This window comes from Variovorax sp. CCNWLW186 (genome assembly GCF_037203865.1).
Classification (GTDB): domain Bacteria; phylum Pseudomonadota; class Gammaproteobacteria; order Burkholderiales; family Burkholderiaceae_C; genus Variovorax.
Genome location: NZ_JBBCBO010000015.1, coordinates 1 through 56777 on the forward strand (window position 1 = coordinate 1; position 56777 = coordinate 56777).

Annotated in this window: 51 protein-coding genes and 1 other RNA gene (1 of these 52 running past the window's edge); 24 read left to right on the plus strand and 28 right to left on the minus strand. The window is 64.7% G+C overall.

The annotated features are described in order from the left end of the window. Positions 1-130 precede the first annotated feature (130 nt). Positions 131-916, minus strand: coding sequence for a FadR/GntR family transcriptional regulator (locus V9K97_RS17995; protein WP_337319713.1), 786 nt, complete (start codon positions 914-916; stop codon positions 131-133). A gap of 191 nt (positions 917-1107) precedes the next feature. Between V9K97_RS17995 and V9K97_RS18000 the strand changes: the two genes are divergently transcribed. From V9K97_RS18000 to V9K97_RS18045, 10 genes are all read left to right on the plus strand, one after another. Next, the gene (locus V9K97_RS18000; RefSeq protein ID WP_337319715.1) at positions 1108-2313 is read left to right on the plus strand and encodes an ABC transporter substrate-binding protein; all 1206 of its coding nucleotides are present in this window, start codon (positions 1108-1110) and stop codon (positions 2311-2313) included. Between the two features lie 25 nt (positions 2314-2338). Next, positions 2339-3199, plus strand: coding sequence for a branched-chain amino acid ABC transporter permease (locus tag V9K97_RS18005; RefSeq protein ID WP_062362478.1), 861 nt, complete (start codon positions 2339-2341; stop codon positions 3197-3199). A gap of 8 nt (positions 3200-3207) precedes the next feature. Then, on the plus strand, positions 3208-4167 hold the full coding sequence (locus V9K97_RS18010; protein ID WP_337319717.1) for a branched-chain amino acid ABC transporter permease: 960 nt from the start codon (positions 3208-3210) through the stop codon (positions 4165-4167). Continuing rightward, positions 4164-4931, plus strand: coding sequence for an ABC transporter ATP-binding protein (locus V9K97_RS18015; RefSeq protein WP_258505010.1), 768 nt, complete (start codon positions 4164-4166; stop codon positions 4929-4931). The genes V9K97_RS18010 and V9K97_RS18015 overlap by 4 nt, the downstream gene beginning before the upstream one ends. Further along, a complete protein-coding gene (locus V9K97_RS18020) occupies positions 4928-5641 on the plus strand; it encodes an ABC transporter ATP-binding protein (protein ID WP_337295434.1) in 714 nt (237 codons plus the stop codon). The genes V9K97_RS18015 and V9K97_RS18020 overlap by 4 nt, the downstream gene beginning before the upstream one ends. 34 nt (positions 5642-5675) lie before the next feature. Then, entirely contained in the window at positions 5676-6932 is a 1257-nt protein-coding gene (locus V9K97_RS18025) for a Zn-dependent hydrolase (protein ID WP_337319719.1), read from the plus strand. Further along, on the plus strand, positions 6929-8401 hold the full coding sequence (locus V9K97_RS18030; protein ID WP_337319721.1) for a M81 family metallopeptidase: 1473 nt from the start codon (positions 6929-6931) through the stop codon (positions 8399-8401). Before V9K97_RS18025 ends, V9K97_RS18030 begins: the two co-directional genes overlap by 4 nt. Before the next feature lie 95 nt (positions 8402-8496). Next, complete coding sequence (locus V9K97_RS18035; RefSeq protein WP_337319723.1) at positions 8497-9255, plus strand: ABC transporter permease; 759 nt, start codon at positions 8497-8499, stop codon at positions 9253-9255. A gap of 14 nt (positions 9256-9269) precedes the next feature. Then, complete coding sequence (locus V9K97_RS18040) at positions 9270-9971, plus strand: ABC transporter ATP-binding protein (protein WP_258508321.1); 702 nt, start codon at positions 9270-9272, stop codon at positions 9969-9971. After that, a complete protein-coding gene (locus V9K97_RS18045; protein ID WP_337319726.1) occupies positions 9968-10825 on the plus strand; it encodes a substrate-binding domain-containing protein in 858 nt (285 codons plus the stop codon). Before V9K97_RS18040 ends, V9K97_RS18045 begins: the two co-directional genes overlap by 4 nt. 899 nt (positions 10826-11724) lie before the next feature. On the opposite strand, the gene V9K97_RS18050 is transcribed toward V9K97_RS18045, so the two are convergent. The 5 genes from V9K97_RS18050 to V9K97_RS18070 all read right to left on the minus strand — a co-directional run bounded on the left by V9K97_RS18050 (position 11725) and on the right by V9K97_RS18070 (position 18643). Then, positions 11725-12135 carry a hypothetical protein gene (locus V9K97_RS18050; protein ID WP_337319728.1) on the minus strand — a complete coding sequence of 137 codons (411 nt, stop codon included), beginning with the start codon at positions 12133-12135 and terminating at the stop codon, positions 11725-11727. Beyond that, positions 12132-12581 (minus strand): hypothetical protein, encoded by a 450-nt coding sequence (locus V9K97_RS18055; protein WP_337295429.1) that lies wholly within the window; start codon positions 12579-12581, stop codon positions 12132-12134. The genes V9K97_RS18050 and V9K97_RS18055 overlap by 4 nt, the downstream gene beginning before the upstream one ends. After that, positions 12578-13297: an RHS repeat-associated core domain-containing protein gene (locus V9K97_RS18060; protein WP_337319730.1), complete on the minus strand. Its 720-nt coding sequence runs from the start codon at positions 13295-13297 to the stop codon at positions 12578-12580. Before V9K97_RS18060 ends, V9K97_RS18055 begins: the two co-directional genes overlap by 4 nt. A gap of 205 nt (positions 13298-13502) precedes the next feature. Then, positions 13503-13886: a hypothetical protein gene (locus tag V9K97_RS18065; RefSeq protein ID WP_337319732.1), complete on the minus strand. Its 384-nt coding sequence runs from the start codon at positions 13884-13886 to the stop codon at positions 13503-13505. A gap of 89 nt (positions 13887-13975) precedes the next feature. Then, the gene (locus tag V9K97_RS18070; RefSeq protein ID WP_337319734.1) at positions 13976-18643 is read right to left on the minus strand and encodes an RHS repeat-associated core domain-containing protein; all 4668 of its coding nucleotides are present in this window, start codon (positions 18641-18643) and stop codon (positions 13976-13978) included. A 465-nt stretch (positions 18644-19108) separates the two neighbouring features. Here V9K97_RS18070 and V9K97_RS18075 point away from each other — a divergent pair, with 465 nt between their 5' ends. Then, positions 19109-19486, plus strand: coding sequence for a nuclear transport factor 2 family protein (locus V9K97_RS18075; protein WP_126747520.1), 378 nt, complete (start codon positions 19109-19111; stop codon positions 19484-19486). A 10-nt stretch (positions 19487-19496) separates the two neighbouring features. On the opposite strand, the gene V9K97_RS18080 is transcribed toward V9K97_RS18075, so the two are convergent. Further along, positions 19497-20633 carry a helix-turn-helix domain-containing protein gene (locus tag V9K97_RS18080; RefSeq protein WP_337319737.1) on the minus strand — a complete coding sequence of 379 codons (1137 nt, stop codon included), beginning with the start codon at positions 20631-20633 and terminating at the stop codon, positions 19497-19499. A 181-nt stretch (positions 20634-20814) separates the two neighbouring features. Between V9K97_RS18080 and V9K97_RS18085 the strand changes: the two genes are divergently transcribed. From V9K97_RS18085 to V9K97_RS18115, 7 genes are read left to right on the plus strand one after another with little or no spacing between them, the layout of a single operon-like run. Beyond that, a complete protein-coding gene (locus V9K97_RS18085; protein ID WP_337319739.1) occupies positions 20815-21312 on the plus strand; it encodes a (2Fe-2S)-binding protein in 498 nt (165 codons plus the stop codon). A 13-nt stretch (positions 21313-21325) separates the two neighbouring features. After that, positions 21326-23776, plus strand: a complete 2451-nt coding sequence (locus tag V9K97_RS18090) for a xanthine dehydrogenase family protein molybdopterin-binding subunit (protein WP_337319741.1) — start codon at positions 21326-21328, stop codon at positions 23774-23776. A 22-nt stretch (positions 23777-23798) separates the two neighbouring features. Further along, positions 23799-24590 (plus strand): FAD binding domain-containing protein, encoded by a 792-nt coding sequence (locus V9K97_RS18095; protein WP_337319743.1) that lies wholly within the window; start codon positions 23799-23801, stop codon positions 24588-24590. 60 nt (positions 24591-24650) lie between these two features. Continuing rightward, positions 24651-25553, plus strand: coding sequence for an AAA family ATPase (locus V9K97_RS18100; protein WP_337319745.1), 903 nt, complete (start codon positions 24651-24653; stop codon positions 25551-25553). Positions 25554-25577: 24 nt separating this feature from the next. Continuing rightward, positions 25578-26792 (plus strand): vWA domain-containing protein, encoded by a 1215-nt coding sequence (locus V9K97_RS18105; RefSeq protein ID WP_337319747.1) that lies wholly within the window; start codon positions 25578-25580, stop codon positions 26790-26792. Between the two features lie 30 nt (positions 26793-26822). Next, on the plus strand, positions 26823-27431 hold the full coding sequence (locus V9K97_RS18110; protein ID WP_337295418.1) for a CoxG family protein: 609 nt from the start codon (positions 26823-26825) through the stop codon (positions 27429-27431). A 14-nt stretch (positions 27432-27445) separates the two neighbouring features. Further along, entirely contained in the window at positions 27446-28477 is a 1032-nt protein-coding gene (locus tag V9K97_RS18115; RefSeq protein ID WP_337319749.1) for an XdhC family protein, read from the plus strand. 27 nt (positions 28478-28504) lie between these two features. Here V9K97_RS18115 and mnhG read toward each other — a convergent pair whose 3' ends face one another. The 21 genes from mnhG to gyrA all read right to left on the minus strand — a co-directional run bounded on the left by mnhG (position 28505) and on the right by gyrA (position 50987). Then, entirely contained in the window at positions 28505-28870 is a 366-nt protein-coding gene (mnhG, locus tag V9K97_RS18120; protein ID WP_337308981.1) for a monovalent cation/H(+) antiporter subunit G, read from the minus strand. Next, positions 28867-29145, minus strand: a complete 279-nt coding sequence (locus tag V9K97_RS18125; RefSeq protein ID WP_337308979.1) for a K+/H+ antiporter subunit F — start codon at positions 29143-29145, stop codon at positions 28867-28869. Before V9K97_RS18125 ends, mnhG begins: the two co-directional genes overlap by 4 nt. Further along, complete coding sequence (locus V9K97_RS18130) at positions 29142-29633, minus strand: Na+/H+ antiporter subunit E (protein WP_337295415.1); 492 nt, start codon at positions 29631-29633, stop codon at positions 29142-29144. Before V9K97_RS18130 ends, V9K97_RS18125 begins: the two co-directional genes overlap by 4 nt. Further along, a complete protein-coding gene (locus tag V9K97_RS18135) occupies positions 29630-31330 on the minus strand; it encodes a monovalent cation/H+ antiporter subunit D (RefSeq protein ID WP_337319751.1) in 1701 nt (566 codons plus the stop codon). Before V9K97_RS18135 ends, V9K97_RS18130 begins: the two co-directional genes overlap by 4 nt. Beyond that, the gene (locus V9K97_RS18140; RefSeq protein ID WP_157612988.1) at positions 31330-31683 is read right to left on the minus strand and encodes a Na+/H+ antiporter subunit C; all 354 of its coding nucleotides are present in this window, start codon (positions 31681-31683) and stop codon (positions 31330-31332) included. The genes V9K97_RS18135 and V9K97_RS18140 overlap by 1 nt, the downstream gene beginning before the upstream one ends. Then, entirely contained in the window at positions 31683-34625 is a 2943-nt protein-coding gene (locus V9K97_RS18145) for a monovalent cation/H+ antiporter subunit A (protein WP_337319753.1), read from the minus strand. Before V9K97_RS18145 ends, V9K97_RS18140 begins: the two co-directional genes overlap by 1 nt. Before the next feature lie 94 nt (positions 34626-34719). Further along, entirely contained in the window at positions 34720-35100 is a 381-nt protein-coding gene (crcB, locus tag V9K97_RS18150; protein WP_337319755.1) for a fluoride efflux transporter CrcB, read from the minus strand. Between the two features lie 17 nt (positions 35101-35117). After that, positions 35118-36431, minus strand: a complete 1314-nt coding sequence (locus tag V9K97_RS18155) for a TRAP transporter large permease (protein WP_337319757.1) — start codon at positions 36429-36431, stop codon at positions 35118-35120. 20 nt (positions 36432-36451) lie between these two features. Further along, entirely contained in the window at positions 36452-36985 is a 534-nt protein-coding gene (locus V9K97_RS18160; RefSeq protein ID WP_337319758.1) for a TRAP transporter small permease, read from the minus strand. Between the two features lie 35 nt (positions 36986-37020). Further along, positions 37021-37989 carry a TRAP transporter substrate-binding protein gene (locus V9K97_RS18165; RefSeq protein ID WP_337319760.1) on the minus strand — a complete coding sequence of 323 codons (969 nt, stop codon included), beginning with the start codon at positions 37987-37989 and terminating at the stop codon, positions 37021-37023. Between the two features lie 214 nt (positions 37990-38203). Continuing rightward, complete coding sequence (locus tag V9K97_RS18170) at positions 38204-38569, minus strand: ComEA family DNA-binding protein (protein ID WP_337319762.1); 366 nt, start codon at positions 38567-38569, stop codon at positions 38204-38206. Between the two features lie 147 nt (positions 38570-38716). Continuing rightward, on the minus strand, positions 38717-39895 hold the full coding sequence (lapB, locus tag V9K97_RS18175; RefSeq protein ID WP_258505046.1) for a lipopolysaccharide assembly protein LapB: 1179 nt from the start codon (positions 39893-39895) through the stop codon (positions 38717-38719). Beyond that, entirely contained in the window at positions 39885-40226 is a 342-nt protein-coding gene (locus V9K97_RS18180; protein WP_337319765.1) for a LapA family protein, read from the minus strand. Before V9K97_RS18180 ends, lapB begins: the two co-directional genes overlap by 11 nt. 49 nt (positions 40227-40275) lie before the next feature. Further along, positions 40276-40602 (minus strand): integration host factor subunit beta, encoded by a 327-nt coding sequence (locus V9K97_RS18185; RefSeq protein ID WP_258505049.1) that lies wholly within the window; start codon positions 40600-40602, stop codon positions 40276-40278. A 71-nt stretch (positions 40603-40673) separates the two neighbouring features. After that, positions 40674-42362: a 30S ribosomal protein S1 gene (gene rpsA / locus V9K97_RS18190; RefSeq protein ID WP_126747498.1), complete on the minus strand. Its 1689-nt coding sequence runs from the start codon at positions 42360-42362 to the stop codon at positions 40674-40676. A 204-nt stretch (positions 42363-42566) separates the two neighbouring features. Further along, positions 42567-44579: a bifunctional 3-phosphoshikimate 1-carboxyvinyltransferase/cytidylate kinase gene (locus V9K97_RS18195; protein ID WP_337319767.1), complete on the minus strand. Its 2013-nt coding sequence runs from the start codon at positions 44577-44579 to the stop codon at positions 42567-42569. Between the two features lies 1 nt (position 44580). Then, a complete protein-coding gene (locus tag V9K97_RS18200) occupies positions 44581-45462 on the minus strand; it encodes a prephenate dehydrogenase (RefSeq protein WP_337295407.1) in 882 nt (293 codons plus the stop codon). 14 nt (positions 45463-45476) lie between these two features. Further along, positions 45477-46598: a prephenate dehydratase gene (gene pheA / locus V9K97_RS18205; RefSeq protein WP_337319769.1), complete on the minus strand. Its 1122-nt coding sequence runs from the start codon at positions 46596-46598 to the stop codon at positions 45477-45479. Positions 46599-46622: 24 nt separating this feature from the next. After that, entirely contained in the window at positions 46623-47756 is a 1134-nt protein-coding gene (serC, locus tag V9K97_RS18210) for a 3-phosphoserine/phosphohydroxythreonine transaminase (RefSeq protein ID WP_337319771.1), read from the minus strand. A gap of 1 nt (position 47757) precedes the next feature. Further along, positions 47758-48345: a DUF2059 domain-containing protein gene (locus tag V9K97_RS18215; protein ID WP_258505055.1), complete on the minus strand. Its 588-nt coding sequence runs from the start codon at positions 48343-48345 to the stop codon at positions 47758-47760. Next, positions 48342-50987 carry a DNA gyrase subunit A gene (gene gyrA / locus V9K97_RS18220; protein ID WP_126747492.1) on the minus strand — a complete coding sequence of 882 codons (2646 nt, stop codon included), beginning with the start codon at positions 50985-50987 and terminating at the stop codon, positions 48342-48344. Before gyrA ends, V9K97_RS18215 begins: the two co-directional genes overlap by 4 nt. A gap of 223 nt (positions 50988-51210) precedes the next feature. Here gyrA and ompA point away from each other — a divergent pair, with 223 nt between their 5' ends. From ompA to ggt, 6 genes are all read left to right on the plus strand, one after another. Then, positions 51211-51864, plus strand: a complete 654-nt coding sequence (gene ompA / locus V9K97_RS18225) for an outer membrane protein OmpA (protein WP_126747491.1) — start codon at positions 51211-51213, stop codon at positions 51862-51864. Between the two features lie 124 nt (positions 51865-51988). Beyond that, a complete protein-coding gene (ubiG, locus tag V9K97_RS18230; RefSeq protein WP_337295404.1) occupies positions 51989-52720 on the plus strand; it encodes a bifunctional 2-polyprenyl-6-hydroxyphenol methylase/3-demethylubiquinol 3-O-methyltransferase UbiG in 732 nt (243 codons plus the stop codon). Then, positions 52717-53385, plus strand: coding sequence for an HAD-IA family hydrolase (locus V9K97_RS18235; RefSeq protein WP_337295403.1), 669 nt, complete (start codon positions 52717-52719; stop codon positions 53383-53385). Before ubiG ends, V9K97_RS18235 begins: the two co-directional genes overlap by 4 nt. Before the next feature lie 12 nt (positions 53386-53397). Next, positions 53398-53782: a transfer-messenger RNA gene (gene ssrA / locus V9K97_RS18240) on the plus strand. 143 nt (positions 53783-53925) lie between these two features. Next, positions 53926-55521: a class I SAM-dependent methyltransferase gene (locus V9K97_RS18245; protein WP_337319773.1), complete on the plus strand. Its 1596-nt coding sequence runs from the start codon at positions 53926-53928 to the stop codon at positions 55519-55521. 53 nt (positions 55522-55574) lie between these two features. Further along, positions 55575-56777 carry the 5' portion of a gamma-glutamyltransferase gene (ggt, locus tag V9K97_RS18250; RefSeq protein WP_337319775.1) on the plus strand. It continues 534 nt past the right edge of the window, so only the first 1203 of its 1737 coding nucleotides appear in the window; its start codon is at positions 55575-55577; its stop codon lies off the right edge, out of view.

The following is a 56777-nucleotide window of genomic DNA, read 5'->3' on the forward strand; positions in this document are numbered from 1 at the left end:
ATAAAGGAGGAGGGGCGCAGCCCCGGGGGACATTCGCGGAGGGGAGTACCCGGTGGCCTTTGCACAAGCCCTGAACAGCGGCGCCTCGAACAACGCCCGAACAGCGTCGACCTGAATCGGCGATGCCCGCCTACCGCTGCCCGCTAGGCAACAACAAATGCTTGGCCCCGATATGCGCCTCCATCTCATGCATGTGCGCCTCGGCATCGACCATGTGCTCGGCCATCAGCCGGCGCACCTCATCCGCATCTTCCCGGCGATAGGCCGCCAGCAGCTGCGTGTGGTAGTCGACATTGGCCTCGCCAAAGTGGTGATGGTCCAGTGCCTTCTTGTAGACCACCAAGTCGCGCAGCAAGTCATTCAGGAAGCGGCACATGAATGAGAGCACCGGATTGGGGCAGGCCTCCGCCAGCATTGTGTGAAACGCAAGCTCGGCCTCGCGCTGCGTGCGCAGTTCATCTTCGTTGGTGGGCTCCAGCGTGCAAAGGCGCACATTCGCTTCCAGCCGTTCGAACTGTTCGGGCGTCAGCTTGCCGATCACGCTCACCGCCAACTCGGGCTCCAGCACCTTGCGCAACTGGTAGATGTGGTGGCCGTCCAGGTGATGAAAGTGCAGAAAGTTGCGTAGCGGCTCCGACGCATGGTCGACCGACACCTGCTGCAGATATGCCCCGCCGCCCGGTCCCGTGCGGATCGAGATCAGCCCGCGCACCTCCAGCGCCTTCAAGGCTTCTCGCACCGTGCTCTTCGAATAGCCGAAGAGCTCGATCAGTTCCTTCTCATTCGGCAGCCGGTCGCCCGGCTGCTTGCGCTCGGCAACGATCCAGCGCTTGACGTCCTCGACGATGACGTCGGAGAGCTTTTGCCGCTTTGGGCGGTTCTGCCCAAAGGCCATGGCGTCCTGCGTCGATTTCATGCGTAGCGAATCATTTTCGAGAGTGATGAGGCATCTGGAGCAGGTATCGGGCCCGGACCTTCCCCGAATTTTGGCACGGCCATTGCTAGCGGGTTTTTACCAGCATATTAATCATATTTATCCGCTTAAATTCGCAGCCGACCTGAGGCCGCGCCTTTTCTCTTACCTCCCAACCACGTCCGGAGAATTCCATGCAACGCAGACACCTTCTTCAGCTCGCCGCCCTGTCGGCCGCTCCCGCCTCGCTCCTGGCTGGCCGCGCCGCCTTTGCGCAATCGGCCGATGCCATCCGCTTCGGCTGCCCGGTGCCCATGTCGGGCGCCTTTGCGGCCAACGGCAAGTTCGCCGACCTGGGCATGAAGCTGGCTATCGAGCAATACGGCAGCGTGCTCAAGCGCCCACTGGCCTACACAGTGCTCGACACCGAAGGCAAGCCGGCCACCGCTGTTCGCAAGGTGCAGGAAGCCTCGCAGCAGCAAGGCGCCAAGTTCTTCGCGGGCGGCATCCTGTCGTCTGAAGCACTGGCCATGGGCAAGGAGGCCGAAAAGGCCGGCGGCGTGTTCATCACCACCGCGGGTGCCGACGAAATTACGGGCAAGGACTGCAACCCCGCCACGTTCCGCTGGTCGGTGCCCACCTTCGGCGCCATCGAGCAGACGGTGCGCCCGCTGATTGCATCGATGCCCAAGGCCAGGCGCTGGTACACCATCACGCCGCAGTACGTGTTCGGCGAAGGCCTCCTGGGCGCGGCCAAGAACATCTTCCAGGAGAAGGGCATCGAGCACGTGGGCAACAGCTACCACTCGCTCAACGAGAAGGAGTTCAGCGGCTACCTCACCAACGCCATGGCGGCCAAGCCCGACGTGCTGCTGCTGCTGAACTTCGGCGCGCAATCGTCGGCCGCGCTGCGCCAGGCGGTGAGCTTCGGCATGCACAAGAACATGACCATCCTCATGGCCTGGGCCTCGGGCCTGGAGCAGTTCGACGAGCTCGGCGCCGACCTGTGCGACGGCGTCTACTTTGGCGCGCAGTACTGGCACACCGCAGAGACAACGCTCAACAAAGACTTGGTGAAGCTCACTGCCGACAAGCTGAAGATCGTGCCCAACTACAGCCTCGCGGGTTCATACATCTGCACCAAGATTCTCATCGACGGCATCGTGAAAGCCGGCACCGTGGACCAGAAGGCCGTGATTGCCGCGCTGGAGGGCATGAAGTACGAAGGGCTCACCGGCACCGAAGAAATCCGCAAGGCCGACCACCAGGTCATCAAGGACTACTACCTGCTCAAGGGCAAGGCCAAGTCGAAGATGAAGAACCCGGCCGACTATGTGGACGTGGTGAGTTCGGGCAAGTCTTTCCTGCCCATCGACAAGACCGGCTGCAAGCTGGCCTGAGGACGAAGAGGACACCGACGCGCCCATGACCGTCTACCTGCTCCAGACCATCAACGGAATCGGCATCGGCATGCTGTATTTCCTGCTGGCCGTTGGCTTGTCCATCGTGTTCGGCCTGCTGCGCTTCGTGAATTTTGCGCACGGGGCTTTCTATCTGCTGGGCGCTTACCTGTGCTTTCAGGCCATGCAGTGGGGTCTCGACTTCTGGGCCGCGCTGGTGCTGGTGCCGCTGTTCGTGGGCGCGCTCGGCTGGCTGGCCGAGAAGCTGCTGCTGCGCCGCGTCTATGCCAAGGCGCATGAGTTCCACATCCTCGTGACCGTGGGGCTTGCGCTGGCGGTGCAGGAGATCGTCATCGTGTTTTGGGGGCCGCTCGGCAACAGCGTGCCGACGCCCGACCTGCTGCAGGGCGTGGTGATGTGGGGCAGCTTCATCTATCCCAAGTACCGATTGTTCGTGATCGGCTTCACTGCCGTGCTCGCGGTGCTGTTGTGGTGGGTGCTCGAAGGCACGCGCCTCGGTAGCGCGGTGCGCGCGGGGAGCGAATCGACCGAGATGGTGTCGCTGCTTGGCATCAACGTATTCCGCGTGTTCAGCCTGGTGTTCGCGCTGGGGGCGGCCACGGCGGCGCTGGCCGGCGTGCTGGCCGCGCCGATCCGCGGCGCGGAGCCCTTCATGGGCGTGGAGGCGCTCAGCGTCGCTTTCGTGGTGGTGGTGATCGGCGGGCTCGGCAGCTTTGGCGGGGCGCTGGTCGGCGGCCTGCTGATCGGCATCGTGCAAAGCCTCATGAGCACCATCTGGCCGCCGGGGGCGAGCCTGATGATCTACGTTGCAATGGGTGCGGTGCTGCTCTTGCGCCCGCATGGCTTGCTCGGCCGCAGAGGATGAACATCGCCATGCCAAGAAAAGTAACTTTCCTCCTGGCGCTCGTCGTTGCGCTGGGCCTTCCGCTGGTGCTGCGCTCGGGCTCGCTCGCGAGCGAGGTGCTCATTTATGCGCTTGCCGCGCTGGGCTGCAACCTGCTGCTGGGCTACACGGGCCTGCTGTCGTTCGGCCAGGGCATCTTCTTTGGGCTGGGCAGCTACACCATCGCAATTCTGCTCACGCGGCTGCAGCTGCCGATGCCGCTCGCGCTGCTGGCCGCCATCGCCATGGGGGCGCTCGGTGCAGCGGTGGTCGGCTGGGTGGCCATTCGCCAGCGCGGCACCTACTTCGTGATGCTCACGCTGGCCTTCGCGCAGATGTTCTACTTTGTGGCGTACACCGCTTCGGGGCTCACGGGTGGCGACAACGGCCTGCTCGACGTGCCGCGCCCCGCCTTCATGGACACGCCCTGGAAGTACTACGCCTTTGTGGCGGTGGTGTTCCTCATTGCCTTCGGCCTGCTGCTGCGCGTGACTGACTCCGTGTTCGGCCGCACGCTGCTCGCCATCCGCGACAACGAGGACCGCGCCGCCGCGGTGGGCTACGACCTCAAGCGCTTCAAGCTGCTGGCCTTCGTGATCTCGGGCGCCGTCACCGGCCTTGCGGGCGGACTGCACGCGATGATGACCGGCATTGCGCCGCTGTCGAATGCCGAGTACCACACGAGCGAAATGATCCTGGTGATTACCGTGATCGGGGGCACCGGCAACCTGTTCGCTTCGGTGCTGGGCTCCGCCTTCTATGTGCTGCTGGCCGACTGGCTTTCCACGCTGTGGCCGCGATGGCTGCTCTTGCTGGGGCTCTTGCTGATCGGCGTGAGCATCGGCATGCAGCGCGGCCTCTGGGGGCTGGGCGAAAGCGCCTGGCGCCGGGTGTTCCGCAAGACGCCTACTGCGGACAAGGCGCCGCTGGCACAGGGAGAAAAAGCATGAGCGACATCCTCATCGAAGCCATCGGAGTCACCAAGCACTACGGCAAGTTCGCCGCGCTCGGCGGCGTCGACCTGAAGATCAGGCGCAACACCGTGCACTCGGTGATCGGCCCGAATGGCGCGGGCAAGACCACGCTGTTCCACATGCTCACGGGCACCGGCACAACAACCGGTGGACGCATCCTGTTCGACGGCCACGATGTGACGCGCGAGCCCGACCACAAGCGCGTGCAGCGCGGCATGGCGCGTTCGTTTCAGGTCACCAGCCTGTTCGCCAGCTTGCCGGTGCGCGAGAACCTGCGCGTGGCGGCGCAGGGCATTGCGCCGCGCCAGGCCATGAACTGCTGGCGTGCGCCGGTCGGCGAGCGCGCCTGTGCCGAGACGGTGGCCGAGGTGCTGGAACGCGTGGGCCTCACGCGGCTGGCCGACGTGCCCGCCAGCGAGCTTTCGCACGGGCAGCAGCGCCGCCTCGAGGTGGGCATGGCGCTGGCCGCGAAGCCCAAGGCCATCTTCCTGGACGAGCCGACCTCGGGCATGGGCATCGACGATCTGGACGACATGAAGCGACTGATCCGCGGGCTGCGCGACGCGCACACCGTGGTGCTCATCGAGCACAACATGAACATCGTGATGGACATTTCCGACACCGTGACGGTGATGCAACTGGGCCGCGTGCTGGCCGAAGGCTTGCCCGGCGACATCCGGGCCGATGCGCGCGTGCGTACGGCCTACCTGGGCAACATGATCACCGGAGGCAAGGCATGAGCGGGAAGAACATCCTCGAAGTCGAGGCGCTGCACGCGCACTACGGCAAGAGCCATGTACTGCAGGGCGTGTCGATGACGGTGGGCGAGGCTGAACTGGTCACGCTGCTCGGCCGCAACGGCGCGGGCAAGTCGACCACGCTCAAGAGCATTGCCGGTGCGGTCACGCCAACCAGCGGCCGCGTGCGCTTTCAAGGGGCGGACATCGCGGGCATGCCGCCGCACCGCATTGCCACGCGCGGCGTGTGCCTGGTGCCCGAGCATCGCGGCGTCTTCAAGCTGCTGACGGTGGAAGAAAACCTGCTGCTCGGACAGCGGCGCGACTCGCCCTGGCAGCTCGACGACATCTACCGCATCTTTCCGCGCCTGAAGGAGCGGCGCCGCAATGGCGGTGGCCAGCTTTCGGGCGGCGAGCAGCAGATGCTGGCCATTGGCCGCGCGCTGATGAACCACCCGCGCCTGCTGATTCTCGACGAGCCCGTGGAAGGCCTTGCACCGGTCATCGTGGAAGAAATCGTCGCGCAGCTCAAGCTCATCAAGGCGGCCGGCGTGGCCATCCTGCTGGTGGAGCAGAACCTGGAAGTCTGCGTGCAACTGGCCGACCGGCACTACATCCTGGAGCAGGGCGTGGTGGTGCACGAGGCCGGCAATGCCGCCTTCATGGCCGACCACGATGTGAAAGACCGCTACTTGGGCGTGGGCCTTGCTTGAGGCCTTCGAACCCCTTCATCTTTTTTGCAAAGCCATGAACTCACCCACCCAACTCCGCATCAACGGCGACCGCCTCTGGAACTCGCTGATGGACCTGGCGAAGCTCGGCGCGACCGAGAAGGGCGGCGTCTGCCGCATTGCACTGACCGACCTCGACCGGCAGGGCCGAGACCTCTTTACCCGCTGGGCGCGCGAAGCCGGCTGCGAAGTGCGTGTCGACCAGATCGGCAACATCTTCGCGCGCCGCGCGGGCCGCGACAACACGCTCCCGCCGGTGGTTACGGGCAGCCATATCGACACCCAGCCCACGGGCGGAAAGTTCGACGGCAACTATGGCGTGCTGGCCGGGCTGGAGGTGATCCGCAGCCTGAACGATGCCAAGATCGTGACCGGGGCCCCGCTGGAAATTGCGGTGTGGACCAACGAGGAGGGCTCGCGCTTCGTGCCTGTGATGATGGGCTCGGGCGTGTTCGTGGATGCCTTCACGCTCGAGCATGCGCTCGCGCAGCGCGACACCGAGGGCATCAGCGTGGCCGAAGCGCTGGCTTCCATCGGCTACGCAGGCAGCGCGCCGGCTTCGGCCGCGGCATCGCCGGTGGGCGCTTATTTCGAAGCGCACATCGAACAGGGGCCGGTGCTCGAGGCGAATGAGCGCGTCATCGGCGTGGTCGAGGGCGCACTGGGGCAACGCTGGTACGACGTGGTGGTGCAGGGCATGGAAGCCCACGCCGGCCCCACGCCCATGGAACTTCGCAAAGACGCATTGCTCGCGGCCTCCGAGCTGGTGATCGAAGTCAACCGCATCGCGCTGGCCCATGCGCCGCACGCGCGCGGCACGGTGGGTTGGATCGACAACTATCCGAACTCGCGCAATGTGATCCCGGGGCGCGTGAAGCTCAGCGTCGACTTGCGCGCGGCGGACGACGTGGTGCTCTCGGCCATGGACACCGAACTGAAGGAGGCCGTGCAGCGCATTGCCGCCAAGGCCAAAGTCGACGCCACGGTGGAGCAGGTCGTCTACTTTCCCCCGCAGCCCTTCACGCCCGCGCTGGTGTCTGCCATTCGAGAGGCGGCGCAGGCGCAGGGCATGACCTGGATGAACGTGATCAGCGGCGCGGGGCACGACGCGGTGTACTTGGCCCGCGTGTGTCCCACGGCAATGATCTTCGTGCCGTGCCTCGACGGCATCAGCCACAACGAGATCGAGGATGCGCAGCCCGACCATCTCGAGGCCGGCTGCAATGTGCTGCTGCAGGCCATGCTGCAAAGCGCGGGAGTGGCATCGCAATGAAGGTGCTGATCGCAAGGCTCAACCACGAGACCAACACCTTCTCGCCGGTGCCCACGCCGCTCGCGGCCTTCGGCCCCGATGGCCCCACGTTCGGCGAGCAGGCCTACAGGGACAACAAGGGCATGCGCACCGCCATGTCGGCCTTCATCGACCTGGCCGAGCAGGCGGGCGCGACGCTGGTCACGCCGGTGTCGGCCTCGGCCAACCCCAGCGGGCCGGTCGATGCAGAGGCCTACACCACGCTCACCCAGTGCATCGTCGATGCGGCGCCGGGCTGCGATGCCATCCTGCTCGACCTGCACGGCGCCATGGTGGCGCAGAACAGCGCCGATGGGGAGGGCGACCTGCTGGTGCGTTTGCGCGCCGCGGCGCCCGGCGTGCCCATTGGCGTGGCGCTCGACCTGCATGCCAACGTCACGCCCGCGATGGTCGGCAATGCGGACGTGATCGTCGGCTTCAAGACCTATCCGCACATTGACATGTACGAGACGGGTGAGCATGCCGGCCGGCTGCTTTTCGACCTGCTCGCGGGGCGCAGCAAGCCCGCGATGCGCTGGCACCAGTTGCCCCTGATGGCGCACACGCTGCGCAGCGCGTCGTTCACCGGCGCAATGCAGCGGGCCATCGACGCGGCACGCGAAGCCGAAAAATCGGAATCGCTCGCGGTGTCGATCTTTGCCGGCTTTTCGCTGTCGGACATCGAGGCGCCTTGCATGAGCGTGGTGGCGGTCGATGCGCAATCTCCAGAGCGTGCGCAGGCGACGGCCTACCGCATTGCGGCGCAGATGTGGGAGGAGCGCGAAGCATTCATCTACCGCAGCGAGCCGCTGGCCGAATCGGTGGCGCGTGCCAAGGCCATCGCCCAAGGCGCGACACGGCCTGTGCTGCTGCTCGACCATGGCGACAACTGCATGTCGGGCGGCAGCTGCGACACCATGGACGTGCTGCAGGAAGCGCTGTCGCAGGGGCTCGACGGCATCGGCGTGGGCCCGCTGTGCGACCCCGAGGCGGTGGCCGAGCTCATTGCGGCAGGCGAGGGGGCTACGGTTTCGGTCGCGCTGGGCAACAAGGTGTCGCTGGAAGGCATCGGCCTGTCGAAGAAGCCCGTCATGCTGACCGGCACGGTGCGCACCGTCTGCAACGGCGAATACGTGATCACCGGCCCGACCTACACCGGCCAGCGCAGCAGCATGGGCCGCACGGTGCTGTTCGACATCGGCGCGGCGCGCATCGTGGTGACCGAGCGAACGCAGGAGCCCTGGGACATCGGCGTCTTCGAATGCGCGGGGCTCGATCCGCGCAAAGAGCGGTTCTTGCTGCTCAAGTCGCGCATGTACTGCCGGCCGGTGTTCGAGCCGATCTCGGCCGCCCTGGTCGAGTGCGACAGCCCGGGCGTGACCAGTTCGGACTACGGCCTGTTCCCGTTTTCGAAGGTGCGCAGGCCCGTGTTTCCGCTCGACGCAATCTGAGCGGACGGGGTATTCGCCTACCTATGCAAAAAGTTGCATAGGTAATTGGAGGTACACCCCGATACTGCGGCGCTTCCACCCATGAAGCCCACCGCGTGAACACTTTTGCACAGAGCGCCGTCGCCGCTTGGCAGCTGCTCGTGTCGGGCGATCCGGTGCTGCTGGCGATCGTCGGGCGGTCGCTCGCGGTCAGTGCCAGTGCGTGCGCGCTGGCTTGCGGGCTGGGCCTGCTGCTGGGGGCATGGCTTGGCGTGGCGCGCTTTCGTGGCCGCGCCGCGCTGCTCACGGTGCTGAACACGCTGCTGGCGCTGCCCTCGGTGGTGGTCGGGCTGGTCATCTACCTGCTGCTGTCGCGCTCCGGGCCGCTCGGGTTCCTGGGCTGGCTTTTCTCGTTCAAGGCCATGGTGCTAGCACAGACCGTGCTGGTGCTGCCGGTGGTTACGGCGCTCACGCGCCAGACCATCGAGGATGCCGAGCGCGCGCACGGCGAGCAGCTGCGCTCGCTGGGCGCGGGGCCGTTGGTGCGCGCGCTGCTGCTGGTGTGGGACGAGCGCTACGCGTTGCTCACCGTGCTCATCGCGGCCTTCGGTCGCGCCGTCTCGGAAGTGGGCGCGGTGATGGTGGTGGGCGGCAACATCGACGGCTTCACGCGCGTGATGACCACCGCCATCGCGCTCGAAACCAGCAAGGGCGACCTGCCGCTGGCGCTGGCGCTGGGCATCGTGCTGCTGGGGGTGGTGCTGGTGCTCAACCTGGCCATTGCCGCCGTTCGCGGCTGGCGCGAGCGCGTCGACGGCGGCGGGGGCGAAGGCAGCGGCCTTGCGGTCTGGCGCCGGCCGGAGGTGCGGCCGTGAACGAACAGGTGCAGATGGCGAGCGCCGACAACACCGTGTTCGCGCTGTACGGCGTCGATGTTCGCCTCGGGCGCGTGGCGGCGCTGCAAGGCGCCACCCTGACCATCGCGGCCGGCGAGCGCGTGGCCCTCATCGGCGCCAACGGCAGCGGCAAGACCACGCTGCTGCGGCTGCTGCACGGGCTGGTGCCGCACGCGGCCGGAAGCTTCACCAGCGCGGCGCCGCGGCGCCATCAGGCCATGCTTTTCCAGCGCCCCCACATGCTGCGCGCTTCGGTAGTCTTCAACGTGGCGATGGCGCTGTGGCTGCGCGGCACGCGCTGGCGCGATGCGCGCCGCGCCGCCATTCCGGCGCTGGCGCGCGTGGGGCTCGAAGACCTGGCTGACCGGAATGCCCGCGCCTTGTCGGGCGGCCAGCAGCAGCGGGTGGCGCTGGCACGTGCCTGGGCGCTGCATCCGGCGGTGCTGCTGCTCGACGAGCCCACCGCCAGCCTCGACCCCACCGCCAAGCGCGAGGTCGAAACGCTCATTGCCGAAGCCGCGGTCGGCCGCACGCTGGTGTTTGCAAGCCACAACCTGGGACAGGTGAAGCGCCTGGCCAGCCGCGTGGTCTATCTGGAGCACGGCCGCGTGCTGGCCGATTTGCCTGTGCATGATTTTTTCCATGGGCCCCTGCCTGAAGAGGCCCGCCTGTTCGTCAAAGGAGAGTTGGCATGAATCCGTTCTTCAAGCGCCGCGGCAATGCGGGCATCCGGGCCTCGCTGGCGATGGCTGTTTTCTTCATGGCCGCGGGTGCCGTGCAGGCCGAGACCATCACCATGGCCTCGACCACGTCCACCGAGCAGTCGGGCTTGTTCGCCCATCTGCTGCCGGCCTTCAAGAAGGCCAGCGACATCGACGTCAAGGTGGTGGCGGTGGGTACCGGCCAGGCCATCGACATGGCCAAGCGCGGCGATGCCGACGTGCTGTTCGTGCACGACACCGCGGCCGAGGAGAAATTCGTGGCCGAGGGCTTCAGCGCCAAGCGTTATCCGGTGATGTACAACGACTTCGTGCTTGTGGGCCCGAAGGCCGACCCGGCCGGCGCGAGCGGCAAGGACATTGCCGCCGCGCTGAAGAAGATTGCCGCGGCCAACGCGCCTTTTGTTTCGCGCGGCGACAAGAGCGGCACTGACGCCGCCGAGCGCCGCCTCTGGACGCAGGCCGGCGTGGCCGAAGCGGGCCAGCCCGTGCCCAACGACCGCAAGGGCTCGGGCTACAAGGAATGCGGCTGCGGCATGGGGCCGGCGCTCAACATCGCGGCGTCGTCGGGCGGTTACGTGCTGGCCGACCGCGGCACCTGGCTCAGCTTCAAGAACCGCGCCGATCTTGCGGTGCTGGTCGAGGGCGACAAGCGGCTCTTCAACCAGTACGGCGTGATGGTCGTGAGCCCGGCCAAATTCCCTTCGCTGAACAGCAAAGGCGCGCAGAAGTTCGTCGATTGGGTGATTTCGCCCGCGGGGCAGCAGAGCATTGCGGCCTACAAGATCGGCGGCGAGCAGCTGTTCTTTCCGAACGCGCTGGCAAACTAGTTCATTGGGTTCCGTCGAGCTCTGACGCTAGATTCCATTGAGTACTCACCCTTCCGCTGTGTGAGAGTCTCGGGTACTGTCTTGCAGTTCACCCCGCTATGGAGCAAACCCGTTGCTATGCCAGAAGAAAGCCAAGATGAGCGCTTGTACCAGCCACCATTGACCAACAAGAAGGCCGAAGCTGACACCAGCTAGTGGCCCACGCCTTACGCCCGTTTTTGCGAGGACGCGTGCCCCGAGAAGACAACACAGAACTCCGAGTGCCGCGAGATACCCTCGGTATCACTCTGTTGCCCACAGCGTGTGAGAAGCCACGATTGTGGTTATAGAGGCAGCGATGAAAGGCGCCCATATCACTAAAAAACGCCGTAAGTCCTTCATTGCCTGCCTTTGAAGTCGTCCATAGCTCACGCCTCCAAGGGTCAAGTCTCATCGAATCCGTGTAGCTCAACGGTTCCGATAGCTGTAAGCGCCATCCAATTCGTGGGTGATTCTCGGCCTCACGGCGACAGCCAGTGCGACGTGGCAAGCACATGCCCATCATCCGCAAGCTCGAATGACCAAGCTTCGAACCCCCTTGGCTGCAGGCGGTTGTAGTACCACGCCCTGCGCACGCACGGCGATTTGCACGGGCTGCTCGCATAAAGCGAGTTGACCTTTTGACCGTAATCAAACTCATGGGGTGTGCCCATCAGTACGACGAGTTCACGCTCAGTCATGCTTGGAGAGACTTTTGCGAAGGCAGCTTCTATGCGAGAGTGATTGAAGGCGCAACCACCGAGATACAGAACAGCGACCGCACAGCTCACCAAAGTCAGTCGCTCCAGCAGTCCACGGGCGGTTATGGCGAGCCTCCATTAAGGCTCGGCAAACCGAGTAAGCCTACTGGCCTCATCGCATCATTTCGTCGCATGAGCATTTAAATAGTCCTGAACCTCTTGGCTCAAGACGACCTGTTTGGCAACGTCGGCCACTTGACTTGGAGTGACAGTAAACAGTGCATCCTCGGGCAGCACCTTGACATCTGGCAGCGTGTCGCTCCTGGCAATGATCCACACGTAGCCGTGATCGCTCCCCTTCGAGGGCAGTCCAACTGCGTCGTATTCCGAGCCCAGCGCATGTTTGAGAACCAAGGGCGCGCCGGCATGCACCCGGCTTCTTTCTTGCGATTCAACTCCTTCGAGCACGGAGTATTCGCGCTTGGTCGCCATCTCGCCCGACCGCTTGGGATGCGGTTGATCGCCCTGACGATCCGAACACCCGACTACCATCGCCGCCACCGACAGCAGAACAAGCACCAGTTTTTTCATTTGCGGTCAAACGCCTTCAGGGCGGCCGGAACAGGATTGCTTTTTTTAATAGACAGTTCGCTCTTGCCGTAGGGGCCAGCGATGACGCAGGTGCTGTATGGGAACGGATTGCCCGGCGGCTGGATGCAGCTGCGTATACCTCCCGCGTTCAGCGCTTGATTTGTCCGAGTGGCGCAGGTGTCATTGGCTGCTTGCCCGGGGGACCTGAGCGGATCAGGCAGCGGAACACCTTCCCATGATTTGAGCGACTCGATCATCTTGGCTTCCTGCTCAGGCGTCGTGGGAATGATGATCACAGTGGTATCGCGGTAGCCCGCTTGCTTGCCGAGATAGTCGGTCAAACTGGACTCTCGCGACGTTCCCGTGCCATAGCTATAGACCCCTTGTCCCGTGAAGCCGATGGCAACGTGACCTGCCGGATTGCCCGATGTTGGGCCGCCGATCATGACGGCTGTGTCCAGTCCTTTGGGATCCGTGAAGTTGAGTGGATTGGCACCCACATAGATGCCTCTGAGCCACCCGCGAGCCCAATGGGATCGGACTGCATATACCGCCCGGTGACCGGATCGTAGAACCTGTTGTGGTTGTAGAGCAGCCCTGACTCTTGATCCTCTACTTGCCCCGGATACCGCAGGTCGAAGTTCGCCAGCGTCGTAGTGCCTGTTATGGCCGGGTTCACCTTCGGGCTCACGAATCGTGTTTTTCCTGTCGTGGACGCCACCTCTCCAAACGCACCCGTCACCCACTGCCACGCCACCTTGCCATCCGTCTGCGTCAGCCTTCTGGGCGTGTTCAGGTGGTCGCTGTGGATGGCGTATTGGGTTCCTTTCACCAGTGCGGCCAGTGGCATCGGCCCGCTGGCCGTAGGCAGGTAGATGATCTCCGTCGCCCCGGTGGCAGCTTGGCTGTTGTACAGGCCCAGGGCCATACTTTCCATGCCTTGCTCTGCCTCGCTGTACAGGGTGATGGTGTTCTGACTGGCATCGAGTTTACGCACGCGCTGGCCCAGCAGGTTGTGCTGGTCGCTGGTGGCGAAGCCCACGCCGGTGCCGAGGTCCTGGATCTCGCTCAGGAAGCCGCGGCTGGCGTTGGGTGCGCAGTTTTCAAGACGAAATTGGGCTCTTGCACTTGTTCTGCGGGCGCAAGCAGCTATTGATTTCATAGTGAAACTGCGAGAGTGCATGCGTCAGAGATTTTAGGTGGTCTGAATGAGAGCGGTATTGCACTTTCGAGTTGAGACCACCCCAACAGGCAGAAGACAAGACTTGACCCCAGCGGCCGGTAGTGTGGATGGCAGCCTCGAATTAATTTGAGCCTTTAATCACGAGCCCCTTTTTCCGTTCCGCCTGCTGTCACTATCGCCATTCCTAAATCGACTCATCCCAAAGCGAGAGACCGTGAACGTCAAACTCCATCGCATCACCTTCGCTCGGCCTTAAATTACCGAGATCAGCTAGAGACAGCGTAAATGCGGCATCACCAGCAACAACATAGGTAGTTCGATTCCCCATCGGCTCAGAGTGATGGGAAATCATTTTTACCTCGCCACGCACGTGATAACTAAACGCTTCAGCAAGCGGCACTATCTGATGCTGTCGATCTGCCCCAGTGCGCAGGCAGCTTATGCTCTCGTGGGCAATTTCAACGTCGATCTCATTGTCAAGATAGGCTTGAACATTTTCATCGGCAGGAACAAATCTCGCCCACCCATGAAACATGGTGCATCTAAAATGCGCCGGATAACCAATCATGTTCGTACATCCGAGTGGCTTAAGGTCGAGCGGATCAATTTCATCTATAAATATTTTCACAGTTCCTCACATTGGTTTTATGAAACGATTTAGTAGGTGGGCCAGTGGGCGGCACTCGAATTAGAAGGGACTGGGTTACCAAAAATATCTGTCGAACTACCTTGGCCACTGCGCCCCGTTCCAGTCCCGGGCAGATGGCCATGACCATGGGGAGTCGTATTTGGCCCATGACCCTGCGGATTATTACGCATGTAATTCGACCCATTGGGATAATAGGTATGCGTGTCAGGACTATTGAGCCGATGCGGTGGATATGGCCCAGTACTTCCCCCAACAGGCTCTAGCATCACATTGCCGTTTGAATCCGTGATGAACCTACCTATGGGGACGCCGGCCCTTGTACACGCCTGTGCGTTCTGGTAGCCACGAAGTATCCCTATCAATGAAGCAACATCTCCATTGTTGTATGCACTGCCACGCCCCGTACTTGGCTGAACCGTTGGGTACGAGTAGCTGGGGTTGTATTGCCTAATTTGGCTCAACAAAGTTTGCACGCGTGAAGCCGCGAGACCACCCGAATAGGTGACGGATGGCGGCGGTGCCTGCCGCACTTGCAGCCCCTCAGGATCAACAAAACTCAGCGGATTCCCCCCCACATACCCAAACCGGTTCCACCCGCCCTCCAGCCCGATGGGATCACTCTGCATGTAGCGCCCGGTGGTCGGTGAGTAAGAGCGGAAGTAGTTGTAGCTCAGCCCGCTCTCCGCATCGGCATACTGCCCCGGATACCGCAGGTTGAAGGTCACCGGCGTTGCGGTGGTCGTTCCGGTCGTCGGCACGGTCTCCGGCCCCGCGAACCTCTTTGCCGCAGTTGTGGGTGCGGTCTCCCCAAACGCCGAGTAAGCCCACTGCCACATCACTTGCCCGCTGCCGCTGGTGATACGCCGCGGCGTATTCAGGTGGTCGCTGTGCACCGCATACATCACACCGTTGATCACCGCCGCCACCGGCATCGGTCCGCTGGCCGTAGGCAGGTACACGTACTGCGTGTTGCCCCCGCTGCTGGCCCCGCCCATGCCCGTCTCGGCCAGAAGCGTGCCGTCCTCGTCGTAGACGAAGGCGTAGCCCAGCTTCTCCGCATCCACCGTTGATGGCGTCCAGCCCTTGGCGAAGAACGCCTCCAGCGCGCTGCCCGTCGTGCCCTGCGCCGGATACACCGGCTCGGTCTTGAAGACTCGCTGACCCAGCGCGTTGTGCGCATACCGCGTGGTCGGGCTGCTGTCGGTGCGGCCCACGGTGGCGTTGGAGAAGCGCCCCTCGGCGTCGTAGCTGAAGCCGTTGAGTCCGTCGCTTGTCAGGTCGCGGTTCGCGTTGAAGGCATAGTTGACGCTGGTGGTCGTGCTTCCTACCGTTTGACTGAAGCCCATGGCCTGGTTGGAGTCAGACGACGACAGCGCGTAGCTTCTGTTCGTGCTTTGCGTTCCAATCCCTCTCGTGCTGGTCTTGCGGTTGCCATTGGCGTCGTAAGTGAAGCCGGCCGTGTTCGCTGGATTCGTCGCAGTGGCCGGGGTAATGACGTTGAAGCCAGTCACGCGTCCCGTGGGGTCATTGGTCACGCTCCAACTGATGTTGGCATTGGTCACCGTGCTGTTGGTGGCGACCGTGTCCGCAGGCCCGAAAAGGTTCTGCGTAAGACTCGTGATCCGCCCGGCGGCGTCGTAGGCATAGCTGCTGAACTCGGTGGCGGTCATGCGCCCTGCCGTGTCGTAGGCGCGCAGGGCGTACAAGGTCGTGGCGGCATCGCTGTCGGCAAAAGCCCACCCCCACTTGAACGGCTGACCCAGCGGGTTCCAGAAGATGTTGGTGACCAGGGGTTGACCCCCCCAGTTCATCTGGATGATGCGCCCGACCGCGTCGTACGCATACGTGAGCACGGCGCCACCCGGATAAGTGACGCTGCCGGGCAGCCCGTTGGCCAGGTAGCTGTAGCTGACCTGCTGCACCGCGCCGTTGGCCAGGGTCTGCTTCTTGAGGGTGACGCGCCCGAAGGCGTCCCGGGTGTAGAGCGTGGTGGCGCTGCGGTCGGCGATGCTGGCGAGGTAGCCTTTGTTCACGCCAGTGGTGCCATAGGTGAGTGTGGTGGATTTGCCGTCCGCGAAAGTGATCACGGTCGGGCGTCCCAGCAGGTCGCGCGTCACGGTGGTGGACTGGCCGAGCGCATCGACGATGGTCTTGGGCAGGCCCAGGGCGTCGTAGGCGACTACGCGCTGGCCTGTGTCGGCGCTGTTCTCGACCGTGGCGTTGCCCTGGGCATCGCGGCCGTAGTGGGTGGTAACGCCCTTGAAATCTCTTGCTGCGGTGACGTCGTCCAGCGCGTTGTAGGCCAGGGTGGCGCTGGCATTGGCCGGGTCGGTGATGGTGGTGACGCGGCGCAGGCCATCCAGGCCGAGCTGGGTGCTCTGGTTCAGGCCATTGGCAGTCGTGATGCGTTCGCCATTGGCGTCATAAGCGAAGCTCACGCTCTGATTCACGCCCTCCGTGGCGGTGCTGACGCGGTTGATGGCGTTGACGCTTTTCACCGTGGTCCAGGCGATGTTGCCGCCGCTGGTCTTAATCTGTTCGACCGTCCGGTTGCCCATGGCATCCAGGGTGAAGGTACCGGATTCGCCTTGCTTGTTGCGCCAGCCCGTCAGGCGATGGGCGGCGTCGTAGGTGTAGCTGAACGCCTGGCCGGTGGGCAGCGTCAATGTGGCGAGGGTGCCGGTGGGGTTGTAAGTGAGCTGGGTGGTCAGTTGCCCGCCGACGGTCTGGGTCAACAGACGGTCGCGGGCGTCCCATGCGTAGGTGGTGACCAAGCCATTGGGCGCGGTCTGGCTGAGCACGCGGTTGGCGCTGTCGTAGGTGTATGAGGTGACATGGCTCAGCGGGCGCACGACGGTGAGCACGTTGCCTGACGTGTCATAGGTGTAGCTGGTGACGCCGCCGTTGGGGGCGGTCTCCGTCGCCACGAGGCCTTGCGGGTTGTAGGTCCAGCTTCGGGTCTTGGTGGTGCTGGGGCTGACCAGGGTGTCGGTGACGGCTTCGCTGAGCTTGTTGCCCTGGGCGTCGTAGGTGAAGGCGGTCTTGCGGCCGGCTTCGGTAATGAGGATCGGAAGACTGAAGGTAGCGTGCCATTGAGTAATCGTCGTGCGTACCCCCGGCTCGTACAGCGCCTCGGTCACACTGATAGGCAGGCGGCGGGACACGTCCCAGTCGGTGGTGGTCGTGATGCCCTTGAAGTCGCGCTCTCTGGTAACAAGACCATTGGCATCCTGTACTCGGCTGGCGGCATCGGCTTCGCCAGTGCCCGAAGGAAGATAAGAGCCGTCCGTCACAGCAAGCTTGCCAAGGGCGATGCCGTAGCGGTAGGTGCGGCTGGTGCCCAAGGGATCGATGATGGTGGCCGAGCCCGAGGATGGATAGCTGACCTGGTAGGTCTCGGCGTTGCCGGCAAGCTGGGTGCTTATCGCCTTGCCTTGAGCGTCATAGGCGAAGGTGGCCCACCGTGCGTTTGTTTCGTCGAAGATGCCGGTGAGGGCTTGCGGAAATGAGGTGTTCTCGTAGACGAAGCTGCGGGTCTTGGCGTCGGGGTAAGTGACGACCGACAAGCGGCCCGCTGCGTCGTAGCTGTAGCCGACGGTCTTGCCTCCCGGGGCGGTGACGTTGGCGAGTTTCCCCGCACTGTTGTAGGCCAGAGTCAGGGTGCGGCCAAACGTGTTGCTGACCGTGCTCAGGCGGCCCGAACCATCGTAGGTATACGAAGTCGTCCAGCCGTTGCGAGCGACCTGGGTTTGGAGTTTGCCGGCCGCGTTGAAATTGAAAACAGTGTCATCGTCAGCACGTTTCCAACTCCAGGCACCGGAACTGAGTTGCGTCAGCGTGTCGATGCTGTTGCTAGCGGTCCAGATGGAAGCGCCGGCAGCCTTGCCGAAGAGGCGAACGTAGCCTTCTGGCAGGGTCAGGGTGACGTCTCGCGGAGCGCCAAGCGGAGTGGCAGATAGGGTGTAGTTGTGGTTGTGAGTCCAGACTTGCCCCATAACAGCGGCGGAGCGGGAAGCATCGCTGGACCAGTTGCTGCGATATGTGCGAACGAACGAGAGAGGCGCGGGTCCTGAATCCACGAAGTCGGATTCGGAGCGGTATTTCTCGCCCGTAGCAGGAAATATCGGGTAAGGCGTCGAAGCGCCAGCAACGGGCCGTTGGCATTGACCGCCATACTGGCTTCCCCTCAGTGGATCGGCAGCACTCGGCTCAGGAACACTGGCTACGCATGAGGAACTGTTTTCCTGAAAACCCTCGCTCGTATTGCAATGGCACTGTGGGGGATTGCCTACGCTGGAAACCGTGCTGCCGACAGGGCAAACATATCTGTATGCAAAGCCTAACGATTCTCCAGAGCGTCTCACCCCAGTAGCGTTCTCTACGCTATAGAAGTCGCAAGAGCCACTGCTCTCGTCGTACTGGGTGTAACCCGTCCACCCCGGGTTCATTTTTGCGTTCCACTGCGGACCCATGCTTGCACACAACGCTGCCCTGTCTGTGCCCCATGCGGTGGGAGGTATCCCCCACAACACCTCCGTGTACATGTACTCTGTAGTGGCTGTTATCGAAGCTAAAGCATTGAGGCTTAGGCAGCACAGCAAGCCAGCAATAACAAGTCCGGAAACCCGGCCCACCGCCTGCGCGCACGCGCGTAGTAACACAGTCAATTTTTTCATGACTGGCTCCCTTGCCCGTTTCGGCTGTTTTGATTGGGGCTGAATGTGGCAGCAGCTGAAACCGCTTTTGCGCGGCTGCGGCGATGCCCGATACCCAAGTTACGACGCGCGGTGGCGTCAACGATCTCTGTTGTCATGGTTTTATCCCCCCTGAAATTTCTTGTCGCCGGTCACGCTCAGCGGACGGCTTTGGTCATCGCTTCAAACAGGCCTCAGGTCCGTTCACCCCGGGGTGCAAGCGCAAGCTTTGACGCCGGAGCCTAGCCAGTTACTGGCCGCAGCTCAAATTAGGTTTCCTGGCAGTTGACATTGATCGCCCCCTGTCACTTTTCGAGCGAGCTGCCGGCTACTCTGTTAACCAGGCGCGCCATGACCTCTCAGGTCATCGACGCCGGAAGCCCCCGGCGCGACCATTCCTTCACCCCGCGATGTTGCGGGTCGAGATCTTCGAAAGGAATCGTCATCATGAACACCGCCGCACACGACGCCACCGCCATCGCCCAGCGCTACATTGCCGTCTGGAACGAGACCGATGCCGCACGCCGGGCCGAGCTGATCGAAGCCCATTGGGCCGCCGACGCGCACTACGTCGACCCGATGGCGCAGGCCAGCGGCCGCGAGCAGATCAGCGCGCTGGTCGGCGCCGTGCACCAGCGCTACCCGGGCTTTCGTTTCAACCTGTTCGGCAAGGCCGAGGCACATGGCGACAACCTGCGCTTTTCGTGGACCCTGGGGCCGAGCGGTGCCGAAGACCTGATTCAGGGCACCGACTTTGCCCAACTCGATGCCGGCAAGCTGCAGTCGGTGACCGGGTTCCTCGACAAGGTGCCGGTAGGAGCCTGAAGGCCCGGCTTCAATCGGTGGAGCCGGGAGGGCGCCCGCGCCACAGCTTGCGGTAGACCGTGGCGCGGCTGATGCCGAGGGTGCGTGCGGCTTCGGCCACGTTGCCGCGGGCATCGGTCACGGCCTTGCGGATCAGGGCGGTTTCAACGTCGCGCAGCCGGGGCTGGGCTTCGGGCGCCACGCCCCGCGAGCCCTTGCCGCCGCGCCGGGGCTGAACCTGCACGCGCAGGCCCGACCAGAGCGGCACTTCGAGCACGGCGTCGCCGCGCCGGGCGGCGTCGAACAGCATGTTCAGCGGCAGCGCGAACAGGTCGTTGCAATGCAGGGCATGCCGGCTGCGCGCCAGCGGCTGGTGCAGCATTTGCCGCGCTGCAGCATTGGCGCCGGTGACGTTGCCGTTGGCATCGACGCACAGCAGGCCTTCGGTGGCTTCGCTGCTCGGGCAGCCCGGCCACGAGAGATGCAGCCGCAGCTCGCAGGGTTCGTTCAGCACCAGCATGTTCTCGATGCTGCGCGCCGAAAGCATGGCCAGGTGACGCAGTTCCGGCCGTTCCACCACCTGGACGCCCGTCAGGTCGAGCATGCCGATGCAGTCGCCCTGCGGACCGAAGAGCGGCGCCCCGGCGCAGCTGTAAACGCTGGTGTCCTCGAAGAAATGTTCGCCGCGGTGCAGCCACACTGACTCCTGCTCGGCCAGCGCGGTGCTGATGGCGCTGGTGCCGACCGCGCGCTCCGACAGGTCGACGCCCACCCGCGCGATGTTGCGGGCATGGCGGCTGGCGGTGTCGGTGCCGTCGGGAAGCGGGCCCACGTCGACCACTGTGCCGTCGGCATCGGTCAGGACCGCGAAATAGCGCGTGTCGGCAATGGCGCGGGACACCCGCTCGATGACCGGCCGGGCCGCCGCCACCAGCGCCCGGTTGCGCTCGGCCACCTCGCGTATGACCGACTGGCCCACGGGGTCGAAGTTCACACGCTGCTGCGGCTGTCGCCCCGCCTCGATGCAGCGCTGCCACGAGCGGACGATCCACGGCTCGATTCGCACGGTGCCTCGCGAGCGGCCGGCCTCCCCGTGGATCAGCTCCCGGCGGGCTTGCGCAATGGCGAGGGAGCGCTCGGGGATGGACGGAACGGTGGAGGCGGACATCGGGTCGATTCGCTCGGATGGGGCGTCTTTTTATGGAGCTTGCCTGGCCGCAAGTTGTTTCATTTTGAGAATTTCGCGCGCACTGCGCAAGCGGTGAGGGTTTTGCCTAGGATAGTGCAGGGGGCCGGCGTCCAAGATGCCATTCGCTGAACCAGCCATCACCTTCAACGGAGACAGCCAAATGCAGGTAGCTTTCACGGTCAACGGCCGACCGGCCACGGTCGACGCTCCCCCCAACACTTTTCTGGTGCACGCGATCCGCGAGCATCTTCATCTCACCGGCACGCACGTCGGCTGCGACACCGCCCAATGCGGCGCGTGCACCGTGCACCTGAACGGGCGCGCGGTGAAGTCGTGCAACATCCTGGTCGGGCAAGTGGCCGGCGCGCAAATCACCACCATCGAAGGCGTTGCCCAGCCCGACGGCACCATGCACCCCATGCAGGCTGCCTTCAAGGAGTGCCACGGCCTGCAATGCGGCTTTTGCACCCCCGGCATGGTCATGAGCGCCATCGACCTGTGCACGCACCACCCCAAGTCGAGCGAATCCGAGATCCGCGAACTGCTCGACGGCAACCTGTGCCGCTGCACGGGCTACCAGAACATCGTCAAGGCCGTTCAGATGGGCGGCGAGGCGATGGCCTCGGGCACCCCGGTCAAGACCACCGTCACGGCGTAAGGGGAGCAACATCATGGGTGCTTCCGACTTCTCGAACCTGCCCCACATCGGCGAAGCGCTGCGGCGCAAGGAAGACTATCGCTTCCTGACCGGCGCGGGCAACTACACCGACGACATCACGCTGGCCAACCAGAGCCATGCGGTCTTCGTGCGCTCGCCGCACGCCCACGCCGTCGTCAAGTCCGTCGACACGGCCGAGGCGCTCAAGATGCCCGGCGTGGTCGGCATCTTCACCGGCAAGGACATCGAAGGAAAGATGGGCGGGCTGCCCTGCGGCTGGCTCATCAACAACCCCGACGGCACCCCCATGAAGGAGCCGATGCACCCGATCCTCGCGATCAACAAGGTGCGCTACGTCGGCGACCACGTGGCCATGGTGGTGGCCGAGACGGTCGAGCAGGCCAAGAACGCGGCCGAGGCCGTGGTGGTCGACTACGACGTGCTGCCCGCGCTGGTGAGCGTGGCCGACGCGGCCAAGACGGCGAGCGGCGTTACCTTGCATGACGAGGCCCCCGACAACCGGTGCTACAAGTGGGCGCTCGGCGACAAGGCCGCGGTGGATGCGGTGTTTGCCAATGCCGCGCACGTGACCAAGCTCGACCTGGTCAACAACCGGCTGGTGCCCAACCCGATCGAGCCGCGCGTGGCAATCGGCAGCTACAGCCGCGGCACCGACGACTACACGCTGTATGTGTCCAACCAGAATCCGCACGTCGAGCGCCTGTTGATGACGGCCTTTGTGCTCGGCCTGCCCGAGCACAAGGTGCGCGTGATCGCGCCCGACGTGGGCGGCGGCTTCGGCTCCAAGATCTTTTTGTACGCCGAAGACGTGTGCCTGACCTGGGCGGCCAAGCAGCTCAACCGCAACATCAAGTGGACGGCCGAGCGCTCCGAATGCTTCTTGTCCGATGCGCACGGCCGCGACCATGTGAGCCACGCCGAAATGGCGATGGACAAGGACGGCAAGTTCCTGGCGATGCGCGTGCACACCGACGCCAACCTGGGCGCCTACCTGTCGACCTTTTCGACCGCGGTGCCCACCATCCTCTACGCCACGCTGCTCGCGGGGCAGTACACCACACCGCAGATCTATGTCGAGGTCGATGCGTGGTTCACCAACACGGCGCCGGTCGATGCCTACCGCGGGGCGGGGCGGCCCGAAGCCACCTACCTGCTGGAGCGACTGGTGTCGCGCTGCGCCTGGGAAATGAACCTGGGCCAGGACGAGATTCGCAAGCGCAACTTCATCACCACCTTTCCGTACCAGACGCCGGTGGCGCTGCAGTACGACACGGGCGACTTCCATGCCTGCATGGACAAGGCAAAGGTGCTGGCCGAAGTCGAAGGCTATGCGCAGCGCAAGTCGGCGAGCGAAGCCCAGGGCAAGCTGCGCGGCATCGGCTACTCGAGCTACATCGAGGCCTGCGGCATCGCGCCTTCGAACATCGCCGGGGCGCTCGGCGCGCGGGCCGGCTTGTTCGAATGCGGTGAAATCCGCGTGCACCCGACCGGTAGCGTGACGGTGTTCACCGGCTCGCACAGCCATGGGCAGGGCCACGAAACCACCTTTGCGCAGGTGGTCGCGGCGCGGCTGGGCATTCCGGTCGACAACGTCGACGTGGTGCACGGCGACACCGGCCGCGTGCCCTTCGGCATGGGCACGTATGGCTCGCGCTCCATCTCCGTGGGCGGCGCGGCCATCATGAAGGCGCTCGACAAGATCGAGACCAAGGCCAAGAAGATTGCCGCGCACCTGATGGAGGCGAGCGATGCCGACATCGAGTTTGCGAACGGCGAGTTCACGGTCAAGGGCACCGACAAGAAGATTCCGTTCGGCCAGGTGGCGCTCACGGCCTACGTGCCGCACAACTACCCGCTCGACAAGCTCGAGCCCGGCCTGAACGAAACCGCCTTCTACGACCCGACGAACTTCACCTTTCCGGGCGGCACCTACATCTGCGAGGTCGAGGTGGACAAGCAGACCGGCGAGGTTCGCGTCGACCGCTTCACCGCCGTGGACGACTTCGGCACCATCATCAACCCGATGATCGTCGAAGGCCAGGTGCATGGCGGGCTGGTGCAGGGCATTGGCCAGGCGCTGCTCGAAAACTGCGTGTACGACAACGAGACCGGCCAGTTGCTCACCGGCAGCTTCATGGACTACGCCATGCCCCGGGCCGCCGACTTTCCGCAGTTCAAGCTCGACACCGTGTGCACGCCGTGCACGCACAACCCGCTCGGCACCAAGGGCTGCGGCGAGGCCGGTGCCATCGGCTCGCCGCCGGCCGTGATCAACGCCGTGCTCGACGCGCTGGCGCCGCTCGGCATCAAGGACCTCGACATGCCTGCCTCGGCCAGCCGCGTGTGGGAGGCGATGCAAAAAGGCAGCGGAAGCGCAGCGGCGGATACGCAACCGCAGGAGCCCGCGCTCTCCGCAAGCACCCAAGGCCGCCCGGCTCCCTGAACATAGAAGAAGGAATCACACCATGTACGCCTTCACACTCGAACGGCCCTCTACCGTGGCCGATGCGGCCAAGCTGGTGACCGCCGGCGCCAAGCCGCTGGCCGGCGGGCAAACGTTGCTTGCTTCCATGAAGCTCAGGCTTTCCGCGCCCGAGCGGCTGGTGGACCTTGGCGGCGTCAAGGAACTCACCGGCATCAAGAAAGACGGCAACGCGATCACCATCGGTGCCATGTCGCGCCACCTCGACGTGGCCAACAACCCCGACGTGAAAGCCGCCTTCCCGGCGCTGGCGGACCTGGCCTCGCGCATCGGCGACCGGCAGGTGCGCGCGATGGGCACCATTGGCGGGTCGGTGGCCAACAACGATCCGGCCGCGTGCTATCCCAGCGCGGTGCTCGGCTCGGGCGCCACAGTCATCACCACCAAGCGCGAGATCGCGGCGGACGATTTCTTCCTCGGCCTTTTCACCACGGCGTTGGAAGAGGACGAGCTGATCACCGCGATTCGTTTTCCGGTTCCCAAGCGCGCCGTGTACGAAAAGCTGCGCCAGAAGGCATCGAACTTTCCGTTGGTCGGCGTGTTCCTCGCGCAGTACGACAGCGGAGTGCGGGTGGCCATTACCGGCGCGGGCAACGGCGTATTCCGGCATGCGGGGCTCGAAGATGCGCTCAACAAGAGCTTTACCGCCGCGGCCGCGGCAGCCGTGAAGATCGATGCGAGTGAGCTCAACGGCGACCTGCATGCTTCTGCGGCCTACCGCGCCAACCTGATCAGCGTGCTCACGCAGCGCGCCGTGACCAAGGCGCTGGGCTGAAGCAGCCAGGCGAGAAACGGAAGGCGCGACGACATCTCGCGTCTTCCGCTACGCTTTGCCATGATCTTCCTGACCATCGATTCTCTTTCGGACGGCTTGATGAAGGCCGGCTACTTTGCCGACCGCCGCCTGGCGACGGCCGTGTTCCTTGCGCTCAAGCTGCAGCGCCCGCTGCTGCTCGAGGGTGAGCCCGGTGTCGGCAAGACCGAGCTGGCCAAGGCGCTGTCGACCGCACTCGGCCGCGAGTTGCTGCGACTTCAGTGCTACGACGGGCTGGAACAGCGCGAGGCACTCTATGAATGGAACTACGCCGCGCAACTGCTGCACATGCGCGCGGCCGAAGCCACCGGCGCCGCGCGCGACGTCGAGGCCGAGGTTTATCAACCGCACTACCTGATTCGCCGCCCGCTGCTGCAAGCGCTGCAAACTCCGGCGCCCGGCGCGGTGCTGCTGATCGACGAGGTGGACCGCGCCGACGAACCGTTCGAAGCCTTCCTGCTCGAATACCTCGGCGAATACCAGGTCAGCATTCCCGAGCTTGGCACGGTGCGTGCCGTGGTGCCGCCGGTCACCATTCTTACCAGCAACCGCACGCGCGAGCTCAACGATGCGGTCAAGCGGCGCTGCCTCTATCACTGGCTCGACTACCCTGAGCGCGAACGTGAGCTGGCCATCGTGCGGTCCCAGGTGCCGGAGGCCGGCGAGAAGCTTTCCGCGCAGGTAGCCGCCTTCGTCGCGCGGCTGCGCGATGCGCCTTTCGTCAACGCGTTCCAGCGCGCGCCCGGTATTGCTGAAAGCGTCGAGTGGGCCAGGGCGCTGATCGCGCTCGATACGGTCGAGCTCGACCCTGAAGTGGTCGTCGACACCTCGGGCATCCTGTTCAAGCAGCGCGACGACGTGGCCGCGCTCACGCGTGAGCTGGCGTCCGACCTGCTGAAGCCCGAGGAACCGGTCGCGCCCTGAGCGTGGCTTGCCAAGGCGGCCCGCATGACCGGTATCCAGCAACTCGGCGATGTACGCAGCGGCAAGCTGGCCGGCAACATCACCGCCTTTGGCCGCGCGCTGCGCCGCGCCGGTGTGCGCACCGATGCCATGCAAATCTCCCTCGCCGCCGAAGCGGCCACGCTCGTGGGCGTGGAAAGCCGGCTCGACCTGAGCGCCGCCATGGAAGCCGTCATGGTGAGCCGCGAACAAGACCGCATGGTGTTCCGCGAACTGTTCGATGCGTGGTTCCGGGATCCCGAACTCGCCAACAAGCTGCTCGCGCAGATGCTGCCGAGCGCCGAGGGCAAGGCCGAACCTTCCAAGCGCCGACCGCGCGTGCGCGAGGCACTCACCGCGCCGCGCGACCCGGCCAAGCCTGCCGTAGCCGCCAAGCCCGACAAGGAGGTCGAGTTCGATGCCGCCATGACGTCGAGCGACCGCCAGCGTTTGCAGCATGCAGACTTCAATGCGCTCGGTGCTTCGGAATACCGGCTGGTCGAACGCCTGGCGCGCGATATCTCCTTGCCCATTCCTTCGCTGCCGTCGCGCCGGCTGCGCCCGGCCAACGATGCGGGCTCGCAGCATGCGCGCATGCACTGGCCCGGCGTGCTGCACGAGGCCGCGCGCACCGGCGGCGAAATACTTCGCCTGCCGAAGCTGAGCCGCCGCGAACAGCCGTTGCCGCTCCTGGTGCTGGTCGATGTGTCCGGCTCGATGGAACGCTATGCGCGGCTGCTGCTCGCGTTTCTGCATGCAGCCACCCGCCGCGCTGGGAGGCGCGATGTGTTCGCGTTCGGCACCCGCCTGACCGACCTGACGCCTGCTTTCCGGCTGGCCGATACCGACGCCATGCTGGGCGCGGCCAGCCTTGCCATTGATGATTTCGCGGGCGGCACGCGGCTGGGCAGTTCGCTGGCCGAGCTTCGCCGCGCGCATGCGCGCCGGCTCACGGGCCGCCGCACGCTGGTGCTGGTGATCAGCGACGGGCTCGACACCGGAGAGCCCGCGCTGCTGGAAAGTGAGCTGCTCTGGCTCAAGCGCCATTCGCGCCGGCTGCTGTGGCTCAATCCGCTGCTGCGCTTCGAGGGCTACGCCCCTTTGGCGCGTGGGGCCGGCGTGCTGCACCGGCATGCAGATGCGATGCTGGCAGTCCACAATCTCGGTGCCCTTGAACAGCTGGCCGCCAGCATCGCCGCACTGATGCGATCCGGCCGCTAGGCCTTACAGGAAACAAGAAGGAAACCCACCATGGAAATGCTCGGCAACCGCCGCCTCGGCATCACGCAACAGCAGGCGTGGGAAGCGCTGAACGATCCCGAGACGCTCAAGAAGTGCATTCCGGGCTGCGACAAGTTCGAGCTCACGGGCGACAACCAGTACAGCGTGGCGCTGGCCGTCAAGATCGGCCCGGTGTCGGCCAAGTTCAACGGCAAGGTGATGCTGTCGGACATCGTCGCGCCCGACGGCTACAAGCTCACCTTCGAAGGGCAGGGCGGTGTTGCGGGCTTTGCCAAGGGATCGTCCAGCGTAACGCTCAGGCCGCTGGACGGCGCCGCAGCCGAGCCGGCGCCGGCCGGCTGCGAACTCGACTACACCGTGCAGGCGCAGGTCGGCGGCAAGATCGCCCAGCTCGGGCAGCGCCTGATCGACGGCGCGGCCAAGTCGACCGCGGACGACTTTTTCAAGCGCTTCGAGGCCGAGATGCAGAGCCGTTACGGACCGCCCCCCGCGGCCGCCGAAGAAACGACGGAGGCACCCGCGGAAAAAGCAGGCGTCATGTCCGGTCTCATGAAGAAAATGGGCCTCGGCAAGAAGGACGACAAGGACGCGTCCGCCGCGCCGGGGAACGAAAGCTGAGGGCTGGCGACGCCATGGAAAATCTCGATGTGATGGTGCTGCGCACGCTGCGCGACTGGCGTCAGGCTGGCAAGCGCGCGCTGCTGACCACGGTGGTGCGCACCTGGGGCTCGTCGCCGCGGCCGGTCGGCTCGATCATGGCGCTGGCGGACGACGGCGCGGTGGTCGGCTCGGTTTCGGGCGGCTGTATCGAGGACGACCTGATCGCCCGCTACAGCCACGCCCACGCGAACAACGGTCAGGGCGAAGAGGTGCCGCCGGGTGCGCCGCCCAAGCTCGTGAAGTACGGCATCACGGCCGACGAGGCGCATCGCTTTGGCCTGCCCTGCGGCGGCACTTTGGAACTGCTGCTCGAATACGACCCCGATGCCGCGCTGCTCGATGCGCTGGTTGCCGAGCTCGAGCAAGGCAAGCTGATGCAGCGCACCGTCACGCTAGCGACCGGTGCCGTGCGGCTGAACGAAGCCAAGGCGCCTGACGAACTCAGGGTGAACGACACCGAGCTCACCAACACCTTCGGGCCCGAATACCGCATGCTGCTCATCGGCGCGGGGCAGTTGGCCGAATATCTTGCCACGATGGCCAAGTTCAGCGGCTTTGCCGTGACGCTGTGCGACCCACGCGCGGAATACCGCACCGCATGGTCGCTGCCCGGCGTGGAAATCACCACCGAGATGCCCGACGATGCCGTGCTGGCCTTCAGGCCCGACCGGCGCAGCTGCGTGGTCGCGCTCACGCACGACCCCAAGCTCGACGACCTGGCGCTGCTCGAGGCGCTGCAGAGCGAGGCGTTCTACGTAGGTGCGATCGGCTCGCGCCGCAATGCCGATGCGCGGCGCGACCGCATGATCGAGCACTTCGACCAGACGGCCGAATCGCTCGCGCGGCTGCGCGGCCCCATCGGCATCTACATCGGCAGCAAGACGCCGCCGGAAATCGCTGTGAGCGTGATGGCGGAGATTCTTGCGGTGAAGAACGGCGTGACGCTGCCGCGCGAAATGGAAGTGGCACGCGCCAAGGGCCTGCAGCAGCTCGCGATGAGCTGAGGCCCCGGCCGGCTTTTTCTGCGCAGTTCAATTCAGCGGGCCCGACTTTGCCGCGGGCGGCACGTCGCCGCCTTTTTGCCGCTCGCGAAAGAGTGCCGCGCGCATCAGGAAGATGGTGGTGATGGGAGCCGTGAGCGCAATGAAGAGAACGATCAGCACGGCGTGCAGGAACAGGCTGTAGCCCTGCACCGAGAAATACACGATGGTGGCAATCGTCATGCACCACACGCCCACCGTGGCGCCGAGCGTGGGCGCATGAATGCGGCGGAAAAAAGTGGGCAGCCGCACGAGACCGAAGGAGCCGATGGCGGCGAAAGCCGCGCCGAGCACCGCGAACACGGCGGTGACGATTTCGGCCCACAGCGGCAGCGGCCCCACGATGAAATCAGTCATTCAATGACCTCCCCGCGCAAGAGGAACTTGGCCATCGCCGTTGACCCGACAAAGCCGAACAGCGCCGTCAGCATGGCCGCTTCGAAGTACACATTGCTCGCATAGACGATGCCGAGCACCAGCATCATCAGCATGCCGTTGATGTAGAGGCAGTCCAGCGCCATCACGCGGTCTTGCGCGGTCGGCCCGACCAGCAGGCGGGCCATGGCGCAGAGCATGGCCACGGCCAACAGCAGGAGTGCGAGCCTCAAGGCCCAGAAGAGTACAGGCGTCATGATTCGAAGATCTCCATCAGGGGGTGTTCGTAGCGCTGCTTGATCATGGCGACGAAGGCGGCTTCGTCGTCGACGTCGAACACGTGGATCAGCAGCACGCTGCTGTCGAACGAGATTTCGCCCCAGGCGGTGCCGGGCGTGAGGCACATGATCATGGCCAGCACCGCAAGCCCGTTCGGGTCGCGCAGATCGAGCGGCACATTCACGAACTTCGATTCGATGCGCGATGTGCGGCGCGTGAGCAGCCGGCGTGCCACGAAGAGAGCCGATTGCAGCATGTCGGCCACCGCCCGGCCCGTGAGCCGCAACGCGACCCAGGGCTTGCGCATGCGCACGGCGGCTGGCCTGAGACCCTTGGTGAGCAGCGGCACCGCAATGGCCAGCACCGCGGCCGATGCCAGCGTGGCGGCCTCCAGCGACTGGTTGAGCAGGAGCCATACCGCGAACAGCGCAATCGACAGCGGCGGCGAAGGAATCCAGCGCTTCATGGTGCAGTGCCCTTCTGCGCAGGCACGGGGTTGGGCACCTGCCGTGCATTGAGCACGGCATCGCGATACGCAGTCGGCGTGCGCAGTCCTTCGGCGGTGATGAGTGCGTGGCGCATGACAGGGCCGGCCCATATCGTCAACGCCACGCAGGCCGCAAGCAGGCCGGCCACCGGCAGCACCTCGAGGGCGGGCAGCGCGGGCATGGTGGGATGCGGCTGGGTCCAGAAATGGCGGATGCCGGTGCGGCTCAGAGCAATCAGCGCCAGGAAGCCCGATGCGATCAGCAGCGCCAGAAAAATCCACGCCGGTGTGGAGGTGCCGCTGGTCACGAAGGCGCCGGACAGCATGGCGAACTTGCCCACGAAGCCCGAGAGCGGCGGCAGGCCCGCGAGCAGCAAGGTGCAGCCGATGAAGCTCAGGCCGAGAAATGCCACGCCGGCCGGAATGGCGCGGCCATAGAGCGCCTGCGCCTCATCGTCGAGGTTCACGTCGTCGAGCACGCGCAGGTCTTCGGCCAGGAAAGGCGCATTGCCCGCCGCTTCGTGTGGCGCAACGCTCATGCCGGCGTTGCGCCAGCGCTCGATCATGTCGATCAGCAGGAAGAAGGCACTGACCGCGAGCGTGGAGCTCAGCAGGTAATAAAGGGCGCCGGCCCATACGGCGGGCTCCCCGAGCCCGATGGCGGCGAGCAGCGTGCCCGCCGACACCAGCACGCTGAAGCCCGCCAGGTTGGAGAGCCGCTGCGTGCCGACGATGCCCATGGCACCCGCGAACAGCGTCGCAAGGCCGATGGCGATGAGCGCGGACTGGCCGAACGCGGCCGAGGCGCCGGCATCCGGCGCAAAGAGCAGCGTCCACAGCCGCAGCAGCGTGTAGATGCCGAGCTTGGTCAACAGCGCAAAGACCGCGCCCACCGGCGACACCGCCGCGCTGTAGGCCGGCACCAGCCAGAAGTTGAGCGGCCATGCGCCGGCCTTGGCGAAGAACGCGGTCGCGAGGATGGCGGCCGCCGCATGCACCAGGCCGCGATCGGTCGGCGCGAGCTCGGCGATGCGCACGCTCAGGTCGGCCATGTTGAGCGTGCCCGTCACGCCGTAGAGCAGCGCCGCGCCTATCAGGAAAAGAGACGACGCGGCCAAGTTGATGGCGATGTAGTGCAACCCCGCCTGCACGCGCAGCCGGCCCGAACCATGCAGCAGCAGGCCGTAGGAGGCAGCGAGCATCACCTCGAAGAAGACGAACAGGTTGAACAGGTCGCCGGTGAGAAAGGCGCCGTTCAGGCCCATGAGCTGCAGCTGCAGCAGCGGATGGAAATGCACGCCGGCCCGGTCCCAGCGCGAAGTGGAATAGATCGAGGCCGCGAAGGCGACCACGCCCGTGAGCGCCACCATCATGGTCGACAGGCGGTCCGCCACCAGCACGATGCCGAAAGGGGCTTGCCAGTTGCCGGGCAGGTAGACGCCGATGGAGCCCGGGCCGTCGCCGGTATCGGGCGCATTCACCCAGCGCAGCAGCGCCAGCGCCGCCAGCAGGCCCACCAGCCCCGAGACCACGCTCAGGGCCGACTTGGCGCGGCGCCGGTTTTCGCCGAGCAGCAGCATCAAGGCCGCGGTAAGCAAGGGCACGAGGATCGGCACCGCCACCAGATGCGGCATGCTGAAGTCGAGCAGGCGGTCGAGCAGGTGAACCGGTTCCATCACTCGGCCGCCTCCTGCCGTTCTTCGCCGTCCACATGGTCGGTGCCGGCCAGGCCGCGCGAGGCCAGCAGCACCACGAGGAACAGCGCCGTCATCGCAAAGCCGATGACGATGGCCGTCAGCACCAGCGCCTGCGGCATCGGGTCCGCGGTGTTGGCCAGCGTGGACGTGAAGCCCTTGACGAGCACCGGCTCGCTGTCGAGCTTGAGCCGCCCCATGCTGAAGATGAAGAGGTTGACCGCGTACGAGATGAGCGTGAGGCCCATGATCACCTGGAAGGTGCGGGGGCGCAGCAGCAGGTACACGCCCGAGCCGGTGAGCACGCCGATAGCGAGTGCGAGCACGATTTCCATCAGTGCACCCCCTCCACGGCTACGGATTGGGCCTGGGCTTCCTTTTCGGCCTGCTCGTCGGCCCAGCGGTGGCTGCGTATGGACTGGTGGGCCAGCGCGGTAAGAATGAGCATGGTGGCGCCGAGCACCAGCGCGAACACGCCGATGTCGAAGAAGAGGGCGCTCGGCACATGCAGCTCGCCCAGCACCGGAAGATGCAGGTGAGCCGTGTGCGTGGTCATGAACGGATAGCCGAAGATCACCGCGCCGCTGCCCGTAACCAGCGCCAGCAGCAGGCCGACGGCGATCCAGCGGCGCGGATAGATGCGCAGGTGCTCTTCCACCCATTCGGTGCCGGAGACGATGAACTGCAGCAGCAGCGCCACCGACATCACCAGCCCCGCCACGAAGCCGCCGCCCGGCGAGTTGTGGCCGCGCATGAAGAAATAGACCGCGACCAGCACCGCGAGCGGCAGCAGCAGCCGCACCAGCACGGCCGGCACCATCAGGTAGCCCACGGCGGTGTCCTTGGCAAGGCGCGGGTTCAGCAGGTCGCTGCTGCCGTCGTCGGCCTGCAGGCGCTGCTGCACCGGCAAGGCCATCGATTCGCGCGCCGGACGGAAGCGGCGCAGCAGCGCATACACGGTGAGCGCCACCACGCCAAGCACCGTGATCTCTCCGAAGGTGTCGAAAGCGCGGAAGTCGACCAGCATCACGTTGACCACGTTGGTGCCGCCGCCTTCGGTGAGTGCGCGCTCCAGGAAGAAAGGCGAGATGCTCTGCGGAAACGGCCGCGTCATCATCACCCAGGCCAGCGCCGACATGCCGCCGCCCGCGGCAGCCGCCACCAGCAGGTCGCGCCCGCGCCGGCCCCATGGGCGCAGCCTGGCGCGCGCGGGCTGGATCGCGTCCTTGCTGCGCATCGGCAGCCAGCGAAGCCCCAGCAGGATCAGCACCGTGGTGACGGCTTCGACCACGAGCTGCGTCAGCGCAAGGTCGGGCGCCGAGAACCAGATGTAGGTGACCGAGCACACCAGGCCCGCGCCCGAGGCCAGCATCAGCGCGGCGAGCCTGTGGAACTTGGCCTGCCATGCCGCGGCCAGCGCGCAGGTGCCGCCGATGAGCCAGGTCATTGCGAACATGGTCGAGAAAGGCAGCAGTTCGCGGGTGCCGCGCGCCACGGGCGCGGTCCAGAGCGAAACGGCGGCGCCCGCAGCGGCTACTGCAATCAGCAGCAGCAATTGCGTTTGCAGGCGCCGGGTGCCCAGCACGCGCCGGCTGCGACGGCCGGCTTCGCTGAGTTGCGCGAGCAGATGTTCGAAGATGACCTGTCCGTCGAAGCGGTGCAGCAGCGGCGTGTGCGCGAGGTCGCCTTTCGCACGGCGTCGGCGCTGCGAGAGGTAGAGCGCCATGCCGCCGGCCAACGCCACGAAGCTCATCGCCAGCGGCAGGTTGAAACCGTGCCACACGGCCAAGCTGTATTCGGGCAGCAAGCCGCCGACCACCGGCGTGGCGGCAGCGGCCAGCAGCGGGCCGATGGACCACGCCGGCGCCACGCCGACCACCAGGCACACGAGCACCAGCAGCTCGACCGGCACGCGCATCCAGTGCGGGGGCTCGTGCGGCTGCCGCGGCACGTCGGGCCCGCAGGGTGGCCCGAAGAACACGTCGAACACGAAGCGCGCCGAATAGGCCACGCTGAAGACGCCCGCAACGGTCGCGATGATCGGCAGGCTCACGTTGATCCAAGGCGTTGCCTGGATGAACACCGTCTCGGCGAAGAACATCTCCTTCGAGAGAAAGCCGTTGAGCAGCGGCACGCCGGCCATCGAAGCGCTCGCGATGACGGCCAGCGTGCCCGTGATCGGCATCAGCCGCATCAGGCCGCTGAGCTTGCGGATGTCGCGCGTGCCGCTCTCGTGGTCGATGATGCCGGCGGCCATGAAGAGCGAGGCCTTGAAGGTCGCATGGTTCATGACGTGGAACACCGCCGCCACCGCCGCGAGCGGGCTGTTGAGCCCGAGCAGCAGCGTGATGAGCCCCAGGTGCGAGATGGTCGAGTAGGCAAGCAGCGCCTTCAGGTCGCGCTGGAACATGGCAACAAAGCCGCCGAGCAGCAGCGTGATGGCGCCCGCGCCGCCCACCAGCCAGAACCACATCTCGGTGCCAGACAGCACCGGCCACAGCCGCGCCATCAGGAACACACCCAGCTTCACCATGGTGGCCGAATGCAGGTAGGCCGAAACGGGCGTGGGCGCCGCCATGGCGCGCGGCAGCCAGAAGTGGAACGGGAACTGCGCGCTCTTGGTAAAGGCGCCCAGCAGTATCAGCACCAGCGCGGCAGGGTAGAGCGCGTGCGCACGAACTGCGTTGCCTGAAGCAAGCACCACGTCGAGCTCGTAGCTGCCCGCAATGCGGCCCAGCACCAGCACGCCGGCCAACAGGCAGAGTCCGCCGGCACCGGTAACGGTGAGCGCCATGCGCGCGCCGCGCCGCGCATCGCGCCGGTGATGCCAATAGCCGATCAGCAGGAACGAGAACAGGCTGGTGAGCTCCCAGAACAGCACCATCTGGATCAGGTTGCCCGAGAGCACCACGCCCATCATCGCGCCCATGAACGCGAGAAAGAATGAGAAGAAGCGCGGCACCGGGTCGGAGGCCGACATGTAGTAGCGCGCATAGAGCACCACCAGCGCGCCGATGCCGAGCACCAGCATGCAGAACAGCCACGCAAAGCCGTCCATGCGAAACACGAGGTTGAGGCCAAGCTCCGGCAGCCACGCTATTTCCTGGCGCAGCACATTGCCGTGTGCAATTTGTGGAAAGAACCATGCGGCCTGCACCGCGCAGCCTAGCGCGACGAGCCCCGCCAGCGTCGACTCCCGGTTGCGCGCGTTCGACGGCATCAACGCGGCCAGCACGCTGGCAATGAAAGGGAGTGCGACGAGAAAGACCAGGGGCATTGCGGTCGATTCTATCGACCGGCCCTTTGCTGCCGGGGGGCATGACCGCACGGCACGAGGCTGTTTTCAGCCTGCCGGCAGGGAGGCGGGGAGGCTAGCCGACCGCGAGTTGCACGGTGCGTATGCCCAGCCAGGTCAGCATCAGCGAACCGCCAAGATGCAGCATGCTGGTGCCCAGCGCGAGCAGAGGGCGTCCGTCGAGCAGCAGTGCCACGACTTCGGCCGAGAAGCTCGAAAACGTGGTGAGGCCGCCCAGAAAGCCCGTGATGAGCAGCAGACGCCACACCGGATCGAGCTGCGGCATGGCCTGAAAAGCGCCAACCGCCACGCCGACCAGATAACCGCCGATCAGGTTGGCGGCCAGCGTGCCGTAAGGCACAGGGCCGCCTGTGTTGAGCCACAGGCCGAGGCCCCACCTGGCCAGTGCGCCGAACGAGGCGCCGAGGCAGATTGCAAGAACCGGCAATGCTGGCATTCGTTCTTTTCCGGCGGCTATTTCTCGACGCCCATCACCACGTTCGGCAAGACCGTGACGATGCTCGGGAACAGCGTGATCAGCACGATGCACAGCACCAGGCAGAAGAAGAACGGAATGGCCGCCTTGGCGATCACGTTGCTGTCCTTGCCGGTCATGTTCTGCAGCACGAAGAGGTTGAAGCCCACCGGCGGCGTGACCTCGGCGATTTCGACCAGCAGCACGATGAAGATGCCGAACCAGATCAGGTCGAAGCCGGCCTTCTGGATCATCGGCAGCACCACCGCGCTGGTGAGCACGATCATCGAGATCCCGTCGAGGGCAGTGCCCAGCACCAGGTACACCACTACCAGCGCGCCAATCAGCGCATAGGGCGACAGGTGCATGCTGTCGACCCACTCGGCCAGTTCGCGCGGAATGCCGGTAAAGGCCATGGTCTTGGTGAGGAAGGCGGCACCTGCCAGGATGAACATGATCATGCAGCTGGTGCGCGTGGCACCCATGATCCCTTCCTTGAAGTTCTTCCAGGTGAGGCTCTTGCCCCAGGCGGCAATGGCCAGCGAGCCCAGCACGCCGAAGGCCGCGCATTCGGTGGCCGTGGCCCAGCCCGCCACCAGCACCCACACGATGAAGACGATCAGCAGCGCGCACGGAATGAGGTTGCCCGAGAGGCGGATCTTCTCCATGAAGGTGGTCGGCGGATCGGCAGGCGGCACCTGGTCGGGGTTGCGCAGGCTCCACCAGCCGATGTAGCCCGAGAACAGCAGCATCAGCAAGAAGCCCGGCAGGAAGCCGGCCAGGAAGATGCGAATGATGGACGCGTCGGCCGCCACGGCATACACCACCATCGTGATCGATGGCGGAATCAAAATGCCCAGCGTGCCGGCAGTGGCGAGCGAGCCGATGGCCAGCTTTTCGTTGTAGCCGCGGCGCTTGAGTTCGGGCAGCGCCACCTTGGCGATGGTCGCGCAGGTGGCGGCCGACGAGCCCGAGACCGAGCCGAACACGCCGCATCCGAGAATGGTGGTGTGCATCAGCCGACCGGGCACGCGGTTGAGCCAGGGCCGCAGGCCCTCGAACATCTCTTCGCTGAGCTTGGTGCGAAAAAGAATCTCGCCCATCCAGATGAAAAGCGGCAGCGCCGCGAGCTCCCAGCTTGCGTTGCTTTCCCAGAAGGCCGAGAACAGGTTCTTGCCCGGCAGCGTGTTGGTGAAGAAGGCCTGGCCGACCCAGCCGACGATGGCCAGCGTCATGGCGATCCAGACGCCGCCCGCCAGCAACAGCAGCATGATGGCGAGCAGCAAGGCGCCCATCCAGAGATTTTCGAACATCGGTGTCTTGTTGTTGTGGTTCAGACGTCGGAAGAGAAGTCGCCGGCGGCGTGGCGTTCTTCGATGGCGCGCTGGTAGCTCGGCTTTTCGCCGCGCACCACACCCACCAGTTCATCGATCATCGCGATCAGCAGCAGCCAGCAGCCGATCACGAAGGTCGATTGCGGAATCCAGATCGGAATGACCACGAGGCCGGTTGCCATTTCGGCGAACTCGTAGCTCTCGTAGGTGAAGCTGGTGGCCCAGTAGGTGAGATAGGCCACCGACACCGAGGCGATCAGCAGGCAGATCACGTCGAGCACGCGCCGTGCCTTGGGCGGCACGGCGTCGAGCAGCAGCGTCACGCGCACGAAGTCGCCGTGCCGGAAGGCGTGCGCCATCGCGAAGAACGCGGCCGCGGCGCACAGCCAGGAAACGACGTCGTTCAGCCCGCTCACGTGCCAGTTCATCTGCCGCCCCACGCCGGCCAGGATCATCAGCACGAAGATCAGGAACACGCAGAAGGCGCCGAGCGCGCCGGCGCCGTTGTAGAGGTTATCCAGAAAGCGGCGCACGGTTCAGGCCTCCCGCGATGAGCGTGGAGCCTTCATTACTTCTTCTTGTAGGCGTCGACGATCGCGGCGCCGTCTGCACCGGTGGCCTTCAGCCAATCGGCCTGCATGATGCCGCCGACCTGGCGCATGTCGGCGTCGAGCTTGGGCGAGGGCTTGTGCACCTTCATGCCGCGTTCGGTCAGGAGGCGCTTGTACTCGTCGTTCTTCTCCTGGGCGATTTTCCAGCCACGGGCTTCGGCGTCGGCCGCGGCCTTGGTGACGGCGGCCTTGGTGGCGGCGTCGAGCGCGTCGAAGGCCTTGGCATTCACGAGGATCGCGTTCTTCGGAATCCAGGCCTGCGTGTCGTAGAAGTTCTTGATGTGCTCGTAGGTCTTGGTGTCGTAGCCGGTCGAGCCCGAGCTCATGTAGCTTTCGATCACGCCGGTGGCCATGGCGGCGCTGAGTTCGGCCTGCTGGATCTGCACCGGCTGGGCACCGATCAGCTCGGCGATCTTTGCGGTGGCCGGGCTGTAGGCGCGCCACTTGATGCCGCGCAGATCGGCCACCGAGCTGATCTCTTTCTTGGAATAGATGCCTTGCGGTGCCCATGGCACCATGAACAGGATCTTGATGCCCTGGGCCGCGAGCAGCTTTTCCATGGCGGGCTTGGACGCGTCGTACAGCTTCTTCGCATCCGGGTACGTGGTGGCGAGGAAGGGCACGCCGTCGAGCGCGTAGATCGGGTTTTCGTTCGCGTAGTTGGCGAGCAGGATTTCACCTGCCTGGGCTTGGCCGCTTTGCACTGCGCGCTTGATTTCAGGGGCCTTGAACAAAGAGGCGTTCGCATGCACGGTGATCTTGACCTTGCCGCCCGTGGCCGCGTCCACGTCTTTCGCGAACTGCGTGATGTTCTCGGTGTGGTAGTTGGTTGCCGGGTAGGCGGTGGGCAGATCCCACTTGGTTTGCGCGAAGGCTGCGGCGCCGAGGGTGAGACCAGCGAGGGCAATACCGAACTTGTGATTCATGAGCGCTCCGGAACGTATGAAAGTGAAAACGAAAGCGAGCATACGTGCAAATTCCGGGCCACCGCTGAGGCATTTCCCTGCCACGCGGCCGCGCGCGACGGTCGCTTGTTCCCTTTGCAGCGCGCACAAAAAAGCCGCCTTGCGGCGGCTTCGGTTATCGCGTTGCCGAGGTGCCGCGAGGGGCGGCACCGGCCGGCGGACGATGGGTGTGCGATCAGGGCTTGGCGGGCTTCGCGTCGGCGGCGGTGGCCTTCACGGGCTTTGCTGCCGTTTCCGCCTTGGCGGCCTTGGCGGGGGCCGGTGCACTGGCTTGGCCACCGAAGGCCTGGCCGTTGACCGTGAGGCCTTCGGCTGACAACTTTTCTGCCTTCTTTTCCTTCACGCCCTTGATGCGCTGCATGAAGTCGGGCCAGTCCTTGAACTCGCCTTCCTTGCGGGCGTCGAGGATGCGCTTGGACATTGCGGGGCCAACGCCCTTGATGCCGTCGAGATCGGCCGCAGTGCCCTTGTTGACGTCGACAGCGGCGAACGAGGCAACCGCAAACAGCATGGCCATGGCGGCCAGGATTTTCTTGAACATGATCGAACTCCCTGATTTGTTGATTTGAGTGTTTGCCGACGGAGGTGCCGGCTCGCGTTCAACGAATGCAGGGAAAGGGGCGTTGACGGCCTTGCGTGCCGCAAGGCCCCTGGTGACCATTGTTCCGAACCATGTTCGGAACGTTGCTCAGAGTTCTTCGACGCGGCGCGGCGGATAGCTGTCCCAGGCCTGGCAACCGGGGCAGTGCCAGAAGTACTGGTGCGCCTCGAAGCCGCAGGCAGCACAGCGGTAGCGCATGAGCGGACGGGTGGCCTGGTCGAGTGCGCGCTGCACTTGCGGATGGAACTGCTCGTGCTCGAAGCGCTCGCCGGCCAGCCAGCGCGATGCGGCGACCAGAGAGGGTTGCTGGGCGAGATGCGCGATGTAGCCGTCGCGCGGCGCGAGCGGTTGGCCATCGGCCGCCGGAACGGCCGCGGTCGGAGAGCCACCGAGTGCCATCAGCGCCTCGAGAACGTCGATCGACGGCGAATCGGCATAGCGCCGTTGCAGCAGCGCGAGCGCTTCGCCTTCGCGGTGCGCGGCAACGGCGGCTTGCTGCAGCGCCGGCGCATACAGCGGCAGCGCGAGCGGGGCGGTGTCGCTCAGGGCAAGCAGGGTGTCGAAGGCTGCGGTTGCCTCGCCGTTGCGCAACTGCAGCGTGGCCGAATCGATGGCCGGGCGCGGTGCCTGCGGCGCCAGTGCCACGGCTTCGGAAAGCAGCCGGCTGGCCGTGGCCAGGTCGCCGGCCGCGACCTGCTCGGCGGCCTGTTCGCACAGATGGTGCGCCCGGCGCGTGCTGTAGCTTGCCTGGTCGGACTCATCGAGCTTCTGCGCCACGTCAGCGGCCTGGGTCCATTCGCGCGAGCGTTCGTAGATGGCCAGCAGCGCCAGCCGTGCTTCGTTCTCGTAGCGCGTGCCTTCGAGCTTCTGAAGCGCGGCTTCGGCGCGATCGAGCAGGCCGGCGCGCAGGAAGTCTTGCGCGAGTGCGTGCTGCGCGCGCTCCCGGTCGGCGCGGCTCAGGTCGCCGCGGCCCAGCAGGTGCTCGTGCACACGCACGGCGCGCTGGTATTCGCCGCGGCGGCGGAACAGGTTGCCGAGCGCAAAGTGCAGTTCCTGCGTGTCGGGGTCGTTCTGCACGGCCTCTATGAACGCGTCGATGGCCTGGTCCTGTTGCTCGTTGAGCAGGAAGTTGAGGCCGCGGAAATAGGCCTTCGGGGCTTGCCTGTTTTCGAGCTTGAGCTGCCGGATGTCGAAGCGCGATGCGAGCCAGCCCAGCACAAAGGCGACGGGCAGGCTGATCAGCAGCCAGCTGGGATCAAAGTCCATGTTGACGTACGGCGGGAAGGTCGGTGGCGGAGATGGAGGGAGCCGGCGCTGGCGCGGTGGCTACCGCCAACCCCGCGGTTGCGGGGGCTTGCTGCGGCGCGGAGGGCTGCTGGGCTGCCGCGGCGGCGCGGTGCTTCCACCATCCGGGCAGCATGCCGAGCGCGCCCACCACGAGTCCGCCGGCGAAGGCTGCGAGCACGACGAGCACCAGCGGCGCGCGCCAGTGGGTGCCGAAGAAGAAATAGACGGTCGCGTCGTGCTGGTTGTTCAGCGCGAAGGCGAAAAGCGTAAAAAAAATGGCTGCCTTGAGCAGCCACAGGAGGTATTTCATAGCCATTCCCGTTGCCGGGAGCATTCTACGTTTGCATCATCCATGCGGATCAGGGCTTGCTGCTCCTGGCTTCCTTGCCGCCGCCGAGTTCGGCGGTCTTGGCGTCGACCGCTTCGCGCAGCGCCTTGCCCGGCTTGAAGTGCGGCACCCGCTTTTCGGGAATCTGAACGCTTTCGCCCGAACGCGGGTTGCGGCCGATGCGCGGCGGACGCCGGCTGACCGAAAAGCTGCCGAAACCGCGGATCTCGATGCGATGCCCGCGCACCAGCGCGTCGCTCATCGCGTCGAGGATGGTCTTGACGGCGTATTCGGCATCGCGGTGCGTCAGCTGCGCAAAGCGCGCTGCGAGTTCTTCGACGAGGTCAGAGCGGGTCATAGGCCAAACAAAAACGTGGACGAAAAAAAAGACAGAGCGGCCCCAGGGCCTGCTCTGTCTTCTGGCTCAGCTTACTTGCTGTCGTTGTTGTCGAGCTTGGCGCGCAGCAGGGCGCCCAGGCTGGTCGTGCCCGCGTTTTCGCGTGCCGACTGCTGGCTCAGGTTGGCCATGGCGCCTTGTTCGTCGACCATGTCCTTCTGCTTGATCGACAGCTGGATGTTGCGGGTCTTGCGATCCACGTTCAGCACGATGGCAGTGACTTCGTCGCCTTCCTTCAGCACGTTGCGGGCATCTTCGACGCGGTCGCGCGAGATTTCCGAAGCACGCAGGTAGCCGAGGATGTCTTCGCCGAGGTCGATTTCAGCGCCGCGGGCGTCAACCGTCTTGACCTTGCCGGTCACGATCTGGCCCTTGTCGTTCACGGTGGTGAACGTGGTGAACGGATCGCTGTCGAGCTGCTTGATGCCCAGGCTGATGCGCTCGCGGTCGACGTCGACTGCCAGCACGATGGCTTCGACTTCCTGGCCCTTCTTGTAGTTGCGAACGGCGGTTTCGCCGGCTTCGTTCCACGAGAGGTCCGAGAGGTGAACCAGGCCGTCGATGCCGGCAGCCAGACCCACGAACACGCCGAAGTCGGTGATCGACTTGATCGGGCCCTTGACGCGGTCGCCGCGCTTGGTGTTTTGCGCGAACTCTTGCCACGGGTTGGCCTTGCACTGCTTCATGCCCAGGCTGATGCGGCGCTTGTCTTCGTCGATTTCGAGGACCATGACTTCGACTTCGTCGCCCAGCGAGACGATCTTGTTCGGAGCGATGTTCTTGTTGGTCCAGTCCATTTCGGAAACGTGCACCAGGCCTTCGATGCCGGGTTCGAGTTCGACGAACGCGCCGTAGTCGGCAATGTTCGTGACCTTGCCGAACAGGCGGGTCGATTGCGGGTAGCGGCGCGAAACGCCCATCCACGGGTCGTCGCCCATTTGCTTGAGACCCAGCGAGACACGGTTCTTCTCGGTGTCGAACTTGAGGATCTTGGCGGTGATTTCCTGGCCGGCCTGAACGACTTCGCTCGGGTGGCGGACGCGGCGCCATGCCATGTCGGTGATGTGCAGCAGGCCGTCGATGCCGCCGAGGTCGACGAACGCACCGTATTCGGTGATGTTCTTGACGACACCGCGCACGACTGCGCCTTCCTTCAGGGTTTCCATCAGCTTGGCGCGCTCTTCGCCCATGCTGGCTTCGACCACGGCACGGCGCGACAGCACGACGTTGTTGCGCTTGCGGTCGAGCTTGATGACCTTGAATTCCATGGTCTTGTTTTCGTACGGCGTCAGATCCTTGATCGGACGCGTATCGATCAGCGAGCCCGGCAGGAATGCGCGGATGCCGTTGACGAGCACCGTGAGGCCGCCCTTGACCTTGCCGCTGGTGGTGCCGGTGACGAAGTCGCCGGATTCCAGGGCCTTCTCGAGCGCGAGCCACGAGGCCAGACGCTTGGCGGTGTCGCGAGAGAGGATGGTGTCGCCGTAGCCGTTTTCAACGCTGCCGATGGCAACGGAAACGAAATCGCCGGCCTGGACTTCGAGTTCGCCCTTGTCGTTCTTGAACTCCTCGATCGGCACGTACGCTTCGGACTTGAGGCCGGCGTTGACGACGACGTGGTTGTGTTCGACACGCACGACTTCGGCCGTGATGACCTCGCCGGTGCGCATTTCGGAACGCTTCAGGGACTCTTCGAATAGGTCGGCAAAAGATTCAGACATTTATGGTTCCTTCCGTCAGGCAGGGTTGGCAGGCGCTCATGCGAAATTGCGTGCGGCTGCTGTAGGTCTGGAGACGGCGGTTTTGTGGGCTTTTTGGATATAAACCCGGGTTGGTTGAACAACCAGCCGGCCGGTGCGCTGTCGCGCGAGAAGAGCCTGCTGGAGCGGTATGCGCCACCCGGAACACCCGGCTGGCGCGAGCCTTCAAGCGGACTTGAAAGGCTGTACTTGCTGCCACCAGTTCAACACCGTATCGATCGATTGTTCGATGGACAGCTGGGAGTTGTCGAGGTGGCGCGCATCCTGCGCCGGCTTAAGAGGTGCAACGCTGCGGGACGAGTCCCTGGCGTCGCGCGCTTCCAAGTCGGAGCGAAGACTGTCAAGTGTAGTCGAAATACCCTTTGAAATCAACTGCTTATGCCGGCGCTCGGCGCGCTGGGCGGCGCTGGCCGTCAGGAACACCTTGAGCTCTGCATCGGGGAATATCACGGTGCCCATGTCGCGCCCGTCGGCCACGAGGCCGGGAAGCTGTCGAAACCGCTGCTGCAGGGCTAAAAGTGCCTCGCGCACCGCGGGAAGCGTGGAAACGCGCGAGGCGTCCATGCCCGCGGCTTCGGTGCGGATTTCATCGCTCACGTCTTCGCCGGCCAGCAGGACCTTGCCCTCGGCAAAGTGCAGGGGCAGGGTGCGTGCCATGGCGGCAATCTGCGCTTCGTGCTGCGAATCGGCGCTGAGCCCGGCGCGCCGCATCGCCAGGCCGGTGACGCGGTAGAGCGAGCCGGAATCCAGGTAGTGGTAGCCCAGCAGGCGCGCCACCTCGGCGGCGAGGGTGCCCTTGCCCGAGGCGGTGGGGCCGTCGATGCAGATCACGGGTATTTCCGTGGCCTCGGCAACCGAGAACAGGGTTTCGAAGTAGTCCGGAAAGGTCTTGGCGACGCAATGCGGCTCGAGAATGCGCACCGGTACCCGGGCGGGGTTGAACGCCGCGAGCGAGAAGCACATCGCCACGCGATGGTCGTCGTAGGTGCGGATGGCGGCAGCCTGCCAATCGGCCGGCGCGAGCGGATGCACCCGGATGAAATCGGGGCCGGATTCAACGGTGGCGCCGAGCTTTCTCAGCTCGTTGGCCATGGCGTCGATGCGATCGGTTTCCTTGACCCGCCAGCTCGCAATGTTGCGCAAGGTGCTCGGGCCGTCGGCATAGAGCGCCATCACGGCGAGCGTCATCGCGGCATCGGGAATGTGGTTGGCGTCCAGGTCGATGGCCTTGAGCGGCCAGGCGCCGCGGCGCACCTCGAGCCAGTTGGGCCCGCTGTCGACCTGTGCACCCATTTGCCGGGCCGCGTCGATGAAGCGGATGTCGCCCTGGATCGAATCGGCACCGACGCCTTCGATCCGGAGGCCGTCGCCGCCCGAACTGCCGGCGGCAATGGCCCCGAGCGCTATGAAATAGCTGGCGGAGGACGCGTCGGCCTCGACGTGGATATCGCCCGGCGAGCTGTAGCTGCTGCCGGCCGGAATGGTGAAGCGCTCCCAGCCGTCGCGCCGCACCGTGATGCCGAAGCGCGCGAGCAGGTTCAGCGTGATCTCGATGTACGGCTTGGAGATGAGTTCGCCCACCACCTCGATGACGATGTTCTTGCGGGCGGCGAGCGGCAGTGCCAACAGCAGGGCGGTGAGAAACTGGCTCGACACGTCGCCCCGTACGCGAATGGGCACATCGAGCACCAGCGCGCTGTGATCGACCGGGCTGATGCGCAGCGGCGGGTAGCCAGGGTTGCCGAGGTAATCGATGCGGCAGCCGAGCTGGGTCAGCGCATCGACCAGATCGCCGATCGGCCGCTCATGCATGCGCGGGACGCCGCTCAGTTCGAAATCACCGCCGAGCAGCGACAGGGCCGCGGTCAGCGGGCGCATCGCGGTGCCGGCGTTGCCGAGGAAAAGCGGAAGCAGCTGACCCTTGGACTTCAGTTGCCCGCCGATGCCGGTCACACGCAGCGTGCTGCCCGCGGCGTCGATGCCGCAGCCGAGCGCGCGCAGCGCATCGAGCATTACGCGGGTGTCGTCGGAGTCGAGCAGGTCGTGGATGGCGGTGGTGCCGCTCGCGAGCGCGGCCAACAGCAGCACGCGGTTCGAAATGCTCTTGGAGCCCGGCAGCTGAACGGTGCCCGCAGCCGCGGCCAGCGGGGGAATGTCGAGGAATGCCGTCGAGAACATGTCAGGAGTCCTGGGAGGCGTCGGTGTTGGGCTGCCAGGCGGCGCGCGCCTTTTTTGCGGCGGCAATCGACTGTTCCAGCGCCTGGGCGTCGGCCGCGCCCATCAGCGCCTCCAGGTCCAGCAGCGCCTTGCGAAAGGCCTGCGACTGCAGCAGCACCTGCTCGCGATTGGCAAGCAGCACGTCGCGCCACATCACCGGGTCGCTGGCCGCAATGCGCGAAAAATCCCGGAAACCGGGTCCGGCAAGGCTCAGGAAGCGGTCGCCCTGCGGCTGCGCGATAAGGGCGTTGACATAGGCAAAGGCCAGCAGGTGCGGCAAATGGCTCACTGCGGCAAAGGCACTGTCGTGCTCTTCGTGCGTCATGGTGACCACGTTGGCGCCGATGCCGCTCCAGAGCTGCGAAGCCCGCTGCACGTTGGAACGCAGCGTAGCCTTGACGGGCGTCAGCACGACCTTGCGACCGGTGTAAAGCGAGGCCTCGGCATGTTCGATGCCCGACACCTCCTTGCCGGCGATCGGGTGGGCCGGAACGAAGTTGGCGAACTGGCTTTGCAGGCCGTTGCGTGCGGCTTCGATCACGTCGCCCTTGGTCGAGCCGACGTCCATGACCAGCGTATCGCTCGACATGCCGTGGCGGATGGCCCTGAAGGTGGCTTCCGACGCAGCCACCGGCACCGCGAGCAGCACCAGATCTGCCCCTGAGACCGCCAGCAGAGCCGAGGGCGCCACCACGTCGATCACGCCGAGCTGGCGGGCCCGCTCGGTGGTGGAAGGCGACTTGCTGTAGCCGACGACCCGTTTCACAAGCTTTGCGCGCTTGAGCGCAAGCGCAAAGGAGCCGCCCATGAGGCCGCAGCCGATCAATCCCAATTGCTCGAACATGGTGCGCGTCCGGCTCAGGCTTTGACGGGATAGGCGCCAAGCACCTTGTAGAAGGCGCAGAGGCCGCGCAGTTCGGCCAGTGCCGCAGCCACGTTGGGCTGCGAAGGATGGCCGTCGAGGTCGATGTAGAAGTAGTACTCCCACTGGCCGGTACGCGCGGGGCGCGACTCGAAACGGGTCATGGACACGTTGTTGAGCTTCAGCGGCACGAGCAGGTCATGCACGGCGCCGGGGCGGTTGGGTACGGAAACGATCAGGCTCGTGCAATCGCGCCCCGATGCCGGCGGCATGGCGAGCGTCTGGGGCAGGCAGATCACGGAGAAGCGGGTGCGGTTGTACGAGTCGTCCTGGATGGCGTGCGCGACGATGTGCAGGCCGAAGCGGGTGGCGGCGCGTTCACCGGCCAGCGCAGCCCAGGCCGGGTTCGTCGCCGCGAGCCGCGCGCCTTCGGCGTTGCTTGAGACGGCGCGCCGCTCGGCGTTGGGCAGGTGCTTCGAAAGCCAGGTCTGGCACTGCGCAAGCGCTTGCGGATGGGCGAGCACCGCTTCCACGCCGTCGAGCGTGTTGCTGCTGCGCAAAAGATGGTGCCGGACCAGCAGGCTGACCTCGCCGACCACGTGGGTGGGCGAATGCAGGAACAGGTCGAGCGAACGTGTGACCACGCCTTCAGTGGAATTTTCGACGCCCACCACGCCGTATTGCGCGCTGCCGGCCGCCGTGGCGTGAAACACCTCGTCGAAGCTGGCGCAGTAGATGAGGTCGGCGGCGCCGCCGAAGTACTCGATGGCGGCCTGCTCGCAGAAGGTGCCCTCGGGGCCGAGCACGGCAACGCGCTGCGGCGATTCGAGCGCCAGGCAGGCCGACATGATCTCGCGCCAGATGGCAGCCACATGCAGGTCCTTGAGCGGGCCTGAATTGCTCTTTTGCATCTTCTCGATGACTTGCGCCACGCGATCGGGGCGGAAAAACGGCGTGCCTTCGCGCTTCTTGACCTCGCCGACCAGCTCTGCCACATGGGCCCGCTCGTTGAGCAGGCTGAGCAGTTGCTGGTCGAGCGAATCGATCTGCACGCGCAGACCGGCAAGGCTTTCGGAGTTGTCGGGAGAAGAGGGCGGTGTTGGAGCGGAGGCGGTCATCGGTGCGAGCAGCTGGGCATGCGCCTAGGCATGCGATCGCTCGAATTCTCGCATGTAGCTCACAAGTGCCTGTACGCCTTCCAGCGGCATGGCGTTGTAGATGCTCGCACGCATGCCGCCGACCGACTTGTGGCCCTTGAGCTGCAGCAGGCCGGCTTCCCGGGCGCCCGCCAGAAAGGCGTCGTTGCGGCTTTCATCGGCCAGGAAGAAAGGCACGTTCATGCGCGAGCGGCAGCTCGGGTCGATCTTGTTCACGTAGAACGAAGACGCGTCGATGAACCCGTACAGCAGGCTCGCCTTGGCGATGTTGCGCTGTTCGATGGCGGCCACGCCCGTGAGCGCGCCTTCGGTCTGCTGCAGCAGCCACTGGAAAGTGAGCCCGGCCATGTAGATGCCCCACGTCGGCGGGGTGTTGTACATGGACTTGTTGTCGGCCACGATCTTGTAGTTGAACGCACTCGGGCAGATTTCGAGCGCCTGGCCGAGCAGGTCGTCGCGCACGATCACGAGCGTGAGGCCGGCCGGCCCGAGGTTCTTTTGCGCGCCGCCGAATGCAAGGCCGACGCGGCTCCAGTCGACGCTGCGCGAGGCCACGTGAGACGAAAAATCGATGACCAGCGGCGCGTTGCTGCCAAGGGCCGCAAGATCGGGCAGCTGCTGGAACTCGATGCCGTTGATCGTCTCGTTGGTGCACAGGTGCACGTACGAGGCGTCTTGGCTCAGCTGCCAGGTCGAGGGATCTGGCAGCCTGGTGTGATGGTCGCCTGCGTTACTTGCGGCGACGTGCGCAGTGCAATAGCGCTGCGCTTCTTTCTGGGACTTGATGCTCCAACTGCCGGTGATCACGAAGTCGGCGGTTTTACCGCGCGACAGGTTCATCGGCACGATGGCGTTTTCGCCCAGCCCGCCACCCTGCATGAACAGGATGTGGAAGTTCTCGGGTACAGCCAGCAGCGTGCGGATGTCGGCTTCGGCGTGGGTGCAGATCGCACCGAACTCCTTGCCGCGATGGCTCATTTCCATCACGCTCATGCCGCTGCCCTGCCAGTCGAGCATTTCGGAGGCGGCGCGTTGCAGCACCGCCTCCGGCATGGCGGCCGGACCTGCGGAAAAATTGAATGGACGCGTGCCGACCGGCTTGGGCTGCTGCTGAGTCACGTCACTTCTTGGCGGGAGCCTTGGCCGGGGCCTTGGCGGGAGCGGCGCCTTGCTGGCCGCCGGTGGGCGCACCCAGTGCCTTGGCCACGTTTTCGTCGAGCGCGCGCATCTTCGGTTCGATGGTGGCGCGCGTTTCGGTCACGAGCTTTTCGGTCAGCGCGGTCTGCATCTTGGGGTTGAGTTCCTGATACTTCTTGCTGAGCGGCGAGTTGATCCAGGCCAGCAGCTGCTTGAGTTCGTCTTCGGTGAAGTTCTGCTCCAGCAGCGGGGTCAGGGCAACGGGTGCCAGTTGCACGGCCTTGTCGCGCACGATCGGGTAGGCGTCGTCGAAGTACTTCTTGAGTTCGGCGTCGGCGGCCTTGGCAGCCGATTCGCGCTTGGCTTCGGGCACCTGCGTTTGCAGGTACTGCGAGCCGGCTTGCGCAATTGGAGAGCTCGATTGCTCGACCAGGCCGCGTGCCAACGACTCGATGCCGGGGCGCTGCACGTCGATGAACTGCTTGATGAGCGCAGCTTTGTCCTGGGCCATGGCGGCCATCGAGCTGCCAGCCAGGGCGACAGTCAGAAGTGCGAGCTTGAATTTTTTCACTGAGGGTTCTCCGTTGAAGATGTGGAAGTATCGTCTGCGCCCGGCTCGATCTCGCCGTTGGCGTCGTTCTCGACGATACGCTGTAGCCCGCTTAGTTTGGCGCCTTCGTCGAGCCCGATCAGCGTGACGCCTTGCGTTGCGCGACCTAGTTCACGAATCTCGGCAACCCGGGTGCGCACAAGCACGCCCTTGTCGGTGATGAGCATGATCTCATCGTCCGCATGCACGAGGGTGGCGGCAACGACCTTGCCGTTGCGCTCACTCTGTTGAATCGCAATCATGCCTTTGGTTCCGCGGCCATGACGCGTGTACTCGGTAATGCTTGTACGCTTTCCGTAACCATTTTCGGTGGCGGTGAGCACGCTTTGCTGCTCGTCCTCGGCCACCAGCATGGCGATGACGCCTTGTCCAGGGTCGAGCGACATGCCGCGCACGCCGCGCGCGTTGCGGCCCAGCGGACGCACGTCTTCTTCGTCGAAGCGCACGGCCTTGCCGCCGTCGCTGAACAGCATCACGTCGTGCTTGCCGTCGGTGAGCGCCGCGCCGATGAGGTAGTCGCCTTCATCGAGGTTCACGGCAATGATGCCGCCCTTGCGGGGGTTGTTGAATTCGTCGAGCGTGGTCTTCTTGACCGTACCCATCGAGGTGGCCATGAACACGTACTGGTCGGCCGGGAAGTTGCGCTTTTCGCCGGTGAGCGCGAGCGCCACGTTGATCTTCTCGCCCTCTTGCAGCGGAAACATGTTGACGATGGGCCGCCCGCGCGATCCGCGGGAGCCCGCGGGCACTTCCCACACCTTGAGCCAGTACAGCCGGCCGCGGTTGGAGAAGCACAGGATGTAGTCGTGCGTATTGGCGATGAAGAGCTGGTCGATCCAGTCGTCTTCCTTGGTCACGGTGGCCTGCTTGCCGCGCCCGCCGCGCTTTTGCGCGCGGTACTCGTTCAACGGCTGGCTCTTGATGTAGCCGCTGTGCGAAAGCGTGACCACCATGTCGGTGGGCGTGATCAGGTCTTCGGTCGAGAGATCGTAGGCGCTGTGCTCGACCAGGCTGCGGCGCGCGCCGAGCTTCGATTGGCCGAACTCCTGCTTGATGGTGCCAAGCTCTTCACCAATGATGACCGAGACGCGTTCAGGCTTGGCAAGGATGTCGAGCAGGTCGTCGATCTCGGCCATGACCTCCTTGTATTCGGCAACGATCTTGTCCTGCTCGAGGCCGGTGAGGCGTTGCAGGCGCATTTGCAGGATTTCTTGCGCCTGGGTTTCCGACAGGCGATAGAGGCCGTCGGAGCCCATGCCGAATTCGCGCTCGAGGCCTTCCGGCCGATAGTCGTCGGCATTGACCACGCCGCCGTCGGCGCGTGAACGCGTGAGCATCTCGCGCACCAGCTTGCTGTCCCAGCTGCGGGTCATGAGCTCGGCCTTGGCAACGGGCGGCGTCGGCGCGTTGCGGATGATCGAGATGAACTCGTCGATGTTGGCCAGCGCCACCGCCAGGCCTTCGAGCACGTGGCCGCGTTCGCGGGCCTTGCGCAGCGTGAACACGGTGCGGCGCGTGACCACTTCGCGGCGGTGCTGCAGGAAGACCTCGATCAGGTCCTTCAGGTTGCACAGCTTGGGCTGGCCGTCGACCAGCGCCACCATGTTGATGCCGAAGGTGTCCTGCAGCTGCGTCTGCTTGTAGAGGTTGTTGAGCACCACTTCGGGTACTTCGCCGCGCTTGAGCTCGATGACAAGGCGCATGCCCGACTTGTCGGACTCGTCCTGGATGTGGCTGATGCCTTCGATCTTCTTCTCGTGCACCAGCTCGGCCATGCGCTCCTGCAGCGTCTTCTTGTTGACTTGGTAGGGGAGCTCGTCGACGATGATCGCCTGGCGTTGGCCGCGGTCGATGTCCTCGAAGTGGCACTTGGCGCGCATGACCACCTTGCCGCGGCCGGTGCGGTAGCCGTCTCTCACGCCATTGATGCCGTAGATGATGCCGGCGGTGGGGAAGTCGGGCGCCGGCACGATTTCCATCAGCTCGTCGATGGTGGCCTGCGGATTGCGCAGCATGTGCAGGCAGGCGTCCACCACCTCATTGAGATTGTGCGGCGGAATATTGGTGGCCATGCCCACCGCAATACCGCCGGAGCCATTCACCAGCAAATTAGGCAGTTTGCTCGGCAGGACCTTGGGTTCTTTTTCGGAACCGTCGTAATTGTCTTGAAAATCGACCGTTTCCTTGTCGATATCGGCCAGCATTTCGTGCGCAATTTTGGCAAGCCGGATTTCCGTATACCGCATTGCGGCCGCGTTGTCTCCGTCGACCGAGCCGAAGTTACCTTGTCCGTCCACCAGCATATGGCGCATGGAAAAGTCCTGCGCCAGCCGCACGATGGTGTCGTAGACCGACTGGTCGCCGTGCGGGTGGTACTTACCGATCACGTCGCCCACGATGCGGGCGGACTTCTTATATGCACGGTTCCAGTCGTTGTTGAGCTCGTGCATGGCGTACAGCACGCGCCGGTGCACGGGCTTGAGGCCGTCGCGGGCGTCGGGAAGCGCTCGGCCCACGATCACGCTCATGGCGTAATCGAGATAGCTGCTGCGCATTTCCTCTTCAAGACTGATGGGCAGGGTTTCTTTGGCGAAGGAGGTCATGAGCGAGAGGCTGGCGGCAGAAGGCGGAATTTTACGCTGTGAGGGGTGTCGTACCGCCGCAACATAAGGCCGCTATTCCGCCTCCGTCCTACGCTTCCGGGGGGCGCTGCGGGCTGTTTGCCAAAGACCCTATGGCACAATCGCCTCAACGTTTTGGGTGGTGGTCACTTAAAGCGTCCTTGATTCGCAGCGCGGCTGCGGCTTTTTCCCCAAGAGGAGAACCATGAAGAAACTGAATAAAGTGGCGATGATGTTTGCAGTCGCTGCGCTCGCCACTGCCGCCGGCGCGCAGACCCGTGTCACCGCTGCGAATGGCGGTCCTACGATCGACAACTGGCAAAACGGCACCGGCGAACTGGTTTGGAAGAACGGCACGAACGAACTGTGCTGGCGTGATGCCAACTGGACGCCGGCTACCGCCGCCGCCGGTTGCGACGGTGCTCTGGTTCCGGCAGCTCCCGCTGCAGTGGCTCCCACCCCGGGCGCACCGGCTCCTACGCCTGCTCCGCAAGTCGCTGCTTCGAAGGTTACCTTCGCTGCTGACGCATTCTTCGACTTCGACAAGTCGGTTCTCAAGCCTGAAGGTCGCGCCAAGCTGACCGACCTGGTCTCGAAGATCCGTGACGTCAACCTGGAAGTGATCATTGCCGTGGGTCACACCGACTCGATCGGTTCTGACTCCTACAACCAGCGTCTGTCGGTGCGTCGCGCCGAAGCCGTCAAGGCCTTCCTGGTCTCGCGCGGCATCGAACGCAACCGCGTCTACACCGAAGGCAAGGGCGAGAAGCAGCCTGTTGCGGACAACCGCACCAAGGAAGGCCGCGCCAAGAACCGCCGCGTGGAAATCGAAGTGGTCGGCACCCGCGCCACCCGCTGATTCGATTGAATCGCTAAAAGAAAACCCCGCCTCGGCGGGGTTTTTTATGCCTGTCGAATTCCTCGGGGCGGTCCCAACCGTCTTTCCAGTGCTCGCGGCGCAATCTCCGTTTCATAATCGGGGCATGACAGATAACGTGAATGCCGATCCGGCGGAACTTGCCAAGTTTTCCGAACTTGCTCATCGCTGGTGGGATTTGGACAGCGAATTCCGTCCGCTCCACGAAATCAATCCGCTTCGCCTGGAATGGATTGACGGTATTGCGCCGATTTCGCAGCGCAAGGTGCTCGATATTGGCTGCGGCGGAGGAATCCTCGCCGATTCGATGGCCCGAAAAGGCGCCGATGTGCTCGGCATCGACCTGGCGAGCAAAGCGCTCAAGGTTGCCAAGCTGCACGCGCTCGAGGCCGAAACCAAGGGCGTCAAATACCGCGAGATCAGCGCCGAGGCATTGGCCGCGGAGCAACCGGGCAGTTTCGACGTCGTGACCTGCATGGAAATGCTCGAACACGTGCCGGAGCCCGCTTCGATCGTTCAGGCCTGCGCCACCTTGGTCAAACCGGGCGGTTGGGTGTTCTTTTCCACCATCAACCGCAATCTGAAGTCTTTCATGCTGGCGATCGTCGGCGCCGAATATGTCCTGGGCATGTTGCCGCGCGGCACGCACGAGTATGCAAAGCTGATCCGGCCCAGCGAGCTTGCAGCCCATTGCCGCGCCGCCGGGCTCGACTTGCGCCATACGCGGGGCATGGAGCACAACCCGTTGACGCGGCGCTACTGGCTCAGCGGCGACACCAGCGTCAACTATATGTTCGCAACGCAAAAACCGGCCTCGGCGACGGGATCCCAAGCGTGAGCGGCGCAGCAGTGCAAGCCGTGCTGTTCGACCTGGACGGCACGCTGATCGACAGCGCGCCCGATCTCGGCGCCGCGGCCGACAAGATGCGTACTGACCGGGGCCTCGAGTCGTACCCGCTGGAGCGCTACCGCTACATGGCGGGCGCTGGTGCGCGGGGCATGCTCGGCGTGGCCTTCGGCATCACACCCGACGCGCCGGAATTTCCGCAGTTGAGGGAAGAGTTCTTCGTTGCCTACGAAAACCGCATGCTGCTCAACACGCATGTGTTCGACGGCGTACAGGCGCTCATCGACGCCATCCGCGCGCGCGGGCTGGCGTGGGGCGTGGTCACCAACAAGTCGGCAAGATTTACCGATCCGCTGACCCGCGCGATTCCTCTTTTCGAGAGCGCGGGCGCTATCGTGAGTGGCGATACGACGCCCTTCTCCAAGCCGCACCCCGAGCCCTTGCATGAAGCGGCACGCCGGCTTGGAATCCCGTCGAGTGCCTGCATTTACGTGGGAGACGACGAGCGCGACATCATCGCGGGCCGCGCCGCCGGCATGAAAACCGTGGCGGCAACCTACGGCTACATGGGGCCGCAGGCCGACGCCACCCTCTGGGAGGCGGACGCCGCAATATCGTCGCCCATGGAGCTCTTGCAGTTTCTCAACCCGGCCTAAAATACGAGTCTTGGGGCTGCACTGGTTTCGACGTGGGTTCGGAGTCGCAGCGGGGCATGTCGAGCTGAATGCGCTCGTAAAACAGATTCAAACAAACTAACTGCAAACGACGAACGTTTCGCACTCGCTGCTTAATTGCCAGTGAGCCTTGCAACAGTTGGCCGATGGGCTGGGCAAGGGGGTCTGGAGCAATCCTGACCTCCCGGCTGCAAGGATAATTACATGGGCTGGCTCCGATCCGGGTACCTTGGGTCGGGGCGAGAAAATAGGGTGCTGGCGTCCGGTTTAGCGTGTGACTGCGCGACTCCGGAAGCGAGACTTAAATCAGATCACTAAACATGTAGAACTGCGCGATGAAGGCTTGCGGACGGGGGTTCAAATCCCCCCAGCTCCACCATTCATCACAAAAAAGCCAACCTTCGACAGGTTGGCTTTTTTTTGCCTGGGCGCAAGGCTATAGTCAGCGGGCGCTGTCACGCCGCCATCGCTGTCTGCTCCTCGCAAAGGGCATCGCTGCCCGTCTGACCCAAAAAGGACGCCGTGCCCGATTCACTGACTTCGACTCTCACCAGCTACTACGACGAGGTGCCCTACGAGTCGCATCCGTTCCCGCAAACCGCTGTCGAGCACCTGGAAGCCCTGGCTTTCCTGTTCGGTCTCGAAGCGCTGCCGCCGGCCAAGGCGCGAGTGCTCGAACTCGGCTGCGCGGCGGGCGGCAACCTGATTCCGTTTGCGGCGCGCCATCCTGAAGCAAGTGCCCTGGGCCTCGACCTGTCGAAGGTGCAGGTGGAACAGGGCCTCACGGCCATTTCGCGCGCCGGATTGCCGAACGTGGAGCTGCGGGCATTCAATCTCGCGGAGGTGGATGCCTCGTTCGGCCAGTTCGACTACATCATCTGCCACGGTGTCTACAGCTGGGTACCCGGGCCGGTGCAGGATGCGATCCTGCGCGTGTGCTCCGAGAACCTTGCGCCCAATGGCGTGGCTTATGTCAGCTACAACGTGTACCCGGGCTGGAAGGCGAGGGAGATCGTGCGCGACGCGATGATCCTGCGCGGCGCTCCGCGCGACACGCCCGAAGAAAAGCTGTCCTATGCGCGCGGCATGCTCGAATTTCTCGAGCAGTCGGCGCGGCCGGACAGCGTTCTGAAGAAAACGCTCGAGGAGACGATGCCCATCGTGCGCGGCTCCAGCGGCTACTACCTGCTGCATGAATTTCTCGAGCCCTGCAATGCGCCGTGCTACTTCAAGGAATTTGTTGCGCGTGCCGAGGCGAACGGCCTGAGCTACCTGGCAGACGCGGAACCTTCCACGATGTTCGTGCAGAACTACGGAGAGAAGGTACGAGAGCCGCTGCTGCGCGAATGCGGCGGCAGCCAGATTCTCATGGAGCAGTATCTCGACTTCCTGGTCAACCGCACTTTCCGCCAGACCTTGCTGGTGAAACAGGGCCGCGCCGCCGATATCCGCTACCGGCTCGACCCGGCCCGGATCCGCAGTCTTGAATTCGCGGGCGTGTTCGCCGCCGAGGACGGCACTGCATTGACGCTCGATGCACGCGAGCAGTCTTGTAATGCGCTGCGCAACCTGAAGGTCACGCTGCGCCTTCCGGTGCACAAAGCCGCGGCCCAGGCGCTCGATTCGAACTATCCGGCCAGCCTGTCGCTCGAGGAGCTGGTTGCCTCGGTTCTCGCCGCAACGGGCGAGCCCCGTACCTCGGTCGAACCCATCGTGATGTCGATGCTCGAGGAATTGCTGATCCTCGGCGCGGTTCGGATCCGGCGTACACCGGTGCGGGCCGCAACGCAGGTGTCCGCGCTGCCGCTGGCGTTGCCGTCCGTGCGCACCGCGCCGGGCCTGGCGCTGTCCGCTGGGAACTCAGCCACTGTCTGCAACCAATGGCATGAATCCATGGGCCTCTCCGCGCTGGAGCGCTGCCTTTTGCCGCTGCTCGATGGCGCGCATTCGCACGGCATGCTGGCCGACTATCTCGCGGCCGAGGTGGAGGCCGGCCGCCTGCGCTTCGTTCACAACGACAAGCCGCTGACCGATCCCTCCCTGCTGAAGGAATTTGCGCTCAAACAAGTGGAGCTCGGCTTGAGCGACCTGCGGCGCAAGGCGCTGCTCGTTGCCTGACGGCCCTGGTGCTTGCCGTTTCTCACTACAAGATTCAAGAAGGGATTTTCTCCATGCAGCAATTCCAATGGACTCCGACATTGCGCGCCGCCGTCGCGGCCGCGCTCGTGCTCACCGGCGCGGGCGCTTCGCACGCCGCATCGCAGGCGCCCGTTGCGGCCGAGCACGGCATGGTCGTGAGCGCGCAGCATCTGGCCACCAAGGTGGGTGTCGACGTGCTCAAGCGCGGCGGCAACGCCGTCGATGCGGCGGTGGCCGTGGGCTATGCGCTGGCGGTGGTGTATCCGGCGGCCGGCAACCTCGGCGGCGGCGGTTTCATGACCGTGCAACTGGCCGACGGCCGCAAGACCTTTCTCGATTTCCGCGAGAAAGCGCCCCTGGCCGCGACGCCCAACATGTACCTCGACAAGGACGGCAACGTCATCAAGGGCCTGAGCACCAACGGCCACCTGGCCGTGGGCGTGCCGGGCACCGTTTCGGGCATGGAATACGCGCGCGAGAAATACGGCACCATGAAGCGCGCCGACCTGATCGCGCCTTCGATCCAGCTGGCCGACAAGGGCTTTGCGCTGGAGCAGGGCGACATCGACATGCTGCGCACCTCCACCAACGACTTCAAGAAAGACCCGGTCTCCGGCGCCATCTTCCTGAACAAGGGCGAGCCTTTCGCGGTCGGCCAGAAGCTGGTGCAGAAAGACCTTGCCAAGACGCTGCGCGCAGTCAGCGCCAAGGGTGTCGACGGCTTCTACAAGGGCTGGGTGGGGCAGGCGATCGTCGCCTCCAGCCAGGCCGGCAAGGGCATCATCACCCAGGCCGACCTCGACCAGTACAAGACGCGCGAGCTGGCGCCGGTCGAGTGCGACTACCGCGGCTACCGTGTAGTGTCGGCGCCGCCGCCGAGCTCGGGCGGCGTGATCATCTGCGAGATGCTCAACATCCTCGAGGGCTACCCGCTCAAGGACCTGGGCTTCCGCTCGGCCGAAGCCGTGCACTACCAGATCGAGGCCATGCGCCATGCCTATGTGGACCGCAACAGCTACCTGGGCGACCCGGACTTCGTGAAGAACCCGCTCGATCGCCTGCTCGACAAGGGCTATGCCGAGAAGATCCGCGCGGCCATCGACCCCAAGAAGGCCGGCGTTTCCAAGGACATCAAGCCCGGCGTTGCGCCGCACGAAGGCAGCAACACCACGCACTATTCCATCACCGACCAGCAGGGCAATGCGGTGTCGGTCACCTACACGCTGAACGACTGG

What these genes read in the sequence shown, in the direction of transcription:
- V9K97_RS18000 (WP_337319715.1), top strand. Translation starts at nt 1,108, where the DNA reads ATGCAACGCAGACACCTTCTTCAGCTCGCCGCCCTGTCGGCCGCTCCC.
- V9K97_RS18075 (WP_126747520.1), top strand. Translation starts at nt 19,109, where the DNA reads ATGAACACCGCCGCACACGACGCCACCGCCATCGCCCAGCGCTACATT.
- V9K97_RS18060 (WP_337319730.1), bottom strand. Translation starts at nt 13,297, where the DNA reads ATGAAATCAATAGCTGCTTGCGCCCGCAGAACAAGTGCAAGAGCCCAA.
- V9K97_RS18005 (WP_062362478.1), top strand. Translation starts at nt 2,339, where the DNA reads ATGACCGTCTACCTGCTCCAGACCATCAACGGAATCGGCATCGGCATG.
- V9K97_RS18015 (WP_258505010.1), top strand. Translation starts at nt 4,164, where the DNA reads ATGAGCGACATCCTCATCGAAGCCATCGGAGTCACCAAGCACTACGGC.
- V9K97_RS18170 (WP_337319762.1), bottom strand. Translation starts at nt 38,569, where the DNA reads ATGTTCAAGAAAATCCTGGCCGCCATGGCCATGCTGTTTGCGGTTGCC.
- V9K97_RS18040 (WP_258508321.1), top strand. Translation starts at nt 9,270, where the DNA reads ATGGCGAGCGCCGACAACACCGTGTTCGCGCTGTACGGCGTCGATGTT.
- V9K97_RS18195 (WP_337319767.1), bottom strand. Translation starts at nt 44,579, where the DNA reads ATGTTCTCGACGGCATTCCTCGACATTCCCCCGCTGGCCGCGGCTGCG.
- V9K97_RS17995 (WP_337319713.1), bottom strand. Translation starts at nt 916, where the DNA reads ATGAAATCGACGCAGGACGCCATGGCCTTTGGGCAGAACCGCCCAAAG.
- pheA (WP_337319769.1), bottom strand. Translation starts at nt 46,598, where the DNA reads ATGACCGCCTCCGCTCCAACACCGCCCTCTTCTCCCGACAACTCCGAA.
- V9K97_RS18100 (WP_337319745.1), top strand. Translation starts at nt 24,651, where the DNA reads ATGATCTTCCTGACCATCGATTCTCTTTCGGACGGCTTGATGAAGGCC.
- V9K97_RS18140 (WP_157612988.1), bottom strand. Translation starts at nt 31,683, where the DNA reads ATGGAAATCGTGCTCGCACTCGCTATCGGCGTGCTCACCGGCTCGGGC.
- V9K97_RS18135 (WP_337319751.1), bottom strand. Translation starts at nt 31,330, where the DNA reads ATGGAACCGGTTCACCTGCTCGACCGCCTGCTCGACTTCAGCATGCCG.
- crcB (WP_337319755.1), bottom strand. Translation starts at nt 35,100, where the DNA reads ATGCCAGCATTGCCGGTTCTTGCAATCTGCCTCGGCGCCTCGTTCGGC.
- rpsA (WP_126747498.1), bottom strand. Translation starts at nt 42,362, where the DNA reads ATGTCTGAATCTTTTGCCGACCTATTCGAAGAGTCCCTGAAGCGTTCC.
- V9K97_RS18165 (WP_337319760.1), bottom strand. Translation starts at nt 37,989, where the DNA reads ATGAATCACAAGTTCGGTATTGCCCTCGCTGGTCTCACCCTCGGCGCC.
- V9K97_RS18010 (WP_337319717.1), top strand. Translation starts at nt 3,208, where the DNA reads ATGCCAAGAAAAGTAACTTTCCTCCTGGCGCTCGTCGTTGCGCTGGGC.
- V9K97_RS18025 (WP_337319719.1), top strand. Translation starts at nt 5,676, where the DNA reads ATGAACTCACCCACCCAACTCCGCATCAACGGCGACCGCCTCTGGAAC.
- gyrA (WP_126747492.1), bottom strand. Translation starts at nt 50,987, where the DNA reads ATGACCTCCTTCGCCAAAGAAACCCTGCCCATCAGTCTTGAAGAGGAA.
- V9K97_RS18105 (WP_337319747.1), top strand. Translation starts at nt 25,578, where the DNA reads ATGACCGGTATCCAGCAACTCGGCGATGTACGCAGCGGCAAGCTGGCC.
- V9K97_RS18030 (WP_337319721.1), top strand. Translation starts at nt 6,929, where the DNA reads ATGAAGGTGCTGATCGCAAGGCTCAACCACGAGACCAACACCTTCTCG.
- V9K97_RS18065 (WP_337319732.1), bottom strand. Translation starts at nt 13,886, where the DNA reads ATGATTGGTTATCCGGCGCATTTTAGATGCACCATGTTTCATGGGTGG.
- V9K97_RS18185 (WP_258505049.1), bottom strand. Translation starts at nt 40,602, where the DNA reads ATGACCCGCTCTGACCTCGTCGAAGAACTCGCAGCGCGCTTTGCGCAG.
- V9K97_RS18155 (WP_337319757.1), bottom strand. Translation starts at nt 36,431, where the DNA reads ATGTTCGAAAATCTCTGGATGGGCGCCTTGCTGCTCGCCATCATGCTG.
- V9K97_RS18145 (WP_337319753.1), bottom strand. Translation starts at nt 34,625, where the DNA reads ATGCCCCTGGTCTTTCTCGTCGCACTCCCTTTCATTGCCAGCGTGCTG.
- V9K97_RS18085 (WP_337319739.1), top strand. Translation starts at nt 20,815, where the DNA reads ATGCAGGTAGCTTTCACGGTCAACGGCCGACCGGCCACGGTCGACGCT.
- V9K97_RS18180 (WP_337319765.1), bottom strand. Translation starts at nt 40,226, where the DNA reads ATGAAATACCTCCTGTGGCTGCTCAAGGCAGCCATTTTTTTTACGCTT.
- ubiG (WP_337295404.1), top strand. Translation starts at nt 51,989, where the DNA reads ATGACAGATAACGTGAATGCCGATCCGGCGGAACTTGCCAAGTTTTCC.
- V9K97_RS18090 (WP_337319741.1), top strand. Translation starts at nt 21,326, where the DNA reads ATGGGTGCTTCCGACTTCTCGAACCTGCCCCACATCGGCGAAGCGCTG.
- V9K97_RS18200 (WP_337295407.1), bottom strand. Translation starts at nt 45,462, where the DNA reads ATGTTCGAGCAATTGGGATTGATCGGCTGCGGCCTCATGGGCGGCTCC.
- V9K97_RS18080 (WP_337319737.1), bottom strand. Translation starts at nt 20,633, where the DNA reads ATGTCCGCCTCCACCGTTCCGTCCATCCCCGAGCGCTCCCTCGCCATT.
- lapB (WP_258505046.1), bottom strand. Translation starts at nt 39,895, where the DNA reads ATGGACTTTGATCCCAGCTGGCTGCTGATCAGCCTGCCCGTCGCCTTT.
- V9K97_RS18070 (WP_337319734.1), bottom strand. Translation starts at nt 18,643, where the DNA reads ATGAAAAAATTGACTGTGTTACTACGCGCGTGCGCGCAGGCGGTGGGC.
- V9K97_RS18045 (WP_337319726.1), top strand. Translation starts at nt 9,968, where the DNA reads ATGAATCCGTTCTTCAAGCGCCGCGGCAATGCGGGCATCCGGGCCTCG.
- V9K97_RS18130 (WP_337295415.1), bottom strand. Translation starts at nt 29,633, where the DNA reads ATGAAGCGCTGGATTCCTTCGCCGCCGCTGTCGATTGCGCTGTTCGCG.
- V9K97_RS18095 (WP_337319743.1), top strand. Translation starts at nt 23,799, where the DNA reads ATGTACGCCTTCACACTCGAACGGCCCTCTACCGTGGCCGATGCGGCC.
- V9K97_RS18050 (WP_337319728.1), bottom strand. Translation starts at nt 12,135, where the DNA reads ATGAAAAAACTGGTGCTTGTTCTGCTGTCGGTGGCGGCGATGGTAGTC.
- ompA (WP_126747491.1), top strand. Translation starts at nt 51,211, where the DNA reads ATGAAGAAACTGAATAAAGTGGCGATGATGTTTGCAGTCGCTGCGCTC.
- V9K97_RS18110 (WP_337295418.1), top strand. Translation starts at nt 26,823, where the DNA reads ATGGAAATGCTCGGCAACCGCCGCCTCGGCATCACGCAACAGCAGGCG.
- V9K97_RS18020 (WP_337295434.1), top strand. Translation starts at nt 4,928, where the DNA reads ATGAGCGGGAAGAACATCCTCGAAGTCGAGGCGCTGCACGCGCACTAC.
- mnhG (WP_337308981.1), bottom strand. Translation starts at nt 28,870, where the DNA reads ATGACTGATTTCATCGTGGGGCCGCTGCCGCTGTGGGCCGAAATCGTC.
- V9K97_RS18115 (WP_337319749.1), top strand. Translation starts at nt 27,446, where the DNA reads ATGGAAAATCTCGATGTGATGGTGCTGCGCACGCTGCGCGACTGGCGT.
- V9K97_RS18055 (WP_337295429.1), bottom strand. Translation starts at nt 12,581, where the DNA reads ATGATCGGCGGCCCAACATCGGGCAATCCGGCAGGTCACGTTGCCATC.
- V9K97_RS18125 (WP_337308979.1), bottom strand. Translation starts at nt 29,145, where the DNA reads ATGACGCCTGTACTCTTCTGGGCCTTGAGGCTCGCACTCCTGCTGTTG.